Genomic DNA, 42,732 nt, shown 5'->3' with positions numbered 1-42,732 from the left:
GGCTGAAGAAGCATCTATTTCTTTTTCTCTTTTTCTTTCTTGGTAAGTAGCTTTTCAAACAAATCTCCTAGGTCGAAGCCCAGTTCCTTTTTCAATTGCTCCTGTTTTTGTATCTCTTTTGTTTCCTCTCGCATTTCTAATAACAAAGTCATCTCATCCAAAGCCTTCTGATCCAAAAGACTCTTTTCCTTTGCGGAGGATTCGGCCTCACTGTTAGTACCTGCTGCTTTTGACGAATCCACTGAATTACCGCCTGCTGAAGATTCTTTTTTAGCAGTGCCTTCCTGCGAAGCTCCTTGAGAATTGCTGCCCTTTTGCGGTGTTATAGTAAAAAATGCAATTATAGCAAATAGTAACGTGACAGAAGCAATCGAATAAAACATAACCTTCGTCGAAAACCCCAACAACCACGTAAAAATCGGAGGCCCCAACGCTACTCCTATAAACCGGACACCATTATACAAAGACGTAATCATACCACGCTCTGTCTTTGTAACCGCTCCAATGATCATAGAATTGAGGCAGGGCAGAATCATGCCGGTTCCTACGCTGCCAAATACAAGAATTCCTATTAAGAAGTACACGTTAGAAACAAAGCTTGCCCCGACATAAGAAACGGTAAGCAAGAGCATCCCTGCAATAATAAAGTAGCGCATTACCGTTAGTCTCTTTTTAATAATAGCTCCTGTTATAAATGCCATGATGCTTAAAGCCAGCAGGGGAATAGCTAAAAAGGCACCTTTTAGAACACCATCAATCTGATAGGTCTCCTCCAGTAAATCCGATAGATAAAAAAGCACACCAAACAGTGTAGACAAGCATATGCTACCAATAAAAAAGGCTGGAATAAGCCATTTTCCATTTTGTTTAAATATCTGGCCAATCGAGCCAAGGTACTCTTTAACTGATTTTGGCTGCTTGTTTTGCTTCTTTTCCTTTACCAATAACAAGAAAATAGTCAGAACTACTGCACAAATGACCGGAAAAGCCAAAAAGACTGCGTACCATGTCCATAAAGCGAACAGAGAGCCTAAAATCGGGCTTAACACTTTACCCAGCCCGTTAGAGGTTTCCAATAGTCCAAGCGCCTTACTTTCGGAGGCACCATCAAATAAGTCTCCTACTAAAGCCATAGCAATCGGGGATGTTCCCGCTGCACCTATCCCCTGAAACACCCTGCCTAGAATAATTAACCAATAGGGATTGGTTAACCATAGAGACGCTAACCCTGCAAGCAATCCACCTGCTCCATATAACGTTAAAGCGATCGTTATGACCACTTTGCGATTAAATCGGTCAGATAGATAGCCCGCCAATGGAATAATGATTCCGGCCGCAATAGAAAAAGCAGTAATTAAAAAACTGGTTTGAAAAGAAGTTAAGTGCAATTCCGATTTCATTGTTGGCAATATGGGAATCAACATCGAATTTCCAAGTACCATAACCAGCGGAACACCTGTTAATCCTATGAGGTTTTTCTTGTTGTTTTGAGCTTGAGCCATCATACGTCCTCTTTTCTTAAACGATCAACGTAATCATGAAATGAACTTAGGCCTGATATATACTACCATCCCAGCTATAGTGTGCCAGGATGTCGGTATCGATCTCTATACCAAGTCCTACTCCTTTCGGCAACGTAACCATCCCTTGATGCGGAGAGAGAGGAATTAGTTTGGTAAAGGGATTTTCCATAACATCCCATTCAACTGGTTCGATTTCATCTCCTGTCATCTTGCTCCATGCAGGCAGACAGGCTTGGGCAAACAATGCATGAAGCCTTGTTAAAGCACCATCAAATACATGCGGGGAAACACGATAGCCAAAGCTACGCACGGTTGATAACGTATGTCGGTACCCATCGATTCCGTCCTCATGCATTGGGTCAGGCTGGGCAATATCAATCGCTCCGAGCTGGCACAGATTGTGAAATGCCTTTACATTTAAGAGATTTTCTCCACCTGCTAATGGAATGGGAAGCTTAGATCGCAATAAAACATAATCATGCAAGCGATCCATCGGCATGGGCTCCTCTAGCCACAATAGATTTCTCCATTCCGAAAACAGCTGCTGCCATGCTCCTACACTAGCCACGTCATAGCTCTGATTTGCATCCAGGGCAAAAGACATTTGAGAGTCAAGCTTAGCCATTAAGAGCTTCACGTGAGCTTGGTCCTCTTTAATTGTTCTCCCGCCAATCTTAATTTTGGCCATCCGAAAACCGTCAAGTAAAGCCTGCTCTACTTGTTTACAAGATTGCTGCTCCCAATAAGGCGTATCCCGGTACGATTGAAATGAAGCATAGACGGGTATGGTGTCCCGCCACATTCCTCCGTATAAATCGGATATAGGGAGCCCCCCGCTTTTACTCAAAATTTCCATTAAAGCCATACTAACGGCAGTAGCGGCTCGTTGATGCCACTTTTTCACAACAGTGACCAGCTTATTACGGTCCGTTGCCTGCTTGCCAATTAAATAGGGAATAATTCGTTTGCGAAAGCCTACCTCCAGCGTGGGTAACCAATCAATACATTCTCCCCACCCTTCCCATCCAGAGCATGTCACGATTTTAATCATGTAACAGGAACGATACTTTTTGTAGCCATTTGCATCCCCATAAGGCTCACGTAACCTATGAAGGCAAGGGTATGTCTCGATCCGTTCGATTATCAACTAAATACCTCCATCTTACAGGTTGCTAAGATCATCATTATCATCATCAGCTTCCTGCTTAGCTAAATCATCTAAATACTGGTCATACGATATGAATATCCCTTTTCCCTCGTTTTGATCCATGTATCGATCATACGTATGGCTCCGCATAAAATGAACACTGTCTGGCCCATGGTAGCCGTATATATCGGTGTAACCAATCTGCTCCACGGCTTCTACATAACCATCAGCTTCATCTGCCTCAATATACATATGGTTATAATCTGTTTTATCCATGTCCTGGAAAGAAAAGGGCGTACTGGAGGTTCCCCATGATTCAACGATTTGCCATGCATCTTCGCCATCGAAGGAATTTGCTTCTTTTTCATCCAGCGAAGTTCGTCCAAAGGCTGGTTTCATAAACTGCTCCTCAATTGGACGCTGATTGTTAACAGCAGGAGACGGAGCATGTTCTTTGCATGTTAGTGCTTGCGGAAGGGCTTCTAATCTTTCGGCTGGAATTTCTTTGCCGCAGACGGTGCAAATTCCATATGTTCCTGCATCTATTCGCTCTAGTGCTTGATCTATCTCGCCTAATGTTTCCCGATCCAACTGGTACAAGGCAATATCTTTTTCCCGCTCAAACAATTCAGAAGCAACATCTGCAGGATGATTATCATAAGTGGAAAGTTCGGAGGTAGTTTCACCCATAGCGCTTTTCATGCCATAGTGATCGTTCTCCTCTAAACGTTTTGTTATGCTCTCCCTCTCATCCAGGAGTCTCTGCTTAACATGAGCCAGCGTCTGTTTATCCATCTGGACACCATCCTTACTTAAAAGTGTAGAGCTCTCTTGTTTTGGTAGTATGCCCCACAAAAAAACGTTCTTACTAGGGAATTTTTTTCCCTAATAAGAACGTTCTTTGTAAAATCAATGTAATTGGAATGGAAACGATGTGACCAGGTAAATTTACTCCGTTACATGTGAAAAGTGTTCGTCAACAATCGTAGCACAACGCTCGCATGTAGTCGGGTGCGATTTCACTGTGCCTACATCTTCTTTTACGACACGGCAGCGTTCACATTTTTCGCCTTCAGCCGCAAGTACAACTACGGAAATACCTTCAAGCTTAACAGCCTCCGCAGGTGCTTCAGTGCCAGCCTCATGCATTTCAATATCAGCTACGATAAACAGATCTGCTAAGTATTCCATATCCATCAGCGTTTGATATACTTCCTGCGTGTGCGGATAAAGAACCAATCTAGCATCGACGGAATTACCAAATACTTTGTTGCGGCGCGCTTCTTCCATTGCTTTTAGCACTTCATCACGCACCTCTAAGAAGGTCTTCCATTTTGCCTGCTCTTCTTCGCTGAATACATGCTGTTCATTTACTTCCGGCATATCGGTAAGCTGTACACTCGCCTCTGTTACACCTGGAATAAACTGCCACACTTCATCTGCTGTGTGAGGGATGATCGGTGATAGCAATTTCACTAGATTAAGCAAAATATCATACATAACCGTTTGTGCTGCACGACGCTCTTCGCTATCCGGCGCCTCAACATACAAGCGATCTTTAGAGATATCCATATAGAAAGAAGAAAGCTCGATCGTGCAGAAGTTATGCACAGTTTGGTACACAGTATGGAATTGATATTCATCGTATGCTTTGCGTGTGCGTTTTACCATTTCTGCCGCTTTTGCCAGCATAAAGCGATCTAACTCAGGCAAGCGATCATACTCTACTCGATCTTTCATTGGATCAAAGCCAGCCAGGTTACCAAGCAGGAAGCGGAACGTATTACGGATTTTACGATAAACCTCTGCATTCTGAGCAAGAATTGCATCAGAGATACGATGGTCTGATTGATAATCCACAGAGGATACCCATAGGCGTAAAATATCAGCACCTAGCTTGTCTGTCACTTCTTTTGGAACAATCGTATTACCAAGTGATTTGGACATCTTGCGACCTTCACCATCTAATGTGAAACCATGGCTCAGGATGCTTTTATACGGTGCCTTGCCATGAACAGCTACTGAAGTAGATAAAGAAGAGTTGAACCAGCCGCGATACTGGTCAGAACCCTCCAGATATAAATCAGCAGGCCAGCTTAGATTGTCGCGTTGGCGCAATACTGCTTCATGTGAGGAGCCTGAATCGAACCAAACATCCATGATATCTGTTTCTTTACGGAATTCTTTGCAACCGCACTCGCAAGTCAATCCTGCTGGAATTAGATCAGCCGCTTCACGGGCAAACCACACGCCAGAACCTTCTTTAGCAAACAAGTTAGCGATATGATCAATAGTTTGTTCATTGATAATTGGTTCGTTGCATGCTTTACAATAGAAGATTGGAATTGGCACACCCCAAACGCGCTGACGTGAAATGCACCAGTCATTGCGATCTGCCACCATATTTGCAAGACGTGTCTCGCCCCATTGCGGAGTCCATTTCACCTCTTTAATAGCTTCAAGCATTTGGCTGCGGAAGCCTTCCACCGATGCAAACCACTGCTCTGTCGCACGGAAAATGATTGGTTTTTTTGTACGCCAGTCATGTGGATAGGAGTGAGTAATGAAGCCTAATTTTAACAAAGCTCCGTTTTCCTTCAGTTTTTCAGATACCACTTTATTAGCATCTTCATAGAACAAGCCCTCGAAGCCTGGTGCTTCCTTTGTCATCTTTCCTTCATGATCGACTGGGCATAGTACTTCGATATTGTATTTCTTACCAACGTTAAAGTCGTCTTCCCCGTGGCCTGGTGCGGTATGAACACAACCTGTACCCGCGTCTAATGTCACGTGATCACCCAAAATGATTGGGGAAATTCGCTCATAGAATGGATGCTGTGTCTCAATTCCTTCTAAATCAGAGCCTTTAAAGGTTTGGACAGTCTCCACTTGCTCCCAGCCAATTTCTTTTGTTACGGATTCTACTAGACCAGAAGCGACTAAATATTTATTTCCATCTGCAACCACTACACTATATTCCAAATCAGGATTTAGTGAGATAGCCTTGTTAGCTGGGAGTGTCCAAGGAGTCGTTGTCCAGATGATGACACCCGTATCCTGATCTAATTTACCTTTTCCATCCTTGACCATGAAACGCACGTAGATAGAAGCAGAACGCTTATCATGGTATTCGATTTCAGCATCTGCTAATGCTGTTTCAGAGGATGGAGACCAATATACGCAACGCAGCCCTTTGTAGATATAGCCTTTTGTAGCCATGGCACCAAACACTCGAATTTGAGCTGCTTCATATTCAGGCAGCAAAGTTACATAAGGGTTTTCCCAATCGCCACGGATCCCCAAACGTTTAAATTGATCACGTTGTTTATTTACATAGCTCCAAGCGTATTCTTCACAACGTTTGCGGAAGTCGTTTACTTCGATGTTGCGGCGATCTAATTTTTGTGCATTTACAATCGCTTGTTCAATTGGCAAGCCATGCGTATCCCATCCAGGAATATACGGAGCATAAAAACCAGCCATAGATTTGTAGCGGACGATAATATCCTTTAATGTTTTATTTAAAGAATGGCCAATATGGATATCTCCGTTCGCATAAGGAGGTCCGTCATGCAGAATAAAGCTTGGGCGATCCTTGGTACGCTCCATAACTTGTTTATAGATGTCCATTTCTTCCCATCTTGCTTCTACCTCTGGCTCACGAACTGGCAAATTTCCACGCATAGGAAACTCGGTTTTTGGCAGGTTAAGCGTTTTTCCATAATCGATACTCATCTGTATTCACTCCTTGATTATAGTTACGATACCAGTTTTGTTGCCGGGTGATTACAGCCTATTTAGCATATACAGCTATTTTTTTCCAACAAAAAAAGCCTTTCTAATCCCCGTAGGGACGAGAAAAGCTTCCCGTGGTACCACCCTAATAAACATGATATGGCAAGATAAAAACCGCCGTTTCATGTCCACTCATTTCATTCGTAACGTGAATGTAACGCTCACCTACTCACGTCATGCTAGACGCTTTCAGGTATGAACTCCTGGGTGATTTTCGAGGAGCAGCTCCGTCCAAGCTTTCACCGCCGCCTGGCTCTCTGTTACGGATGTTGGCACCTTTACTATCCCGATCATCGTTGTTTGATATATGGGTAAAAACTGAATAAAAACTTGCTATACATTATAATTCCATCTTTGACAGAACGTCAATGCTTTATTCCGTTAGTTATCCTTCATAGGAAGAATCCATTTTTTGCAAATCGTCCCAATCGCCGTTTTCCAGCATTTCCAATTGCGCTTCAAGCAATGTACGAAAACGCATGCGATAGACAGAAGCGCGTTTTTTCAGTTCTTCAATCTCAATTGCTACCTTGCGTGATTTAGCCAAGGCTTCATTGATAATTCGATCGGCATTTTTTTCAGCTTCCTTTAAGATTAGCTGTGCTTCCTTGCGGGCATTGTTTCTCACTTCTTCTGCTGTTTCTTGAGCAACTAGGATTGATTTGCTCAAATTCTCTTCTAAGTTCTTATAATGGTCCAAACGCTCTGTTAATAGAGACATACGCTCTTCGATTTCCCTTTTTTCCTTGATCATAAGCTCGAAGTCTTTTATGATTTGGTCCAAGAACTCATTGACTTCATCCACATTATAACCGCGGAAACCGGAACTAAATTCCTTGTTATGTATATCAAGAGGCGTTAATGGCATAGACAGTTCCTCACTTTCCCCGTTTTCTTATGTTGGCAAGTTACCCCATGTTTTCGACAGTTTCTATAAAAATTCCTGCCTTGGCTCGGGAAAAATGCGCGTAATCATGAAAAAATAAAAGCTGTCAGGCGTAAACGACCACTCTTAGTTGGCCCTGTTACCTCTGTAATTTCAAATCGACCAAAGCCACCAAGCGAAATCATATCACCTTGAGCAATACTATGCGAGGGGTCCTCGACGATTTTATGATTGACTTTGCATTTCCCAGCACGAATTGGGAGCAACGCCTTAGCCCGCGAAAGGTTGCATACCTCTCCAATAATAGCATCAAGTCTAGCGGACATTACTGTAAAGGTTTTGCTTGTTCCTTTTTTCTCAGGTACTGCAAGTTCAGCAAAAGATATCTCTTGTAAGCTAACGGGAATCCTATGGATAGCAGTAACCTGCATACGCACAAAATCTGCTACTTCTTCGGCCACCACTGTTTGACACGAATGTTCGCTAACCAAGATATCCCCGAACTTTTCACGTTTGATGCCTACATGCAGCAATGCTCCCATGACATCCCGATGCTCCCATGCAATAAAACGTTGGTTACCCTTGATTTCAAACAAGCGCAAGCCAAAATCGACATCCTCAGGTACGATATAGGAAGGATGCAACAGGGCACGCACCCTCTCTGCACCATCGTATCCCCCGGATGCCGATACTCTGACGTCCTGTACTTGTGAAGTAAGACTTTGTAGAATAAAAAGCTGACGTGGATCAAGGAAATCCGTCAAGCGCATGATTTGCCGCTCATCCGCTAGCCTTAACATTTCCAGCGCCCGTTCTACGAATGGATATTCTTCTTTTTTAAAATGATGGTAAATACTCATTTACGGATCGCTCTCTTTACAAGAACCTACTCAACAAAGAAAATAGGCCCTCTCTAGCAAAATACAACGCAATCATGGCAACCATTGGGGATAGGTCAATAAAGCCAAGCGGCGGAATGAAACGGCGGAAAATAGATAGGTAAGGCTCTACCAATCGTTCCAGCAATTGACCAATAGACGTTTCCCTCATTTGCGGCACCCATGACATAAAGACATAGGCAATTACCATGTAAAAGTAGATTTGAAACGCAAAATTAATAATTGCAACCAATGTATACATCTGTTCACCTCAGTAACTTGATGTCTTACTCTTCTACTATTACGCTTGAAATGGTTCCCTGGATATCTACATGATCAGGCGTACAAACAAAAATTTGTTCTCCTACCTTTTGGATATCCCCATTCAAGGCATACACCGTGCCACTGAGGAAATCAATAATGCGTTTTGCCTGATCGTTCTCCACACGTTGTAAATTAACTACAACAGGTCTTCTATTTCGCAAGCTATCTGCGATATCCTGAGCATCGCTATAGTGACGTGGTTCAAATAGCATGAGCCTAATACCTTCCCGGTCTCTGGCTGCATGCAGGCTCACCACATTGCTTCCCGCTGATGATTTCTGGCCATTTTTCTTAGGAGGAGCTTCCTGTTCACGCTCTTCTTCCACATATTCTTCTACGTACTCTTCATTTTCCAGACCAAAAAAATTCATAAGTTTATTCATGACACCCAAATTCCTTCCTCCTCTCCGGACAAAGCCGCTCTTATTCTGCTATTCCGGTTGCACGAGTACGGAGCCCAGCCGCACAAACGTGGCTCCTTCTTCAATTGCGATCTCAAAATCTCCTGACATGCCCATTGATAATTCTTGAACAGTCACTCGAGGTAAATTACATTCTTTGAGTCGTTGTTGCCATTCGCGCAAGCCCCGAAACACGTACCGAATCTCTTCGGGGTCTTCTGTTTGCGGTGCCATGGTCATTAATCCATCAACGCTTATGTGTTCCATATTACTAATTTCTTTGACAAAAGCCAAGACATCATCTGAATGTAAACCAAATTTTGTTTCCTCTTGGGAAATATTTATTTGTAAAAAGCAAGAAACGACAATTCCCAGCTTACTAGCACGTTTTTCTATTTCTTGAGCCAACGATAATCTGTCCAGGGAATGTATGTAAGTAAAACGCCCCACTACATCTTTGACCTTGTTGGTTTGTAAATGACCGATATAGTGCCAAACTGCCTTGTCCTTATACGCTTCGTACTTTGGAAGGGCATCCTGAATCCGGTTTTCCCCAATGTGGGTTAGCCCAGCAGCGATAATTTCCCCGATTGCGGGTGTATCTACATATTTCGTCACAGCTACGACTTTTACCTCTTCGCGCTGACGATTTGACCGCTTACAAGCTGCCGATATTTTCTGCTCAATATCGGCCAAACGCTGTTCAACTGTAGCCTTTGCTACCATTCTAGTCATGTTGTTTGCTCCTTCCATCCAATAAATGAAGCCATTCTGCCTGTGTTCCCTCGATCCTTTCGATGCGAAAAAAACAAATCGTTGCGACAACTTGTGCAATAATGTGTCGTACTAATATGATCGGCAGGAACTCCCGCCTCTTCCACTATTAGCTGATTTAACTGGCGTAAATCCAGCATGTAATGACTGGTTTTGCGACTAGGCTGTACAGCTTGTTCCCACCTAGAAGACGCTGTACGAGCCTTCTGCATCACGCGTTCGTCTACTTCATAGCAGCAGGCCCCGATACTAGGTCCAATTGCTACATAGATATCCTCTGGGTTCGATTGATACTCCCGACAAAAGGCCTCTACCATTTCCCGTCCTATTAAGGAGACCGTACCCTTCCATCCTGAATGAGCCAGTCCTATCGCATTGCGGATTGGGTCAAGAAAAAAGAGAGGGACGCAATCCGCATAAAAGGAGGTTAAGAAAACTCCTTGCTCAGCGGTATATAAGCCATCTGTATTTGAAATGACACTATCTAAACTATCTCTGCCGGCTCCAATCTGGCCGGCAGAAATTTTGGTTACTTTATTACCGTGTATCTGATCAGCGCAGGTCCATGTTTCAAACGAGAATCCCTGCTGATCAGCAAGCTGTTGGCGATTTTTAATGACATGGTTAGGATCATCCCCCACATGTAATCCCATATTACACATTTGCGGGCTATCCGTATTCTGTATCCCCCACCTTGTCGTAAATCCTGCTGTTAGTCCAGGATAAGCAGACTCCCATTTCTTTATATGCAGAGTGCGGGTCGTCTTGTTTAACTGAAATGGTTCCATGTATCTGCTCTCCTCTCATATTACCCTATCTCATATCTTACTGGTTTTGTAGCAGTCAGGGCAAGTAAATCACTCTGATTTTTGCAATATCTGTTTTGCTTTTCGTCAATTATTAGGAAGACTCCTCATCAGCATGCTTGGACTCCAATTTGATTGGTTCCTCTAATCGAACCAGTACAACATCCTTCCCAATCTTAACAATATTTCGCCAAGGAATCACATACTCATTTGAGCCTGCAAACAACCCGAAGAAACGGCCTTCACCCGGAACAACAATCGCCTCGACGCGCCCTGCTTTTAAATCGATTTCTAAATCAGAAATTTGTCCTAAACGCTTTCCATCTATAATGTTAACAACTTCTTTGATTTGAAATTCTGAAATTTTCACCATAGGATCCACCACTCTTTCTTTTCAACTGCTCGCCTTCAAGCTCTCGATATTATGTATATGTGTCTTTCGTTTCAAAAAGTAGTTCCATTAAAAATAGCCCTGTTCAAGAAATATGCTATCGCTTGAACAAGGCATGGGTATAAAGCCTGTTATAATTCTGCCAATGGGAACTGGCCTTTCGTTCATTCTTTAGGTGTTATATCAGCTAGGATTGAACATGCTTTTGCATATGGGAAATCGCCGCTTTTTCCAATCTTGAGACCTGTGCTTGCGATATCCCAATTTCCTCTGCTACTTCCATCTGGGTTTTTCCTTCATAGAAGCGCATGGACAAAATCATTTTTTCTCGATCCCCTAAACGTTGCATGCCTTCCCGAAGAGCAATCTCTTCGACCCAGAAGATATCCTTGTTTTTTTCATCACTGATCTGATCCATTACAAAGATAGGATCTCCTCCATCCTGATAGATCGGCTCAAATAAAGAAACGGGGTCCTGAATCGCATCAAGAGCAAACACGACATCTTCTTTCGATACATTTAAGGCATTAGAAATTTCCACGATGGTGGGTTCGCGGGAGTGCTTATTTGTCAAACTGTCGCGTACTTGCAACGCTTTATAAGCAATATCTCGCAGGGAGCGCGATACCCGAATCGGATTGTTATCGCGCAGGTATCGTCTGATTTCCCCTATAATCATTGGAACAGCATATGTCGAAAATTTAACGTTCTGCCCAAGATCAAAATTGTCAATCGCCTTCATCAAACCGATACAACCCACCTGAAACAGATCGTCTACATATTCTCCCCGATTATTAAACCGTTGAATAACACTTAACACCAGACGTAGGTTCCCATTCACCAACTTTTCTCTGGCAGAGTGCTCACCGCTCTGTAATCGTTCAAAGAGCTCCCGCATTTCTTTGTTGTTTAGTACCGGTAGCTTTGAAGTGTCTACTCCACAAATCTCAACCTTGTTGCGCGACACACCATTCCCTCCTCAGAGAAAAAAAGTCCCTATCCGTATGTACTCTGCCTTATTGCCCTCTCACTTTTGCATGCAAGAAAAAGGAGCAAATGATCCCGTTTAAAAAACAGGGCGGCAGGGAAAATGGTTTTGTAAAAACCACTTTCTGGTATGGATAGGAACAGTATTTCCAGAGGTTCATAAATTATGCGTCACACCATTTTGTTAAATTCTTTTCGTAGTCGTTTGATTATTCGCTTTTCTAAACGCGAAATATACGATTGTGAGATACCTAAGAGATCAGCCACATCCTTTTGCGTCTTCTCCTCTTCTCCAGCTAATCCAAAGCGTAATTCCATAATCACCCGCTCCCGGTCAGAGAGTTTGTCGAGCGCTTTATGCAATAATTTTCTGTCCACCTGATCCTCAATATTTTTGTAGATCGTGTCATTTTCCGTGCCCAGAACGTCTGAGAGCAATAGCTCATTTCCATCCCAATCAATATTTAAAGGTTCATCAAATGATACTTCTGAACGTATCTTATTATTACGACGCAAATACATCAGAATTTCGTTTTCAATACAACGAGAAGCATAGGTAGCCAGTTTGATGTTTTTTTCAGGATCAAAAGTATTCACTGCTTTAATTAGACCAATCGTCCCGATACTAACCAAATCCTCAATGTTAATACCCGTATTTTCAAATTTTCGGGCAATATAAACAACGAGGCGTAGATTGCGTTCAATCAACATACTTCGAACGGCTCCATCACCGGATGGAAGGCGAGCGAGCAAGACTTCTTCTTCTTCGCGCGTTAGGGGCGGGGGAAGCGCTTCACTGCCACCTATGTAATAGATTTCTTCTGCTTTCACTCCAATTTTGAGCAAGATGCGATACCACATTAATTGGACATATAGACGAATTTTTACGTACATGCTAGCCCTCCTGTTCTAATGATGATGTATGAATTCCTTTTATCTTATTAGCTGGTTGAACTGGTTCAATCTCATGGGTGACTTCATTTATTTCTTGGCTTTGGATTAATGCGGGATGCACAATTGATTCATATCTGCCGTCCGCTGATAAGGCAATGGGATTTAACCCAATTAATACACGTTCTGTAACGAGGCGCAGCCCATTGTGTATTACTGTCACTTGCTCTGGACGAATGGCTACCATGAAATCCATTCCCCTAGAAACACTCCGAAACGGTACGAGGCGTAGTTTCCCTTGCCACTCCAGCGGAAGTTCATCCAGTGTTTTTTCCAATCTCTGAAGTTTCTCCCCCTCCTCTCTTGCTGCTTTTAAAATAGATAACGGCAAAATTTGTTCAAATAATCGAGACTCCATAACCATGACTGGGATACGCGTTATGGGTTCATGTAATTGGTTGCCCGTATCAACCAATCCCCGGCATAAGATTACTTGACTGGAGATTTTCACCTCCACCTCCACTAAAAATGCTTCTATTTTTCGTGGTTCCTGAATTGACTGATAGCTTTTCCTGCTTAGCAGAAATACCAGTACAATCCCTAGACACACGATAAGTAATGTTGGCTTTGTTCCTACTCCAAAACTATCGTTATGAGTCACCAAGATGCCTTGGATAATTTCATTTTGACTCGCAGTCAATAGAGTAAGGGCATATACCCCCCCTCCAAAAACAAAGGAAACAAAATAAAAAATAGCCAGATGATGCAGGAAGTGTGTAAGTCGTTTAAAACCAAATGCAATCCATAAAATAAATAGAGAGAAAAGTAGCTTTGTAAACCACGCATATATGCCTGAAAAGGCTGGAAAAAAGTAAAAGGCCACATAACAGCTTCCTACTGCTGATGCAAGCAACACTCTCCACCAAATGATACGTTCTTTTCGAAAAAAAGCGGTAAACCATAATAATAAGGCATCAATTACAAAATTCAGGAGTAGAATGATATCCAGATAGACGACCATGTACTGTCTTCACCTCCGTCTGGCAAAAACAGTATATCTCAATGTATATGTAAAGTCTGTCAAAACTTGACCGCATTTTTTCCCTTTTTTTGTTGAAAAAACATAGCGAGGTAATCCTGTTTTTCTTGACAATAGACTGGGATAGCAATCAATAGAATTCTGGACCTAAAACCAGTCTCCCTTGCTTATAAAAAAGCTTTCATCAGATTCTAGTAAACTCATTTCTTAAAGGAGAATTGGGAAGGGTAGAAAAGTAGACAAGTAAGGATTTTTGATAGTTATCTAGACGGGGTACACATCTTTTTTAGCTAGCGCTTTAATCTGGGAGATTTCTCAGCTAAAACATAACACGTATTGCCACTTCTTTTACGACCAATCTACATTTTGATGGAAATGGCAATTCAGCTGAATATGAAGGCTGCTTCCGTTCCTGAAGCATTCTTCATTAACATTTTTCAAAAATGATGTCTCTTAATTTAATATGATATGAATAAAATAACAAAAAACCTTGCTCTCTTTACAGAACAAGGTTTTTCTATGTTGGTTAGATGCAGATGAAGCTTTATTCTTCCTCTACACTATTTTATCCGATTATTATTTCTTACGACGACGATTACGCAAGAATGCCGGGATGTCTAGATTATCCAAGTTGCTTAGATTAATAGACTTGTCTTCTTCCATTTCACGAGAACGTGAAGGAACGGATGGCTGTTGCGGTGCTGCGCTGCGAGCAGCTTGTTGTTGCATCTCAGCCTGCGGGCGGCGTGTTGCCGTTGCAACATGGCGTTGGTTATCAGCAAAACCAGTTGCGATTACCGTTACTAGGATTTCATTTTTCAGATCTTCGTTAATAACCGCACCGAAAATCATGTTTACTTCCGGATCAGCTGCAGAGGAAACGATATCGGCTGCTTCATTTACCTCATACAAGCTCAAGCTAGTACCGCCCGTAATGTTCATAAGTACACCACGAGCTCCATCAATAGATGTTTCTAGTAATGGACTGGAAATTGCTTTACGTGCTGCCTCTGCTGCACGATTTTCTCCGCTAGCGACACCAATACCCATAAGAGCAGATCCACGCTCGGTCATAATGGTTTTGACATCAGCAAAGTCAAGGTTAATCAAACCAGGGGTTGCAATCAAATCAGAGATACCCTGTACACCTTGACTTAGTACATTATCAGCTGTTCGGAAAGCTTCTAGCATAGGCGTATTTTTATCAACGATTTCAAGTAGGCGATCATTTGGAATAACAATGAGTGTATCTACCTTTTCTTTTAAAGCAGCGATACCCGCTTCAGCTTGCAAAGAACGTTTACGTCCTTCAAAAGAGAACGGCCTTGTTACTACCCCAACTGTTAAAGCACCTAATTCTTTAGCAATTTCAGCAATCACAGGGGCTGCACCAGTACCAGTACCTCCACCCATTCCTGCAGTAACAAATACCATATCAGACCCGCGCAATGCATTCTCAACCAATTCGCGGCTTTCCTCTGCTGCCTTCTTACCTACTTCAGGGTTCGCACCTGCACCAAGACCACGTGTCAGCTTCTCCCCGATTTGTAGCTTGATATCAGCGTTAGACAGGTGTAGCGCCTGGGCATCAGTATTCACCGTAATGAATTCAACACCTTTTACTCCGCCTGCAATCATTCGGTTTACAGCATTGCTGCCACCGCCGCCACAACCAATAACCTTGATTTGCGCTAATTGTTCCATATCCAAGTCAAATTCGAGCATCTTGAAAGTTCCTCCTCATTCATTCATACACGCTTTTCTCAATTTTGTTAAAAACCCGTTGTTGTAGGACGACGGGGCGAATTTTATTGAACTTCTTTATCTGTTCGGTTGGTTTGTTTAAATGAATTCGCTAAACCAATTCTTCATCTTTTCAATGAAATTCCCTTGAGAATCCCGTTTCGGTGCTGAAGGTGCCGGACGGCTTGCCGCTTTTGCAGGGGCAGGCTTCTTGGCCGTATAATTCGTCAGCATCGAGGCATATTGAATGAGGCCCACACCGATGGTATATCCCGGGTCACGCACACCAATATAATCCGGTATAGCAATGCGTACAGGTGCTGCAAGCTCTTCATTAGCAAGCTCCAACATACCCGGCATGCAAACCGTGCCACCGGTTAAAACATATCCACCAGCGATTTCATTCTGGAACCCAAGACGATATACTTCGTCTTCAATCAAATTGAAAATCTCTGCGGCACGAGGTTCGATAATATTGGCAAGATCGACTTGAGTGAATTGTTTCTCCACTTCGCTGCCGATACGCGTTACCTTGAATTTTTCTTCATCGGATGCTTCATCAATCAGAGCACATCCATGTTTTCGTTTCATTTTTTCTGCTACTTCTGTATGTGTGCGTAAACCGAGAGCAATATCATTGGTGATATGGTCTCCACCGATTGCGAGGGTGGAAGTGGCTACTAATTGACCCTGTTCAAAGATTGCGATGGTGGTCGAGCCCGCGCCAATATCAACTAGAACAACACCTAGATTCTTATCGTCCTTAGTCAATGCGACCGAGCTTGCAGCCAATGGTTGCAAAAAGATACCCGCAACCTGCAAATCAGCTCGTTGTGCACATCGTACAACATTGTGGATCACTGTTTTGGATCCGGTGACAATAGTCCCCTCCATCTCAAGACGAACACCGATCATTCCCCGAGGATCTTTTATCTTTCCTAACCCATCAACAACAAATTCCGTCGGTACGACATCGATAATTTCACGATCTGGCGGAAGTGCGACAACCTTTGCAGCTTGAACGACACGATCAATATCCTCTTCACGAATCTCGCGGTCTTCACTGGAAACGGCTACCACGCCCTGCGTTTCGAATAGCTCTATATGGGTGCCAGAGATTCCGACATAAACGTCTTCAATTGTTACCCCTACCATACGTTCAGCATGATCGACTGCTTCTCGGATTGCATGCACGGTTTGGTCGATATCTACAATAGTTCCTCTGCTAATGCCCTCTGAATGGGATTGGCCTACACCAATAATATTGATATTACCGTTATTTACTTCCCCAATCATGACGCGTACTTTAGAGGTACCAATATCGATGCTGACAATAAGATCATTTTGACTGTTTACCAAACCAGTGACACCTCCCCTAGTTCAACTTGTACTTTAAATAAGTGATGACATCTGCATATTTTATTCCACACAGGATACCCATTCCCTTTTTTTTCTTACAATCTTTTTTAAAAATCACAATGGTAATTGTAACCAAGTTATAATTTGGTTGAACCTGATGCTTATTTATTTACACATCACGCTTATTTAACCATTTGGCCAGCAGAATGCGACGAATGATAGCCAGATTATTAAATAAACGTACCCCAAATGCAACAATCGCTGCCATGTATAGATCAATGCCGAGAAAAGCTCCTAAAAAAGCTAGTCCAGCGGCAAACAGCGTATTGAAAAAGAACCCAGATAAAAAGACCCGAACATTAAACACTCGCTCCAAATAAGACCGAATGCCACCAAAAATCGTATCCAAACCGGCTAACAATGCAATTGATACATAGCTGCTATATTCTTGAGGTACATTGATGTTTAGATAAAATCCCGCTATTACTCCTGCAATCAATCCTACAATCGGCAACCACATTATTATGAATCTCCTTTTGACTTCACCGGTTTCATGAACCGCATCTGCTTGTTCCCTGTGAACGGCGGGATAATTAGATGATCCTGTGCTTCCATTTTTACAATTTTATTCATCGATTGAAACGTGCTTTCAACACCTTCTAGCTTCATGCTGCTCAGTAAGGTTTCTGGATCTCCAAGTGCCTTTATTTCATAAGGCAAGCGGATCGTTTTTGTATCCACTTGGATATCTTCGCCTACATTTCGGATTGAGCTATTAGAAATAAGTCGATTATTATTGATAGCAATCACAGTAGCTCCATTTGCTAAAAGCTCATTAGTCAGCCAGCGTAAGTCAACATCAAGCATCAGGTTCGATGCTGATTCGTGTGGAGCGTCTCCTTCCCACTGATTGCCAGATGGCACCTCCATGTTTTCAATACGAATGATAATTCCTTTTCCTTCTACAACATCAAGACCTGCTAATTTTTTGGTTCGGTTTAATTCTTCTTTCATAACACCGATTGTCTCTACAGAACTTAGGGATGCTTCATATTGGGCTAAAAGTTCTCCCTGTTTAGATATATCGGCTAAAAGGTTCTTACTTTTTTCTTGTTCTTTCAATAGAGCTTTACGAAGTTCAATCACACTTCTCGCATCCGCTTGTTTAGGATGTTTTGTGCTCTGGATTTGGGTTGCTAGCATAATTCCTATGATAGCACTAATAATGGTTAATATAAACGTAATTTTACGGTTTTCCAGCATGGTATCACCTGTTAGGAAGAAGAGCTTGTTCCCATTTTCACATCACCTACAAAAGCAGGTAGTTCAATGGAATCTTTCTTCGCTGTTTCAATTTTTATAAACCCTTCAAAAGAATCAATCACCCCTCCTGGTAAATGAAGCGCTCCTTCTAAAGTAACAGGGTCTCCCACTGCTTTAATCACAAAGGGCGCTGCTGATTTTACCCCATTTACAATCACAGTAGGCCCAACGCAACGAATCGAGGAGCTGGTGACCAAGCGTTGGTCATTCACACTAATTCCCTCTGCTCCAGCAACGAATAGCTCATTAACCACTCTCCAAATGTCCTGTTCATGTACGATATTTTGTACAACATTCGTGCTAATTGGACTAGGGTTATCTCGAAGGGTAACCATTACACCAGCTCCTGTCGCTGGCACCGTTCCAGCCAGTAAACGTGCGCGGTCTAGTGCTGTTAAGAGAGCTGCCGCTTCTGATTGATGATTGGCCATTGCTGTCTCTACCTGAGATATTTTACGCTGAGTTTCTGCATATTGCTGCTCAAGTGCCCGATTCTTTTCCCGCTCTGCAATAATGCGTTCGTTCAGCTTGGTTTCCTGCTGAAATTCTTTTTCTGTTTGCACCACTTTTTTATGTAGCTGGGTCAGCTCGATGGAGTTAGCCATCAGAAATCCGGTACTAAACATGACCAGCGTAAGATAAACATGAAATTTCCTAACTCGCATGCCTTTTGTCACCTTTCATTTTCCTTCTAGACATTTACTAGACACTTAGCTGGCTCTATTAGTTGCTTGAACTCCTCGATTTTTATTCAAAAGATGTGGTCGTTTCATCTGTTGAATGAGTATTTTGGTTCCTAATAGCCTCGTTATTGCTTTGGCTATTGTTTTGATTCTGGTTTTGATCCTGGTTTTGATCCTGGTTTTGATTTTGGTTTTGATTCTCATTCTGGTTATTGCCTGTGCTCTGATTATTTAGGCTCGAGTTATTCGAGCTTCCTTCATTTTGGTTTCCATTTCCATTATTCTGAATGTCATTTTTTCGGTTGTTCGTATTTTGTCCATTCTGCTGGTTCCGATTATTTGGATCGTTGTTGTCCGTTGTTTGCGAAGGTTGGTCCTGCGTTCGATTTTGCGTATCTCCATTAGCAGACGTATCTGTCCCTGACTCATTGATTAAGCTGCCATCAGGGTTTGTTAGCTGCTGTAATTGTTGTTGGTTCGTCACATGATGACTGTATTCTTCAAACCACGTCACATCTAAAAGGTTAACAATTCCTTTTTGCCCCTTGGGAATCTCCTGCACAATAGAAGGGTACCAAGGCAGTTTTTTCTTTAGCTGTGAGAGGGTGCTGCGAATTTCATTACCATCCCGCATATTTAGCACCACTTGCTGACTATCATATTTGGTAGGTACTAGCGACAGATCAGAGATTTGGTGGATAACGCCGCCTTGTAGTGAAATAAGCGCTTCGGCCAACTGCTTTAACATTTTTGGATCTTTACTAGACCAAGATTGAATGATAGGTCTGTCCATCATAAGCGTTTGGGTTGGGGGAGTTAAAATTGTCCCATCCTCTAATAAATAGCCCGGCTGCTTTTGTCCATTTACATACAAGGCTGTTCGGCGGTATTCTTGAATATTTAAGCGAATAACACCGGGGAAATCACGGGAGACCGAGATATCTTTAATGCCCTTCAATGTGGAAATACCTGCTTTTACATCGCTATCCCACACATTTAAAAACTGCATGCCGTTGGTAAGAGTAGACGCCTGAATAATCTGCTCCTTCGTGTATAAGATGTTACCGTAGACTTGAATATCAGTTACCTTACTGTAAGGAGAGCGGAAGAATACCACGCTTAAGACTATTACGAAAAAGATAGCCAGAATAATAATTAAACGGCGGTTTCCTTTTTTCTTGCGTGGTGTAGCATTTTTAACGAGCGGTATTCTGTCGTCTTTATACCTATTCAAAGATTCTCCCCCCTACAGTTCGCAAATCCCTATCCATTTACAGCGTGAAAAGCGGCATAACATCCATGCCGCTCCCCCACTTTTGTATGCTTATATGGTTATACGAGAGATAGAAGCACCCAACTGTTGCAGTTGTTTCTCGATACGTTCGTACCCTCGATCTATATGCTGCGTTTGTTCAACAATAGTAGTGCCTTGGGCAGCTAAACCAGCCAATACGAGTGCAGCTCCTGCACGCAGGTCTGTAGCTTCCACTGTAGCCCCATAAAATCTATCCACACCGCGGATAAAAGCTGTTCCTAGGTCAACAAAGATGGAAGCACCCATTCTCTCTAATTCAGTCACATGCTTAAATCTGCCTTCGAACACTGTCTCCTTCATCAGACTGGTTCCATCTGCTAAAGACAGAAAGACCATCATCTGTGCTTGCAAATCAGTTGGAAAACCAGGATAGGGAGACGTCATAATGCGATTAATCGCCCGTGGACGAGAAGTGTTTTTTATCTCCATTATATCATGGTATGTTTTGATTTCAACACCGCTGCCACGTACCAATTCAACCAAAGCTGTCAAATGTTCCGGAATTGTATTACTCAGTTCTATATGCCCTTTTGACAATCCTACAGCTAACAGATGCGTGCCCGTCACGATCCGGTCCGGGATAACACGATAACTGATGGCTCTCAGCCTTGGAACACCGTCAATCTCTATGGTATCCGTTCCTGCTCCGCGGACTTTTGCTCCCATTGAATTTAGGAAATTTTGCAGATCAATGATTTCGGGCTCGCGTGCGGCATTATAAATCCGGGTCGTGCCTTTTGCCAAAACAGCAGCCATCATAATATTCTCCGTTGCACCTACACTTGGAAACGTTAAGAATATTTTAGTACCTTCGAGCGCTGGTGAACGGAAAGTAATATAGCCCTCAGCATCAGTGTATTGGGCACCTAAAGCAGCTAGCCCTGAGAGATGAAGGTCAATTCTTCTCTCCCCGATGGCACAGCCTCCTGGACGTGAAATGGTTACCTCCCCTAGCCGGGCTAATAGTGGCCCCATAAGAAAAATGGAAGAACGCATTTGTCCCATTAAATCTTCAGGTACTTGAGTCTGATTGACACCTGTTGTATCAACCGTGACCGTATGATCCTCGTGGCTTACCTTCGCTCCAATTTCGCTCAAAATTTTGAGCATGACTTCTATGTCCTTCAAATGTGGTACATCGTAGATATGAAACTGCCCTTCAGCGAGTACAGTCGCAGCTAGAATTGGCAGAGCAGCATTTTTGGCTCCATGAATCCGTAGCGTTCCGGACAGAGGTTTTCCACCTTCGATAGCAAAAGCTTCCAAACTTTCACCTCCGTGTTACCCCTCGCCAATCACCAAAACCTCTGTATGCAAATCTACGTTAAAATTTTTCAGTACCGTAGCACGAGCATGCTCAATTAAGGTGAGGACGTCGGTCGCCGTGGCCCCTCCTCGATTTACGATGAAGTTAGCATGCATCTCTGATATTTGAGCTCCCCCAATGGTAAAGCCTTTTAGCCCTGACGCTTCAATCAGACGTCCTGCATGATCTCCAGGCGGATTACGGAACACGCTCCCCGCACAAGGCGAGTTGAAAGGTTGCGTACTGAGCCGACGATCTTTAAACTTTGCTAGCGACGTAGCAATCTCTCTGCGGTCACCTGTCTGTAATTGAAGAGTAGCTTCGATAACGATACCCTTGCGTTGCTGCAATAGGGATGTGCGGTAGCTAAACTGCATCTCTTCCTTGCTAACTATCTTCGTCTCTCCATCGTTGAAAAGGATTTCGGCACTTGTTAGAATACGTGAAAGATCAGATCCATGCGCCCCGGCATTCATGTAGACAGCTCCTCCAACAGATCCAGGAATCCCGCCTGCAAATTCTAATCCAGTCAAGCCCTGCTTTCCTGCCTCTACTGCTAAGCGTACCATAGAGTACCCTGCACCAACACACACCGTTTCTCCCTGAAATTCGCAGTGGCTTAAACCCTGAGCCACCTTAAACACGGCCCCACGTATCCCTCCATCCCTCACTAGAAGGTTGGAACCGCGTCCAATAACAGTCCAGGGAATTTCATGTTGATGGATAATTTGAACCGCTCGAATGAGCGCTTCTTTATCTGTAGGCTGGATCATCAGGTCTGCCGGCCCCCCTATTCGCCATGTTGTATGCTTGGCGAGAGGTTCTTCAACCCATACCTTTCCAACATTTGCTTGTTCTAATGCTTCTGCTACATGCTTCATAAGAACCTCCTGACACAAATGCTAGGTCGGAACTTTTTCAATCACGCGTTTGCTCTCATACTATGCGCATTTCCGATCTAGCGTGACAAACGCCTATTATTAGCGATTTACTGCTTTTACTATCTGTTGATAAAGATTACTTGCAGCTTCCGGCATCCCTAATGAGAGTGATGCTTTTTGCATATTGCTCCACTTTTGTTCATCTGTCAACATGCTATGAAGCGTGGACATCAATTTCTCTGAGGTCAACTCTTTTTCGACGATAACCGCTGCTGCACCAGCTCTTTCTAGGCCTCGTGCATTTTTCTCCTGATGGTTATTGGTTACATACGGAGATGGAATGAGAATTGACGGAATACCAAGCGCCGTAATCTCCGCTAAAAAGGAAGCCCCAGCTCGATTGATGATGACATGCGTTGCTGCAAGCAGATCCGGCATATGATCGACGTATGGAACCAGCGTAAAGTTGCTTGGCCGGTTTGTCATTTTATCAATACGTTCCTTTATCGATTCATAATGCACAGCACCTGTTACATAGACAAAGTGACAGTCAGGATACGTATGAAACTGAGCCAGTGATGCAAGCGTTACCTCATTGATCGCTTTAGCACCTCGACTTCCTCCCACAACAAGCACGATCTTTTTGTCATTTGGTAGCCCTAGCATGCTTCTCCCTTTGCTAGGATCGCTATGTATGACTTCCGTAGCCCGCGGATTACCAATAAAGCTTGTTTTTTTCTGTGGAAAAAACGGCAACGACTCCTCAAATGAGACTGCTACCTGCTTCACATAACGCGATAAAAATTTATTTGTAATACCGGGTACAATATTTTGTTCATGAATAATTGTCGGAATACCAAGCTTAGCTGCGGCATACACAACAGGGCCACAGACATAACCTCCTGTACCGATCACCACATCCGGTTTAAATTCTTTTAGCATCCGTTTTGAATCAGATACCGCACGTATAAACTTCAGGATTGTGCGCACATTATCAAAAGAGAGTTTTCGCTTAAAGCCTGCTATCTCTACTGCTTGAAAGGGAATGTTAAATTTAGGAACAATCGTGGATTCCAACCCTTTATGGGTACCAATATACAAAAAGGCAGCTTGCGGTTCATGACGCAAAATTTCTTTTGCAACCGCAAGCGCCGGATAGATGTGCCCTCCAGTTCCTCCCCCTGTTAACACGACTCTCATAATATCACCCATCTCTTTTTATGTTATCTGTCATCTGGAAAAGCGGGAGATGTTTAGCAGGATGCCTACCTGTGTTAGCATGAGCGTCAACGAGGAGCCACCGTAACTTAAAAATGGCAAGGTAATACCCGTTACAGGAAACATCCCCGTTACAACGCCTACATTAATCGTTACTTGGATGCCGATCATGCCGATGATAGCTAGAGCAAGCAAATTCCCAAACAGATCAGGAGCAGTAATCGCTACTCGCATGCCTCGCCATAACAGCAACAAGAATAATAGGAGTACCAGCGTCCCACCAACAAAGCCTAACTCCTCAGAAATAATGGAGAAAATAAAGTCATTATACGGCTCCGGTAAGTAGGAAAACTTTTGCCTGCTCTCTCCCAATCCAAGTCCTAACAGACCTCCTGGCCCAATTGCATATAATGACTGAATGATTTGATAGCCCGAACCTAATGGGTCCGACCATGGATCAAGAAAGGAAGTAATCCGGGCCATTCGATATGGTGCTGACAGAATTAGTCCGACAAAACCAATAATGCCAATCATCCCCAACCCGACAAAATGGCTTATTCTTGCCCCTGAGGCAAAAATCATTAGAATTGCCATCCCCATCAACACACTTCCAGTCCCTAAATCAGGTTGTAACATAATCAACCCGAAACATGCAACTGGGATTATCAACGCAGGAAACAGTCCTTTTTTAAAGTAAACAATATCCTTTTGATTATCCGATAGCCATCTAGCTAAAAAAGCCGCAACCCCAAATTTAGCAAATTCCCCGGGCTGAATGCCGAAGGACCCAAATCCAAGCCAACTTTTTGAACCATTAACCTCTCGACCAATAATCAAAACCACCACGAGCAACGCCAGACTTACGATAAATCCGGCCTTGGCCCATTTCTTCCATACCCAATAGTCAATATTCATCATCACATACATGGAAACGATCCCCAATATCGCGAAGATGATCTGCCGCTTGGTAAAAAAGTACGGGTCTTGGAATTTGTGCTGGGCAAATACGGCACTGGCGCTGTAAACCATCACAATCCCTATTCCTAGCAGGAGAAGGGTGACAAAAATAATAACAAAATCAGGGGCAGAACGTACTTTACTCATCGCAAGCCATCCTTTCGTACATCGTCCCTTTGCTATCATTTTTGTCTGAGCTTACAAAGGGACAGGTTTATATAGGCTTGTTTTTAAGTTTATGCACGCTATCCTTAAACATGCTCCCTCTTACTTCATAGGAAGGAAACATATCCCAACTAGCACAAGCCGGGCTTAACAAGACCACGTCGTTCGCTTCCGCGATAGCCGCTGCTTGTTTAACAGCACTATCAACAGTATCGACGGCAAAACGAAGTTCAATTCCTGCTTCTTCGGCTCTTTTCTGTAAAATGGGAGATGTTTGCCCGTAAGTGATAATTGCTTTTACTTTGTTTTTTAATGGTGAAACTAATTCAGCAAAATCTACACCCCGGTCAAGTCCGCCAGCGATAAGGACAACCGGCTCCTCAAATGCCTCAATTCCACGAATAGCAGCTTCGGAGTTAGTAGCTTTTGAATTGTTGTAATATTTTACACCGTCAATCATATCGACATATTCTAAACGATGTTCAACACCGCTAAAACTGCGTAATACATGCTTCATTGCATCGTAGTCTGCTCCGGCTAATTTACTCATTACGATAGCAGCTAGAGCATTTTCCTGATTAAATTCCCCGGGCAATGAGATTTCGGTAGCTTTCATAATCTCGTCTAGCTTGCCATCCTCATTTTTAAAGTAGACAATGCCATCTTTGATAAAAGCGCCACAAGGAACCTCTTGCTTAATACTTACATAGAAGACTTTTGCTCGAATGTTTTGGCAAACCTTCATCACGGGTTCATGATCATATGGCAGAACTGCATAATCCTCTTCCGTCTGATTGGCAAAAATTTTACACTTTGCCTTAGTGTACTCCTCAAACGAATGATGATAATCCAGATGGGCTGGATACAGATTTAAGATCGTAGCAATATGAGGACGGAATGTATCAGTTCCCATTAATTGAAAGCTACTTAATTCAGCCACTAAATACTGATCCGGCTTCATCTCTTCCGCCAAACTACATAACACCGTGCCAATATTTCCACCAACGATAGCATCCACAGAAGCTGCATGCAAAATAAGTCCTACTAAGGTAGTCGTCGTCGTTTTTCCATTTGAGCCAGTAATACCGATTAATGGTGCTTTGGACAAACGATAGGCCAGCTCTACTTCTGTAATCACTGGTATAGACTTGGCTAATGCCTGTTGGACTGGTTTTGATTCATAAGGAATCCCAGGATTTTTCACCACTAAAGCTACATCCTTGGAGATGAGATCATCCGGATGTCCACCCGTAATCACTTTTACCCCCAGCTCTTCCAGCTCTTCATATCCAGTAGCTTCCTCACGCGTTTTTTGATCATTTACGATGACAATAGCACCAAAACGGTGTAACAGTTTTGCAACCGCCACACCGCTTTTCGCCAGACCTAATACAACAACGAGCTTCCCTCTATACATATCCATGTTAACGTATCACCTCTAAATAAACACCTAATCCGGCAAATAGAATGCCTACAAGCCAAAATGTTACCACCACACGCCATTCAGACCAGCCAGTCAGCTCAAAATGATGGTGTAAGGGGCTCATACGGAAAACGCGTTTTCCGCGAGTTTTAAAAGATATAACTTGAATAATAACGGATAGTGTTTCAATGACAAAAACAATTCCGATAATCGCCAGCAGCAACTCTGTTTTGGTCATGATCGCTATCCCTGCCAGCGCTCCCCCCAGGGCAAGCGAGCCAGTGTCACCCATAAATACCCGTGCCGGATGAGCATTAAACACGAGAAAGCCTAGGACAGAGCCAACAACCGCTGCACTGAAGATAGCCGTATCCATATTCGATGCATTCCAAGCAATAATCGCATAGGCTCCAAAAGCAATGGCACTTGTACCTGCCAGCAATCCATCCAGGCCATCTGTAAGATTAACAGCGTTTGTACTTCCCACAAGTAAAAAAACAAGGAAAGGGAAATAGAACAGTCCCAGATCAATTCCTAAAGATGTTCCTGGAATGGTCAGCGTTGTTGGATGATTCATCTGCAATAGCAAATAGTAAGCACCAATCGCTAACAGGATTTGACCTAAGAACTTTTGCTTCGCAGTTAAGCCTAAATTATGTTTTCTTTTAATTTTAATAAAGTCATCAAGAAAACCAATAAGTCCGTATCCAAACGTAACAACAATCAAAAACAACAGCTCCGTGTTCCACTTCGAAAATTTTAACACGGTTAATAGGAGAGCCATGGCAATGATGGTTCCCCCCATAGTAGGTGTTCCCGCTTTTTTCTGGTGAGATTGGGGGCCTTCTTCACGAATGCTTTGACCAAACTTTAATCGGCGAAGCATAGGGATAAACAGCGGACCAATTAAAACGGCAATGAGAAAGGCTGCAATGATTGTTATAAATAAGACATTATCAAATGGCATGCCCCTACCTCCTTTCTTGCATAGTAGCTAATGAGTAGTCATGAGTGTTACTTACTTTTCTGTTCATGGATAGCTTCCTTTGCTACTTCCCGATCATCAAACGGAAAGATCTCACCTTTACTTTCTTGATAGGTTTCATGCCCTTTTCCTGCTATGAGGACACAGTCCCCCGGCTTTGCCTGCGAAATAGCGTGGAAAATGGCTTCACGTCGATTCACAATTGCCGTAAAGCGTTTTTGATCGACGTTCTGGATACCACCTACCATATCAGCCAAGATGGCTTCTGGCTCCTCAAAACGAGGGTTATCTGAGGTTAAGACGCTATAATCAGCGTATTTCGTTGCGATCTGAGCCATAATTGGACGTTTTGTACGATCTCGATTTCCACCACAGCCCGCCACACAGATAAGTTGCCCTGAGACAAATTCCTTAGCTGTTACCAGTGCATTTTCTAAGCTGTCCGGCGTATGGGAATAGTCAACGATTACGGCATAATCCTGTCCAAGCGACACAGGTTCAAAACGCCCGTCTACCCCTGGAATCTCCTCTAAGCTTTTGATAATAGCCGCCAGCGGAACTCCTTCAACAAGGGTAGCTGCAATGGCTGCTAATGCATTATATACATTAAACTTGCCCATTAATTTCATATTTACTGTTGCTTCTCCAGCAAAGCTCTGCACGGTAAAGCTAGTTCCAGCAGATGTAACACGGATAGATACAGCTCTCACATCCGCTGGCTGATCTATTCCATATGTAAGCACACGAGCTGGTGTTACATGAGCAAAATACTTCGATACCTCATCATCTGCATTTAAAATCGCTGTTTTGAGCGATTGTTGATCATAGCTATTTCCTAATTGAGCAAATAACAGTGATTTTGCCTGACGATAATTGTCAAATGTCTTATGATAATCTAAATGATCCTGCGTCATGTTCGTAAAAATCGCTGTATGATAATCACAGCCATGTACACGTCCCATATCAAGAGCGTGTGAGGAAACCTCCATTATGGCATAATCCGTATGAATATCCAACATTCGGCGGAAACTAGACTGTAGATCAATAATATCTGGTGTCGTATTTTTCACCTTTTCAATTTGATCACCAATACGCATGTGGATTGTTCCAATCAAGCCCGTCTTTTTCTGCTGATCGGTTAAAATTCTATCAATCAAATGTGTCGTCGTCGTCTTTCCATTGGTTCCTGTAACGCCGATCAATTTTAGCTTCTGTGATGGAGAGCCGAAAAACCGATCCGCTAAGAATGCCATTGCCCGCCTTGAATCTGGTACGATGACAACTGTTTTGTCCACCTCGATTTCATGCTCAGCTATAATGGCGATTGCTCCCTTTTCCGCCGCTTGGGCTGCAAATTCATGACCGTCTACAGTAAAACCAGACAGACAGATGAATAAGTCCCCGGGCTTAACATTACGCGAGTCAGCCGTTATGCCTGTGATAACAACCTGGTCATCACCCTTAACATGACTGACTAGCAAAGGAGCAAGTAACTCCCTTAACAACATACAATGGCACCCCAATCTCCAACTAGTATAGACAAAAGATGTTTCTTTTCAAAAGTAGAAATGCGATAAGAAGGGGAGATAAAAAGCTATCTCCCTCTACGAACATCTATTGTATAGCTAATTGGCCGTTTTGTCACCAAGGTAGACGCGAATTTTTGAGCCTTCCTCCACCTTTATTCCTGGTTTTGGAGACTGTTTAATCACATGAGTTCCCTTTCCAGAAACTTCTAATGGCATTGTATAGTATGAATTTGCAATTTCTTTGATGGCCATTCCTATTAAATTGGGCACCTCCACATACTTTTTATCTCCGTAAGCAATCTCCCGCTCAATATCGCTAGGGCGTTTTTCTATATTGAGGTAAGGCAGACTGGATTCTAACACATTTTTGACAACAGGGGCTGCGATCGTACCTCCAAATGCTTGTGCTTTTGGATTATCAACAGCTACGTACACGATAATCTGCGGGTCATCTGCAGGAGCAAATCCAATAAACGATACAATATATTCATTCGCTGCATAACGTCCATTGACGGATTTTTGGGCAGTACCCGTTTTTCCGCCAACCCGATAGCCTTCAATATAGGCATTATGCCCGGTTCCGCGAGAAACAACGCTTTCTAATGCGCTGCGCACCTGTTTAGATGTTTCCTCGGAAATAACCTGACGCACCTGAGTGGGTATTGTACGAGCGACAATATCGTGCGTTACACTATCCCTCCACTCTTTGGCAATGTAAGGCTTCATTAGCTTACCGCCGTTGATTGCCGCTGAGACGGCTGCCATCTGCTGAATCGGAGTTACTGAGACCCCCTGCCCAAATGATGTCGTGCCTAATTCAACAGGCCCAACACGGCTTAATTTAAACAAGATTCCATTTGACTCTCCAATTAAATCAACGCCGGTTTTTTGTCCAAAACCAAAATTTTTGATATATTCAAACAACCTTTCTTTTCCAAGACGTTGCCCCATCGCCACAAACCCGGGGTTACAGGAGTTCTCTACTACTTCTAGCATCGTTTCTGAACCATGCCCTTGCCTCTTCCAGCAACGTAAGAATGTCCCAGCTACATTTATATGACCTGGATCGAAAAAGCTTTCTTTCAAATCAACAACTTTTTCATTTAAGGACGCTGCTAATGTAACGATTTTAAATGTGGAACCTGGTTCGTACGTTTTCCAGATTGGTAAATTACGATTATAAATATCTGGTGCAAACTCTAAATAACGATCCGGATTATAGGTAGGTCTGCTAGCCATTCCTAGAATCTCGCCGGTTTTTGGATTCATTGCTATTGACAGAATATCATCTGGCTGATAAGCCACCATCGCCTGATCCAGTTCACGCTCAATAAAGGTCTGAATTTGTTTATCAATGGTTAGGTACATATCCATCCCATTAACGGGTGACACATACTTCTCCGCGTGTCCAGGCATAGCCCGCCCACCCGCATCTGCAGGAAAGGATACATGACCTGGCGTACCCGTCAATATTTTATCATACATCTTTTCCAACCCAGTTAGACCTTGATTATCAATTCCCGTAAAACCAAGCACCTGCGCTAAGAAGGAACCATTTGGGTAGAAGCGTTTTGAATCGTCTGCCACTTTTACTCCCGGCAGGGCAAGAGCTTGTATTTCCTTCGCTTTTTCCTGTGTTATTTTTCGTCCGCCTGGAACTCGTACAATCATTTGAGAACGTTTGCTTATTTCAGTAAGAATCTTTTGCTCTGGCTGCCCTAAAATAATGGCGAGCTTCTTAGCTGTCTCTTCAGGATTTTTTATTTGCGCCGGTATGGCCATCACGGAGGGAACCGTTGTATTTTTCACCAAATCCTCACCATGTCGGTCTTTGATGTTACCTCGTTTTGCTTCAAATTTGACATTGCGGCTCCATAGGTCATTAGCTTCATCCTGCAACCATTGTCCTTGCACTAATTGAATGTAGCCAAGCCGAGAAACCATCGCCATAAACAAGAATATTCCCACCACGAGTGCGATGAATATGCGCCGACGAACGGTAACATTGGAAACCCGCATACAGCAAACACTCCTCCCTGCCAATAAGGTTTGTCTTTTCCTACCCTATTCGCCAAAGAGGAGTGTTAGAACTACTTGTCTACAGACACATATGCTGGAGACAGCTTCACTTGAATCGTCTCTTTTCCTGTCAGGATTGTACCTGCTTCTACGTTTTGTTCCACTACATATCCGCTGCCAGTAGCGCTTACTGCAATATTTAGCAAATTGCCATACTCTAGTACTTCCCGCAACGATTTCCCCTTGAAATCAGGCATTTTCATTGAGGCTTTGCCATCGGAGGCGAGCAGTATAGTCGTGGTACTGCCTACTTTTTCATACGGGGCTGGAATTTGATTAATTACATTGGTTCCCTGCCCAACTACTTCTACCTTAAAACCAGCCTGCTTCGCCCGTTCCTTCGCTTCCTTTAACGGGATGCCTGTAAGCTGAGGTACAGTGGATTCTTGCAGCCGTTTTTCCTCCACCACAGTAGCTTGAGCAGCCAAGGCACTTCGATCTGGCTTCTCCTGCAAATACTGCAAGCTTTTCTCCATAATTGCTTGGAACATCGGCGCAACTACATCCCTACTAGCTGTTGAATAGGATGCCCCGCCGCCTGGATCATCGACTACAATATAAACAACCAGTCTCGGATTCTCTACGGGAGCGAATCCAATAAAGGAGTAAATATATTTATTATCAATGATTTTTCCTCGCTCGTTATACTTCTGTGCTGTACCGGTTTTCCCAGCCACGCTAAAATTCTGCAATTTAAAGTTACGCCCAGTCGCTCCTGACTTTATATCGCCATCAACAACTGTCTGCAAAATCTTGCGTGCTTCACGTGCCGTTGCCTCTGAGATCGGACGTCCAACCTCTTTAGGCTGATACCGCTCGATTACCTGACCCGTCCGAGGATCGATACGCTCTTTTACAATGAGCGGTTGCATTAATTTACCACCGTTTGCAATAGCGGCTACAGCCATGACCTGCTGGATCGGTGTTACCGTTACCCCTTGTCCAATCGGAGTAACAGCCAAGTCACGCGGTGAAAATTTATTAAACTTTTCAACGTTAGTTAAGTTCCCTTTTTCTTCTGCAGGTAACTGAATCTTTGTCTTTTCCCCAAAACCAAACGCTTTAAAATAATGCTCAAGCTTAGATTGTCCCAGCTTTTCGTAACCTAGCATAGCAAATAATACGTTACTGGAGCGTTGCACACCATTTAAATAGCTAATCGTGCCCCATCCAACACGATTATGATCATAGATCGCCGCTCCAGTCTTCCACGCCTTATAATGTCCTGATTTAAAGGTCCAATTGGAATTAAACACACCCTCTTGAATAGCAGCAGCGAGCGTAACAATCTTAAAGGTTGAACCCGGTTCAAACGTATAGCTCACACCGAAATTCATATAATTGACGATAGATCGGTAATTGTTAGGATCATGCTGCGGACGATTGGCCATCGCGAGGATTTCACCCGTATTCGGATCAGATACAATTACTGACATCCCTTTTGGGTGGAATGCCGCATCTGTTTTATCTAATGCCTCTTCTACGTATGTTTGTATCTGATCGTCAAGGGTAAGCATGATATTTTGACCATCTTTTGCAGCTTTAAATTCTGTTTGCCCATCTGGCAGCGGATAGCCTAGCGCATCCTTCACCATCTTTAGAGTGCCTTCTTCACCCTTCAATTGATCCTTAAATTGTCGTTCAATCCCCATTACAGGTATTCCTTCAGCATTGAGAAATCCTAAGACATGAGCGGCGAATTTCCCCTTTGGGTAGAAGCGCTTGGTGGTTTCTGAGATTTTGATCCCGGGTAATTGATTTTGCTTGGATTTAACCCCCTTTTCATCAAGAGGGTATTGCATAGCTACGATTTTTTCCTTTTGTTCCAAGCTTATTTTGGAGGCTTCTGGCCCTAAATTAACCCATATTGCATTCGGATTCTTAGTGAGACGTTCCAAAATTTTGGACTGCGGTTCATTTATCACGGTAGCTAGTTTCATCGCCGTCATCACGGGGTCCTTTACATAATCATCCGTGTCATTTTGACCATTTGCCAATTTCTTAGGACGCACCTGGGCTTCCACTAGATAGGCCCGACCCTCAAAAGCTAGAACTTCCCCATTTCGATCCAGAACGCTCCCGCGTTTCGGATTTAAGGTCATATCACGATTCCACTGCCCCTTACCTTGATCCATAATCCAGTTAGCGTTTACCACCTGTACCCACCACAAGCGTAGAGTCAAAAGTATAAAACCAAGAAAAATTCCCATTCCCACAAGTAAAATTCGCTTGTTCATTCGCTTTTTTGTTGTCACGAGCCTCTCCCTCTTCCTCTCTGACAAAAAAGAAAATGCTACTCCTTGTTGCTCGAGTAACATTATTGGACTTTTTCGGTTTGTTTGGTTTTTTCGTCTTTTTTGTTATCCTTACTTTCTTCCATAGAAATGCCACCCATATTGCGGACTGATTTCATATCAAGGACCATTCCCATTTTTTCTGCTTCGATTCCAATACGCTTGGGATTGCTCATTTCATCCACTTTTAACTGCATCGATTCATTCTCGCCCTTGATTTTGGCGATCTCTTTTGTCAATACCTGAATCTGATAGTTATTTTGCGAAATCTGATTATAACGGAAGCCTATAATGCTTGTAGCAATGACTAAAGCAAAGATGAGCAACAAATACATCAACTTTTCACTTGTGGGTACCCCGGGTCTGATCTTAACAGTACGCTTCATCTTTTTCGGAGATGGAGAACGTCTATTTACTTCATATGCCAAATTCCCACGGGAATAATAACTCAACTTAGTCCCCCCCTACTAAGTATAACTGGCTTCCTTCTAGGTGTTCATTTATACTAATGTGTTATTTCTTCTCAGCAATACGCAATTTAGCGGATCTGGCACGTGGGTTATCCGCAAGCTCCTCTTCAGACGGCAGCAACGGCTTTCTTGTGATAATCTTAACAATCGGTTCATTACCGCAAACACATTGCGGGAACCCAGGCGGGCATGTACAGCCTTGCGCTTTTTCCAAAAAAGCATGCTTACAAATACGATCCTCTAAGGAATGGAAAGTAATGACGCTCACTCTGCCACCCGGACGCAAAATGTCAATGGCATCTGAAACCGCCGTCTTAAACACATGTAATTCATCGTTTACGGCAATGCGAATGGCTTGGAAGGTTCTCTTCGCCGGATGAGGTCCTGTGCGGCGAGCCGGAGCTGGGATAGCTTCCTTAATAATTTCGACAAGCTGTCCTGTTGTTTCAATCGGCGCTTTTTCACGATGCAGAATGATTTGCCGGGCAATCTTCCGGGCAAACTTCTCTTCGCCATACTCAAAAATGATTTTGGATAGCTCAGCTTCCTCCCACTCATTTACAATGTCATAAGCAGATAAGTCGGCTTGCTGATCCATTCGCATATCCAGCGGGGCATCACCATTGTAGCTAAACCCACGCTCTTCTACATCTAACTGAGGAGAAGATACACCCAGATCAAACAAAACGCCATCTACGCCATCAAGACCTAAGTCTTGCACGACATCCTTTAAATAGCGGAAGTTACTTTTCACCAAAGTCACTTTATCTTGATACGCCTGTAGTTTTTCCTTGGCGTTTGCAAGTGCTACATCATCTTGATCAATGGCAATTAATCTGCCCTGATCACCTAGCTTTGAAGCAATTAAAGCACTGTGTCCTGCTCCTCCTAAGGTGCAATCCACATATATTCCATCAGGACGAATATGTAATCCTTCTACGGCTTCCTGTAATAATACGGTAACATGGTGAAACAAAATGACGTCACTCCCGAGTTCTACAAATTAAAATCAACGAGCTTTTCAGCAATCTCGCCAAAAGACTGCTCTTGTTCCAAAGAATACGCATCCCACTCTGTCTTGCTCCAAATTTCCATGCGATTCTGCACGCCAATAATAACACATTCTTTCTGTAAACGGCCGTGTTCTCGCAAATGGGGCGGTATATTTACCCTTCCCTGCTTGTCCCACTCACATTCAGTAGCACCAGAAAAGAAAAAACGGGTAAAGGCCCGAGCGTCGGCTTTGGTAAATGGCAGAGATTTGAGTTTTTCTGTTAACGCCTTCCACTCTTCCATCGGGTAGACGAATAAACAACAATCAAGGCCGCGGGTTACAACAAAGGACGAGCCCAGCATATCACGGAATTTAACCGGGATTGTCAGACGGTTCTTGTCATCGATGTTATGCTGATACTCACCCATGAACATTCCAACTTCCCCACTTTCCTTCCGAGAGACACCACTCTCCCCCACTTTTCCCCACTTCTTGCCTCTTCTTATTATAGAAAAAAAACCTGCCGTTTGTCAGCAGGTTTTTTTCTTCATTTTTTGATGCCATATCCCAGCGAATTTCTTACCTATTCGACCCAGCTTTCTAGGTATTCTTTTTGCTCTGGCGTTAATTTGTCGATATTCTTTCCAAGCGCTTCCAATTTATAGCGAGCCACTGTTTCATCTAGCTCATACGGTACGTTTAATACCTTTTTACCGATTGCCTCATAGTTCTTGCTAACATATTCAAGTCCTACTGCCTGCAAAGCAAAGGTCATATCCATAATTTCAGCAGGATGTCCATCACCTGCAGCCAGGTTCACAAGACGGCCTTCCGCTAACAGATAGATTTTACGCCCATTTTGCAGGACAAATTCTTCGATGTCTTTACGCACAACACGTTTGCTTGTCGATATATCGTTTAGCTCTACTTTGTTCACTTCGACATCAAAGTGGCCAGCATTAGATAAAATAGCTCCATCCTTCATGCTTTCAAAGTGAGCTTTGCGGATAATGTCGCGATTACCCGTTACTGTAACGAAATAATCACCAAGCTTAGCTGCCTCATCCATCGACATTACTTCAAAGCCGTCCATGTATGCTTCTACAGCTTTAATTGCGTCAATTTCTGTCACGATAACCTTTGCACCCAAACCTTTTGCGCGCATCGCTACACCCTTACCGCACCAGCCATAGCCCGCTACGACTACAGTTTTACCAGCGACAACCAGGTTTGTTGTACGATTGATTCCATCAAATACGGATTGACCTGTACCATAACGATTGTCAAACAGATACTTGCAATAAGCATCGTTAACAGCTACCATCGGGAATTCAAGCTTCCCTTCTTTTTCAAGAGCACGCAAGCGCAGAATACCAGTAGTGGTTTCTTCCGCTCCACCTTTTACATTCTCTAATAGATCACGGCGCTCTCCATGTAAAAGTGTTACAAGGTCCCCACCGTCGTCAATTAGAAAATCAGGACGAGTTTCCAGCGTTTTAATGAGAAGTTCTTTATACTCTTCTTCGGATGGATTGTATTTAGCAAATACGCGGATACCATCTTCCACCAAAGCAGCGCATACATCATCTTGTGTTGACAAAGGATTAGATCCGGTAATCGTAACTTCAGCACCGCCTGCTTGAATCACTTTTGCCAGATAAGCTGTTTTCGCTTCCAAATGAAGGGAGATTGCCACTTTTTTACCAGCGAATGGTTTTTCCTGTTCAAAGCGTTCTCTAATTCGGTTTAACACCGGCATATGTTCCTTTACCCAATCAATCTTTAAATGGCCGTTAGGTGCCAGGGCCATGTCTTTTACGATGCTTTCTTGAACCATTGTCATTTGCTAAAAACCCTCCTTCTGTAAATGTGAACCCGTCTTCTTTTATATCATACCACATAGGTAGGAATTACATCACCTTTTTATGCTGAATTTTTGTGCAGTTTACCATACTCTATGATCCAGACTCCAATATTTGTTGTTCTTTCAGTAAATACAGCGCATATTGAATAGGACGAATTACTGCCTTCCGATAGACATTGTTTCGTTTCAATTTTCGGAAAATGTCGCGTCCAGGCTTCGGATTAATTTCAATTAAATAAGGTCGACCTGATACATCAATTCCTACATCTAATCCCAATTCAACCATGCGTCCATAGTAAGATTCCACCGCTTCAGCTGTTTGATGGGCGAGCGAGTAACAGTTGTGTATAATCTTGGTTGCCATAGATTCACCAAAACAGTCCGTAAGCACTTTTCGCGCATCTTTTGCTAGCCCTCCCCCATGTAGATTTGAGGTAGAGCTTTTCACTCCGCCTATGCGCATGCCAAGACCTGTTACTTCCCACTCTCCTGATTCCGTCTTTTGAATAAGAATGCGGGTGTCAACGGTTCGACCTGGTATCAAGTCAAGCTGCAGACCTTGTTGAATAAGAAAAATCTCTTCGCCCAGTCTCTCTGTTTTTACCCATTCCTTTACATAATGATGAAGTTCAGCCCGAGTCTTTACCTTGTGACTCACCTTATTTAGATGCAGTCCTCTTCCCAATAAATCATAACCGGAAGAGGTCTTTTTGATACGCAGGATACTGCGACCCGCCGTTCCCTGAGCTGGCTTTACATAAATCAGCGGGTACTTTTGCAGCATGTTGCTCAATACTTCCTTGTCATAGGCAAACGTCTCCGGCAACCATGGCTGCATAGAGGGCTGCTGATTTAACACCTGATATACATTCCACTTGGAACTGAACCGACTATTGGCATAGGTAAACAACGGACGTTTGCGGAAAGCAAGATAGTCCTTATGCTGAGGCTTCGGATAATACCGGTAGCGGTCGATTACGATATCAGGCCAATCAAACATTTTACTTTTCCAAGTCTTATCAGGTCCAGGAACGAATCCTTTGATTTGGCGTTTTGATTCAAATACATCATTTGGTGAAAACAAAAACACAGTCGCTCCAAGCTTTTCTCCCTCTGTTAGCAAATGACGAAAAAATAACGGTTCACCAAAGCGTTTACCATTTCTATACGTTAAAATTCCGATTCGTTTCTTCTGCACTGTCAGTTACACCTCTTTTGCAGGTTTTGCAGGTTATAATGGCAGTGTATGATGTAATATACGATAGGTTCGCACAGCCTATCCATTTATTTGTGGAGGTCACTTGAATAGCTTCTGCTTCATTAGATCAATATGACGAACGCCTTTTAAAAATTTCTGCTCCGTTATCTTATCTTGTTCGTATAACCACTCCATATAATTCTGCAACGATAAAAGATCAACCCAGGCCAGTTTTGAATATGGGTTTTGGTCAGGGACTTCGCCTGTGACATCTCCATTATAGATGGCCTCTGCTAGTTGAGTTTCACGCAATCCTACTTTATTTGCAATTTGATGCAACACTACTTTCATACTTACCTCCCGGACAAGCGATAGATTTGGGGTGATTCTACAACACAGCCTACCTTGTTTGCAAGCGCAGAATCCAGGATATCCGTTTTTATAACAAAAACAGCGCCCTATATGCTAGAACGCTGTTTTTTTCTATTTCATAGATCATAGTTATAAATAGACAACTTGATGGGACCCGTCACGCTCGAAGTCCGCATTCAGCAATCGATCCACTAAATCTGGGCCAAAACGATTCAGGTACGTAAAAATAGGATATACCCGTTCCTGCCAGCTACCCTGCGGTGCGATCGATTGCTCCAGACGCACTATTCGCTCCACTTCCACTTGATGTTTTCGAAGAACGGCTTCTTCCGTGCGGCTTTGCATAAAGGTAACATCCTGCACCAGCCGTTCTACATTTTTTTGAGCCAATTGAGCTAAACCCTTATCATATGCGATTACATCTTTCAGCAGGTCACGATAGCGCATTTCAAGTTCTTGTTTCTTCTGCTCAAAGCGCTGAGCAAACCCGCGATCATCCAGTGATTGCAGCCACTTCTCTTTCCAATCCGCAAATCCGCTAAGCAACGTCTCATAGCTAATCTGCTTTTGCTCTCTGATTTTCTCTAAAGCCCCCTCCATCAACGTGATCGAAGTTCGTTTCAAGACAATCGGTAGCTCATAGCCAAATGCAGCAAAGTATTTTTTAAAGTATGCCCAATAAGCCACTTCCCCAGGGCCTCCTACAAAAGCCAAGGTCGGCAGTAAATGCTCCTGCATCAAGGGACGTGTCACTACATTGGCGCTAAAGCGTTCTGGGGAGACGTGTAAAATAGCCAGCAATTCTGCTTGTGTATAAACCTTGCCCCCATCCTTGCTCTGAAACCCGCCTTCGACCCGCTCCATTAACAAGCGCTCCTTTTGTTCATAGAAAAAGAAATTCGCCTGCTGTGGGTGAATGTCCAGTTGTTCAGGATAACCGGACTCTTTCAGGTCTGCCTGCGCCTGTAGCAATGCCTCATTCAATTCCTGATTTTCTCGAATGATTCGTTCAAAAACAGGCTGCTCAAGCTGACGGACAGTAGGTAAGGAGGATTCAATGAATACCAATCCATGTGCACCAAACAGCCGCGCCATCAATTGTGCAAACCAGTCCACTAATGTATGCGAGCGTTGCGCGGTCTCTTCTAAACAACATCGGATTGTCTCGCTATAGTCTGTCTCTGCCTCTTCTGCAAAGAAATTCTCAATGACTCGCAGCATATCTGCTTGTTCCACTTTCATATCTGTAGCGGAGTGCTTCTTGATATGCTTTGCCTTTATTTTTACTTTGCGAAGCTCCTTCTTTTGCGTCAGTTGATAAAAATGATTGATTTCTTCCCAATCATGGTCTTCTCCAGCAATCCAGAACACCGGGATCACCGATACCCCCAATTGCGCTGACTTCTGCTTTGCTAATTGAATCACGTCAATTGCTTTATAAATGGTATAAAGAGGCCCGGTAAGCAGCCCGGCTTGTTGTCCAGCTACCACGACTAAGGAATCGTGTTCACGAAGCTTCTCTATCATTTGCAAAGCTACCTCATGATTTCTAATCTCTTTGTTATAGGAATAGAGAGCATCTGCCAAGAGATTGCGATGCGGATAGCGTTTTTTAGACACATAATGCATGCGGGAAACATACGATTGAGGATCATAGGGAGCATATGTAAAAAAGGAGAGAGCTTTGGGGCTTTCCTTTAGAAAATCGTTTTGAAATGAATTTGCTGTTGGTACATAACATTTTATCGTTTTCATTCGTCTCCTACTTTCGCCCTTTCAAATTGTTATTATAAATTATAGCACGGGCGGGCAAGCACGAAAAACAGGACCCCTCCCGTGAAGTGTCCTGCAAGTTTATTTTTTATCATCCATTTTTAAAACCGAGGCGAAGAGACGGACCAAATTGCAACGGTTAGCCCATCACTCACGTTAGAAACCGTATGCAATTGTGCCTTGTCAAAATAGATGCTGTCGCCTGTTTCTAATTGATACTCATCCTCTGTCAATTTGACCTGCAACTGACCCTCGATTACGACAAGACACTCTTCTCCCTCATGAGAGACAAACACATCCTTCGCCTGCTCACCGGGCTGCAGCCGCACCTCCATGACAGCGAGCTTGGAAGCGCCGCCTCCTGATAACAACGAATACGTACCAGTGGAATCAGGAAACACCATAAGTCTGCGCTTATCCTTACGCACCACATGAATATGACTTTGCTCCACATCCTCAAAAAAGTGAATCAGCGGTGCTTCAAGCGCTTTGGTAATGCGCCATAAAGATTCCAAAGATGGTTGAGAGATTCCTCTTTCTACTTGACTTAATAAGCCTTTGCTTAAACCAGTTTTTGAGGCCATAACTTCCAAGGTATATCCTTTTTCCTTACGAACGGCCCTAATTTTGTTTCCAATTAGCTCTATGGGTAACGTCATCCTATGCACCAACCTTCGTTACATGATAGACAAACCAACATGCGCGGCCTCCATCGTTTTATAGATGCCGGTTGAAAAAAGACAGAAATAGGTAAACATGAACAAAATAAAGGAAATTCGCCAGGTAGCAGAACCTATTTTTTTCCACGACACCCTTCCGCGCACCTTCATTTGTAGATAGAACAGCATTCCTGCCAAGCCAAGAAGAAACAATAGAATTAGTATCCAAGCAGAAACCGCTTCAGGCCATAACTCTTTATAGATCTGAGCGACCGAAATAGCTAAAAAAATATTCGTAATATTCACAGACCAAACAACAGCTTTTTTTTGCTGTTTTTTCCAAAAAAATACTGTGAAGAACGTGATTATGAAAGCTACGAAAGGAAAAATTGTTACTACACCCCAAAAATTTTTAAAGAGAAAGAGCAATGGACTTATCCCCTTTGGGCCATCAAGCCTGCTTTGAGGAGAGTAGCTTTGTATACTGCCTCCTGGTGTGGTGTTGCTATTTGAAGCTCTCTTCCTTGCTTTACAATATAGCCATTGATTGCTTCAATCTCCAATGGACGACAGTTCAGCAGGTCCTGTAGCATCGAAGAATAATTTCTGGATGTATTTCGGCAAATTTGTACAATTTCCTGCCAACTTGATTCGTCAATTTTTTGCCCATGTAAGGATGCGACTTCTTTTGCCTCTGCGAATAGCCTTTTCATAAGAACCATTGTCTCTTCAGATTCAAGCAACGCACCGTTCGGAATTTCAAACAGAGTGGTCAGTGGATTAATAACAGCATTCGCCATTAATTTTCGCCACATCACCCCATAAATGTCAAAAACATACTTGATGGTAAGCCCAGCTATCTCTCCCACAGACAGGAACGCTTCGATTACTGGATCTAAGGGAAGAGCCTTTTGTTCTTGTCCAATTATGGAACCTACCTGCCAAGTCCCCTTACCCGTATGCTCCACCTCCGTGTAAGAGTGTCGTCGAGCCCCTTCCGTATGAACACCAAAATAAATCTGGTTAAGAGCTAGCACCTCCTTCAGATGATCGTCGTGACCCATACCGTTTTGCACAGCAAGGACGCGTGCACTCGGATCAAGTTTCCGTAAAACAGGCAATACTTCAGTAAGACTTGTCTGTTTGACCGCTAACACATAGAGATCAGCTTTCGGAAGGTCACCCTCCATCGAGACGGCTTGTATGTGAATTCGTTTCTGTTCGCCTTGTAAAGAGTGCAATAGTAGACCGTGTTTTGTTAGTTCATCCGCTTGCTGTCGCGTACGTGTGATTACCTGCACCTGTGAACCTGCTAGACACAATCTGGCAGCCAACAATAATCCAACAGACCCGCCGCCAATGATTGCGATATTCATAATACTCCCAACCTTTATCAAAGAAGTTAGACATAATCAGCATAACAAATATTCGCGGGGCGGAAAATGCCTTCGATAAAATTTTTGTGGAATGTTTCTGAAAACTACCTTATAATCCCGTTGAAATCATCTAAAGGTGGGTAACATATGGAATATCATATTATGGGTTCTACCATGCAGGCTCTTCAATTCAACTTGCAACCCGGCGAGAGGCTGTTTACTGAATCGGGTTCTATGATTTGGATGAGCGAAAATATAAAAATGGACACCAGCTTTAAAGGCGGCATGCTCAAATCTCTCGGGCGCGCCTTCGCTGGAGAATCATTAACATTCACATTTTTTGAAGCCTTACATACGCCAGGAATGATTGCCTTTGCACCTGCAGCTCCCGGCAAAATAATTCCAGTAACAATTCATCCAGGAAACGAGATTATCGCCCAAAAGCATGCCTTTTTGGTAGGAACAGAAAACATTGACGTCTCCATTCATTTCCAAAAGAAATTAGGCACAGGCTTTTTTGGTGGCGAAGGCTTCATCATGCAGCGTCTAAGCGGTCGCGGAATGGTCTTTTTAGAGCTGGACGGCGAAGTAGCTGAGATGAATCTGCAGCATGGAGAGGTCATAAAGGTGGACACAGCCCATGTCGCAGCCTACGAATCCTCTGTAGATATGAGCATCGAACGTGTAAAAGGCATTAAAAATATCATTTTTGGCGGAGAAGGTTTATTTTTAACAACCTTGCGTGGTCCAGGTAAAATTTGGCTACAAACCATGACTATCGCCGGATTGGCAGGTAAAATAGCAGCTAACATGGGAAAGTCCGGTAACGGCGGGATGATTAACGGAATTGGAGATTTATTTAAAGATTAACTTCCGTCGTTATATAACCAACGCAGGAAAGGGACTCCTTACCACGGAGTCCCT

The 42,732-nt window shown here is 43.2% G+C and carries 40 protein-coding genes and 1 other annotated feature; of the genes, 1 reads left to right on the top strand and 39 read right to left on the bottom strand.

The genetic code is table 11. The annotated features are described in order from the left end of the window. Window positions 1-14: 14 nt before the first annotated feature. From QZ995_RS21390 to QZ995_RS21200, 39 genes are all read right to left on the bottom strand, one after another. Window positions 15-1,505, bottom strand: a complete 1,491-nt coding sequence (locus QZ995_RS21390) for an MFS transporter (RefSeq protein WP_437124760.1) — start codon at window positions 1,503-1,505, stop codon at window positions 15-17. Window positions 1,506-1,548: 43 nt separating this feature from the next. Continuing rightward, entirely contained in the window at window positions 1,549-2,670 is a 1,122-nt protein-coding gene (locus QZ995_RS21385) for a mandelate racemase/muconate lactonizing enzyme family protein (RefSeq protein ID WP_301811544.1), read from the bottom strand. A 15-nt stretch (window positions 2,671-2,685) separates the two neighbouring features. Beyond that, on the bottom strand, window positions 2,686-3,465 hold the full coding sequence (locus QZ995_RS21380) for a TraR/DksA C4-type zinc finger protein (protein ID WP_301811543.1): 780 nt from the start codon (window positions 3,463-3,465) through the stop codon (window positions 2,686-2,688). A 153-nt stretch (window positions 3,466-3,618) separates the two neighbouring features. Further along, entirely contained in the window at window positions 3,619-6,399 is a 2,781-nt protein-coding gene (ileS, locus tag QZ995_RS21375; RefSeq protein ID WP_301811552.1) for an isoleucine--tRNA ligase, read from the bottom strand. A 117-nt stretch (window positions 6,400-6,516) separates the two neighbouring features. Continuing rightward, window positions 6,517-6,768: a binding site (T-box leader), on the bottom strand. A gap of 82 nt (window positions 6,769-6,850) precedes the next feature. Further along, window positions 6,851-7,333 carry a DivIVA domain-containing protein gene (locus tag QZ995_RS21370; protein WP_003336713.1) on the bottom strand — a complete coding sequence of 161 codons (483 nt, stop codon included), beginning with the start codon at window positions 7,331-7,333 and terminating at the stop codon, window positions 6,851-6,853. A gap of 104 nt (window positions 7,334-7,437) precedes the next feature. Continuing rightward, window positions 7,438-8,211 carry an RNA-binding protein gene (locus tag QZ995_RS21365; RefSeq protein WP_301811541.1) on the bottom strand — a complete coding sequence of 258 codons (774 nt, stop codon included), beginning with the start codon at window positions 8,209-8,211 and terminating at the stop codon, window positions 7,438-7,440. Between the two features lie 16 nt (window positions 8,212-8,227). After that, entirely contained in the window at window positions 8,228-8,491 is a 264-nt protein-coding gene (locus QZ995_RS21360; protein ID WP_003342671.1) for a YggT family protein, read from the bottom strand. A gap of 25 nt (window positions 8,492-8,516) precedes the next feature. Next, window positions 8,517-8,945 (bottom strand): cell division protein SepF, encoded by a 429-nt coding sequence (locus QZ995_RS21355; RefSeq protein WP_003342669.1) that lies wholly within the window; start codon window positions 8,943-8,945, stop codon window positions 8,517-8,519. A gap of 39 nt (window positions 8,946-8,984) precedes the next feature. Beyond that, window positions 8,985-9,689: a YggS family pyridoxal phosphate-dependent enzyme gene (locus tag QZ995_RS21350; protein ID WP_301811534.1), complete on the bottom strand. Its 705-nt coding sequence runs from the start codon at window positions 9,687-9,689 to the stop codon at window positions 8,985-8,987. Then, window positions 9,686-10,516, bottom strand: coding sequence for a peptidoglycan editing factor PgeF (gene pgeF, locus QZ995_RS21345; protein ID WP_301811531.1), 831 nt, complete (start codon window positions 10,514-10,516; stop codon window positions 9,686-9,688). The genes QZ995_RS21350 and pgeF overlap by 4 nt, the downstream gene beginning before the upstream one ends. Window positions 10,517-10,628: 112 nt before the next feature. Next, window positions 10,629-10,907, bottom strand: coding sequence for a YlmC/YmxH family sporulation protein (locus tag QZ995_RS21340; protein ID WP_301811528.1), 279 nt, complete (start codon window positions 10,905-10,907; stop codon window positions 10,629-10,631). A gap of 205 nt (window positions 10,908-11,112) precedes the next feature. Beyond that, on the bottom strand, window positions 11,113-11,892 hold the full coding sequence (gene sigG / locus QZ995_RS21335; RefSeq protein WP_003336705.1) for an RNA polymerase sporulation sigma factor SigG: 780 nt from the start codon (window positions 11,890-11,892) through the stop codon (window positions 11,113-11,115). A 191-nt stretch (window positions 11,893-12,083) separates the two neighbouring features. Then, complete coding sequence (gene sigE / locus QZ995_RS21330) at window positions 12,084-12,806, bottom strand: RNA polymerase sporulation sigma factor SigE (RefSeq protein WP_003336703.1); 723 nt, start codon at window positions 12,804-12,806, stop codon at window positions 12,084-12,086. Window position 12,807: 1 nt separating this feature from the next. Then, window positions 12,808-13,824, bottom strand: a complete 1,017-nt coding sequence (gene spoIIGA / locus QZ995_RS21325; protein ID WP_301811520.1) for a sigma-E processing peptidase SpoIIGA — start codon at window positions 13,822-13,824, stop codon at window positions 12,808-12,810. A gap of 594 nt (window positions 13,825-14,418) precedes the next feature. Next, the gene (gene ftsZ / locus QZ995_RS21320) at window positions 14,419-15,567 is read right to left on the bottom strand and encodes a cell division protein FtsZ (protein ID WP_301811518.1); all 1,149 of its coding nucleotides are present in this window, start codon (window positions 15,565-15,567) and stop codon (window positions 14,419-14,421) included. A 117-nt stretch (window positions 15,568-15,684) separates the two neighbouring features. Beyond that, window positions 15,685-16,944, bottom strand: a complete 1,260-nt coding sequence (gene ftsA, locus QZ995_RS21315) for a cell division protein FtsA (RefSeq protein ID WP_031413478.1) — start codon at window positions 16,942-16,944, stop codon at window positions 15,685-15,687. A 169-nt stretch (window positions 16,945-17,113) separates the two neighbouring features. Continuing rightward, window positions 17,114-17,464 carry a small basic family protein gene (locus QZ995_RS21310; protein WP_003336699.1) on the bottom strand — a complete coding sequence of 117 codons (351 nt, stop codon included), beginning with the start codon at window positions 17,462-17,464 and terminating at the stop codon, window positions 17,114-17,116. A gap of 2 nt (window positions 17,465-17,466) precedes the next feature. Further along, window positions 17,467-18,207, bottom strand: coding sequence for a DUF881 domain-containing protein (locus QZ995_RS21305; RefSeq protein ID WP_301811510.1), 741 nt, complete (start codon window positions 18,205-18,207; stop codon window positions 17,467-17,469). Between the two features lie 11 nt (window positions 18,208-18,218). Continuing rightward, entirely contained in the window at window positions 18,219-18,932 is a 714-nt protein-coding gene (locus tag QZ995_RS21300; protein WP_301811508.1) for a DUF881 domain-containing protein, read from the bottom strand. Window positions 18,933-19,014: 82 nt separating this feature from the next. Continuing rightward, the gene (locus QZ995_RS21295; RefSeq protein ID WP_301811504.1) at window positions 19,015-20,184 is read right to left on the bottom strand and encodes a cell division protein FtsQ/DivIB; all 1,170 of its coding nucleotides are present in this window, start codon (window positions 20,182-20,184) and stop codon (window positions 19,015-19,017) included. A 90-nt stretch (window positions 20,185-20,274) separates the two neighbouring features. Next, complete coding sequence (murA, locus tag QZ995_RS21290) at window positions 20,275-21,531, bottom strand: UDP-N-acetylglucosamine 1-carboxyvinyltransferase (RefSeq protein ID WP_212931525.1); 1,257 nt, start codon at window positions 21,529-21,531, stop codon at window positions 20,275-20,277. Window positions 21,532-21,546: 15 nt separating this feature from the next. Continuing rightward, a complete protein-coding gene (gene murB / locus QZ995_RS21285) occupies window positions 21,547-22,452 on the bottom strand; it encodes a UDP-N-acetylmuramate dehydrogenase (protein ID WP_301811502.1) in 906 nt (301 codons plus the stop codon). Between the two features lie 99 nt (window positions 22,453-22,551). Further along, the gene (murG, locus tag QZ995_RS21280; protein ID WP_301811498.1) at window positions 22,552-23,652 is read right to left on the bottom strand and encodes an undecaprenyldiphospho-muramoylpentapeptide beta-N-acetylglucosaminyltransferase; all 1,101 of its coding nucleotides are present in this window, start codon (window positions 23,650-23,652) and stop codon (window positions 22,552-22,554) included. 30 nt (window positions 23,653-23,682) lie between these two features. After that, entirely contained in the window at window positions 23,683-24,774 is a 1,092-nt protein-coding gene (spoVE, locus tag QZ995_RS21275) for a stage V sporulation protein E (protein WP_301811496.1), read from the bottom strand. Between the two features lie 67 nt (window positions 24,775-24,841). Beyond that, window positions 24,842-26,215: a UDP-N-acetylmuramoyl-L-alanine--D-glutamate ligase gene (gene murD / locus QZ995_RS21270; RefSeq protein ID WP_301811494.1), complete on the bottom strand. Its 1,374-nt coding sequence runs from the start codon at window positions 26,213-26,215 to the stop codon at window positions 24,842-24,844. 1 nt (window position 26,216) lies between these two features. After that, complete coding sequence (gene mraY, locus QZ995_RS21265; RefSeq protein WP_301811491.1) at window positions 26,217-27,182, bottom strand: phospho-N-acetylmuramoyl-pentapeptide-transferase; 966 nt, start codon at window positions 27,180-27,182, stop codon at window positions 26,217-26,219. A gap of 47 nt (window positions 27,183-27,229) precedes the next feature. Further along, window positions 27,230-28,708: a UDP-N-acetylmuramoyl-L-alanyl-D-glutamate--2,6-diaminopimelate ligase gene (locus QZ995_RS21260; RefSeq protein WP_301811488.1), complete on the bottom strand. Its 1,479-nt coding sequence runs from the start codon at window positions 28,706-28,708 to the stop codon at window positions 27,230-27,232. Between the two features lie 117 nt (window positions 28,709-28,825). Beyond that, complete coding sequence (locus QZ995_RS21255) at window positions 28,826-30,748, bottom strand: stage V sporulation protein D (RefSeq protein ID WP_301811485.1); 1,923 nt, start codon at window positions 30,746-30,748, stop codon at window positions 28,826-28,828. A gap of 71 nt (window positions 30,749-30,819) precedes the next feature. Continuing rightward, window positions 30,820-33,063: a PASTA domain-containing penicillin-binding protein gene (locus tag QZ995_RS21250; RefSeq protein WP_301811483.1), complete on the bottom strand. Its 2,244-nt coding sequence runs from the start codon at window positions 33,061-33,063 to the stop codon at window positions 30,820-30,822. Between the two features lie 62 nt (window positions 33,064-33,125). Continuing rightward, window positions 33,126-33,554 carry a cell division protein FtsL gene (ftsL, locus tag QZ995_RS21245; protein WP_064018253.1) on the bottom strand — a complete coding sequence of 143 codons (429 nt, stop codon included), beginning with the start codon at window positions 33,552-33,554 and terminating at the stop codon, window positions 33,126-33,128. A gap of 61 nt (window positions 33,555-33,615) precedes the next feature. Next, complete coding sequence (rsmH, locus tag QZ995_RS21240; RefSeq protein ID WP_301811476.1) at window positions 33,616-34,548, bottom strand: 16S rRNA (cytosine(1402)-N(4))-methyltransferase RsmH; 933 nt, start codon at window positions 34,546-34,548, stop codon at window positions 33,616-33,618. A gap of 20 nt (window positions 34,549-34,568) precedes the next feature. Continuing rightward, window positions 34,569-35,000 (bottom strand): division/cell wall cluster transcriptional repressor MraZ, encoded by a 432-nt coding sequence (mraZ, locus tag QZ995_RS21235; protein ID WP_301811548.1) that lies wholly within the window; start codon window positions 34,998-35,000, stop codon window positions 34,569-34,571. A 149-nt stretch (window positions 35,001-35,149) separates the two neighbouring features. Then, on the bottom strand, window positions 35,150-36,409 hold the full coding sequence (locus tag QZ995_RS21230; RefSeq protein WP_301811473.1) for an adenosylhomocysteinase: 1,260 nt from the start codon (window positions 36,407-36,409) through the stop codon (window positions 35,150-35,152). Between the two features lie 112 nt (window positions 36,410-36,521). Continuing rightward, the gene (locus QZ995_RS21225; protein WP_301811471.1) at window positions 36,522-37,628 is read right to left on the bottom strand and encodes a YheC/YheD family protein; all 1,107 of its coding nucleotides are present in this window, start codon (window positions 37,626-37,628) and stop codon (window positions 36,522-36,524) included. Window positions 37,629-37,727: 99 nt separating this feature from the next. Beyond that, entirely contained in the window at window positions 37,728-37,979 is a 252-nt protein-coding gene (locus QZ995_RS21220; RefSeq protein WP_301811467.1) for a hypothetical protein, read from the bottom strand. A 150-nt stretch (window positions 37,980-38,129) separates the two neighbouring features. Then, window positions 38,130-39,755: a bacillithiol biosynthesis cysteine-adding enzyme BshC gene (bshC, locus tag QZ995_RS21215; protein WP_301811463.1), complete on the bottom strand. Its 1,626-nt coding sequence runs from the start codon at window positions 39,753-39,755 to the stop codon at window positions 38,130-38,132. Between the two features lie 119 nt (window positions 39,756-39,874). Further along, on the bottom strand, window positions 39,875-40,432 hold the full coding sequence (locus tag QZ995_RS21210; protein WP_301811461.1) for a helix-turn-helix domain-containing protein: 558 nt from the start codon (window positions 40,430-40,432) through the stop codon (window positions 39,875-39,877). Between the two features lie 18 nt (window positions 40,433-40,450). Beyond that, window positions 40,451-40,861 carry a DUF3397 family protein gene (locus QZ995_RS21205; protein WP_301811459.1) on the bottom strand — a complete coding sequence of 137 codons (411 nt, stop codon included), beginning with the start codon at window positions 40,859-40,861 and terminating at the stop codon, window positions 40,451-40,453. Between the two features lie 5 nt (window positions 40,862-40,866). Next, complete coding sequence (locus tag QZ995_RS21200) at window positions 40,867-41,808, bottom strand: ketopantoate reductase family protein (protein ID WP_301811457.1); 942 nt, start codon at window positions 41,806-41,808, stop codon at window positions 40,867-40,869. A gap of 147 nt (window positions 41,809-41,955) precedes the next feature. Here QZ995_RS21200 and QZ995_RS21195 point away from each other — a divergent pair, with 147 nt between their 5' ends. Further along, complete coding sequence (locus tag QZ995_RS21195) at window positions 41,956-42,678, top strand: TIGR00266 family protein (protein WP_301811456.1); 723 nt, start codon at window positions 41,956-41,958, stop codon at window positions 42,676-42,678. Window positions 42,679-42,732: the final 54 nt, after the last annotated feature.

The organism is Brevibacillus laterosporus (genome assembly GCF_030489605.1).
GTDB classification, from domain to species: Bacteria; Bacillota; Bacilli; order Brevibacillales; family Brevibacillaceae; genus Brevibacillus_B; species Brevibacillus_B laterosporus_E.
This window is presented reverse-complemented; position numbering and strand designations above follow the sequence as displayed.

Coding starts and splice junctions, on each gene's coding strand:
- QZ995_RS21350 (WP_301811534.1), bottom strand. CDS start 9,689: ATGACTAGAATGGTAGCAAAGGCTACAGTTGAACAGCGTTTGGCCGAT.
- QZ995_RS21360 (WP_003342671.1), bottom strand. CDS start 8,491: ATGTATACATTGGTTGCAATTATTAATTTTGCGTTTCAAATCTACTTT.
- QZ995_RS21310 (WP_003336699.1), bottom strand. CDS start 17,464: ATGTGGTTGCCGATTGTAGGATTGATTGCAGGAGTAATAGCGGGATTT.
- murB (WP_301811502.1), bottom strand. CDS start 22,452: ATGAAGCATGTAGCAGAAGCATTAGAACAAGCAAATGTTGGAAAGGTA.
- QZ995_RS21390 (WP_437124760.1), bottom strand. CDS start 1,505: ATGATGGCTCAAGCTCAAAACAACAAGAAAAACCTCATAGGATTAACA.
- QZ995_RS21370 (WP_003336713.1), bottom strand. CDS start 7,333: ATGCCATTAACGCCTCTTGATATACATAACAAGGAATTTAGTTCCGGT.
- spoVE (WP_301811496.1), bottom strand. CDS start 24,774: ATGAGTAAAGTACGTTCTGCCCCTGATTTTGTTATTATTTTTGTCACC.
- QZ995_RS21365 (WP_301811541.1), bottom strand. CDS start 8,211: ATGAGTATTTACCATCATTTTAAAAAAGAAGAATATCCATTCGTAGAA.
- QZ995_RS21220 (WP_301811467.1), bottom strand. CDS start 37,979: ATGAAAGTAGTGTTGCATCAAATTGCAAATAAAGTAGGATTGCGTGAA.
- spoIIGA (WP_301811520.1), bottom strand. CDS start 13,824: ATGGTCGTCTATCTGGATATCATTCTACTCCTGAATTTTGTAATTGAT.
- ftsZ (WP_301811518.1), bottom strand. CDS start 15,567: ATGCTCGAATTTGACTTGGATATGGAACAATTAGCGCAAATCAAGGTT.
- QZ995_RS21260 (WP_301811488.1), bottom strand. CDS start 28,708: ATGTTGTTAAGGGAGTTACTTGCTCCTTTGCTAGTCAGTCATGTTAAG.
- QZ995_RS21380 (WP_301811543.1), bottom strand. CDS start 3,465: ATGGATAAACAGACGCTGGCTCATGTTAAGCAGAGACTCCTGGATGAG.
- bshC (WP_301811463.1), bottom strand. CDS start 39,755: ATGAAAACGATAAAATGTTATGTACCAACAGCAAATTCATTTCAAAAC.
- QZ995_RS21305 (WP_301811510.1), bottom strand. CDS start 18,207: ATGCTGGAAAACCGTAAAATTACGTTTATATTAACCATTATTAGTGCT.
- QZ995_RS21230 (WP_301811473.1), bottom strand. CDS start 36,409: ATGACAATGGTTCAAGAAAGCATCGTAAAAGACATGGCCCTGGCACCT.
- murD (WP_301811494.1), bottom strand. CDS start 26,215: ATGGATATGTATAGAGGGAAGCTCGTTGTTGTATTAGGTCTGGCGAAA.
- murG (WP_301811498.1), bottom strand. CDS start 23,652: ATGAGAGTCGTGTTAACAGGGGGAGGAACTGGAGGGCACATCTATCCG.
- QZ995_RS21200 (WP_301811457.1), bottom strand. CDS start 41,808: ATGAATATCGCAATCATTGGCGGCGGGTCTGTTGGATTATTGTTGGCT.
- QZ995_RS21255 (WP_301811485.1), bottom strand. CDS start 30,748: ATGCGGGTTTCCAATGTTACCGTTCGTCGGCGCATATTCATCGCACTC.
- QZ995_RS21210 (WP_301811461.1), bottom strand. CDS start 40,432: ATGACGTTACCCATAGAGCTAATTGGAAACAAAATTAGGGCCGTTCGT.
- QZ995_RS21300 (WP_301811508.1), bottom strand. CDS start 18,932: ATGCGAGTTAGGAAATTTCATGTTTATCTTACGCTGGTCATGTTTAGT.
- mraY (WP_301811491.1), bottom strand. CDS start 27,182: ATGCCATTTGATAATGTCTTATTTATAACAATCATTGCAGCCTTTCTC.
- pgeF (WP_301811531.1), bottom strand. CDS start 10,516: ATGGAACCATTTCAGTTAAACAAGACGACCCGCACTCTGCATATAAAG.
- mraZ (WP_301811548.1), bottom strand. CDS start 35,000: ATGTTCATGGGTGAGTATCAGCATAACATCGATGACAAGAACCGTCTG.
- QZ995_RS21195 (WP_301811456.1), top strand. CDS start 41,956: ATGGAATATCATATTATGGGTTCTACCATGCAGGCTCTTCAATTCAAC.
- QZ995_RS21340 (WP_301811528.1), bottom strand. CDS start 10,907: ATGGTGAAAATTTCAGAATTTCAAATCAAAGAAGTTGTTAACATTATA.
- sigE (WP_003336703.1), bottom strand. CDS start 12,806: ATGTACGTAAAAATTCGTCTATATGTCCAATTAATGTGGTATCGCATC.